This window comes from Dactylosporangium sp. NPDC005555, from assembly GCF_040605635.1.
Classification (GTDB): Bacteria; Actinomycetota; Actinomycetes; order Mycobacteriales; family Micromonosporaceae; genus Dactylosporangium.
On record NZ_JBEXDG010000025.1, the window covers coordinates 57672 to 115342 of the forward strand.

Here is a 57671-nt window from a genome sequence, read left to right on the forward strand (position 1 = left end):
CCGGGACCGCCCACAGCACCGACCGGTCGCCGCCGGCCGGCAGGCGGCGCAGGAACGCGGTCGCGTCGGCCGCGGACAGCTCCGCCCGCGGGTCGAACGCGGACGCGATGACCTGCACCTCGGCGAATCCGCGCAGCCAGCGGGACGGCAGCGGCACCTTCTTCTCCACGACGGCACCCTCCATCGTGGACACCGTCAGGTCGTCGGGGCCGACGCTGACGTGCAGCGGGTCGGCGCCGACGAGCCGCTGCAGCGCCTGCCGCAGCGGCGTGTTGACGTCGACGTTGGTGGTGCCGTGGTCGACGATGTCACCGTCGAGACCGGCGGGCAGCACGTCGAGGCGGGCATAGACGCCGCAGCAGCCGGAGAACGACTCGAACCGCAGCCTGTCCCGGCTGCCGGTGACGACAGGGTCCAGGCTCGCCGGGCTCAGCGGCTGGAAATACCGGGTGCGGGCCACCTCGGCCACCGCGAGCAGCCCGGCCGCCGCGGCGGCGGGCGTGGTCAGGAACCCGGTGAAGAACCGCGGATTGGCGGTGGCGGCGCGCTGCGCCACACCACCGGCGGTCTGCAGCTGCAGCCCACCGTCGAGAAGCGCCGACGGGGCCAGATAGCTCAGCGACTGCACGGTGTTCGTCATGCCCGAGAAGGTAGCCGCCGGGTACGACATTTTCCGGCGACCGCCCGTGGGCAGGGCGGTGTCGCATCAGACCGAGGCGCTCACCAGGCAGACCGGGACGAAGACGGCGACGCTGACCGGCGTGCCGACGAAGGCGCCGTCGCCGAACCCGGACCGTCCCGGGAAGTCCGATGTCACCGGGTGTCCTCTGGACTTACGGCGTACTCCCGTAGGCCGGCCGAACCTGGGCGTACTACGCTCGCGGGCGGCAGGTCGTAGTGCAGAGGTCGTCACACCACCTTGCGAAGATGGAAGACGCCGGTTCGAATCCGGTCGGCCTGCCGGCTCATCCCGCGGGGACGGAGGGTGGAGTGCGTCCTGACCTGCCGCAGTGGCGCCGGATCCGGGCCGAGTCGCTGCCCCACGCGGAAGTCGACGCGGCCGCGGCGTTGCGGGCCGCCGGTGACTGGCGCGGTGCCGCCGCCCTCGCGCGGTGCGACGTCGACGTCAGCTTCGACGCGGCCAGGTTCGACGCCGCGGCGGTCGCCGCGCTGGAGGACGACCTGCGGCACCTGAGCCTGGACCTGCTGCGGTGGCACCTGCCGCGGCACCGCGGCGGGATGAGCACGCTGCAGCCGATGGTGAGTGCGGTCCTCGCGCCCAGGGCCGGTGCGGACAGGGCTCCGCTGCTGAAGGTACGCCTGCCGAAATCGCCGACCGGTCCGCAGCGCCTGCGGCTGACCGTCGCCACCCTGGACGAGCTGGAGCACGAGCGCTGGTACGTCGCGCCCCGCTACACCTGGGACGTCCGGGAGTCCACCGGCGTCCGGGCGGCGTGGGGCGGCTCTCCGCACCGGATGCCGTTTCTGGATCCGGAGCGCTTCGGCGTCGGTACCGACGAAGCCGCCGCCACCGAAAGGACCTGGCAACGACTGGTCGACGGCGACCTCGCCGGCGCCTGGAAGGCCTGCGGCATCGACGTGTCCGGGGTCGAGACCGAGGCGCTGCAACGGCCTTCGGCTCCGCCGACGCTCCCGGTCGGGGTCGCGGACGAGGCCCGGGCCGCCGCGGCCGCGTTCGGCGTGGGCCACGTCGCGACCCTGTACGGCGTGTCGCTGACCCTGAGTGTCGACACGATGACCGCCGAGGCTCTGGACGTCAGCGAATACCTGGAGGTCCCGACGAGGATCCTGACCGGGTCCGTCCCGCCGGACCTCGCCCTCATCGCGGCCGGCCCGCAGCACGCCGACGCCCTGCACCCCCTCGTCCACCAGGCGCTGTTCTCCGGGTCGATCGCTGATCACGGCCCGCCCGCGAAGCAAGCGAAACACGACCAGCCCGCGGAGCAAGCGGAGCACGACCAGCCCGCGGAGCAAGCGGAGCACGACCAGCCCGCGCGGCTGCTGAGGTACGCGCCGGGCCGGCCCACGCAGGTGCGCTGCCAGGGCGTCTGGCACAAGGTCGCCGTCACCGGCGGCCGGCTGGGCCTGCCCGACCACGACGATGACGAGCAGCTGCGCGAGCGGGCGCTGCGGTCCCTCGGCGGCACCAGTTCCGGCTGCTACGCGGTCCAGGAGACGTGGACCACCGGCACCGGCCGGCTGCCGCACGAGCTGGCCGGGCAGTGCCGGCTGGTCAAGCACCGCATGCAGCACGGCGACACCGGCTGGCTGCTCGACGGCCTCGACCGCGGCGTGATCGACCCGCACATGCGCGACGCCAACGGCTGGTCGCTGCTGCACCTGACGATGTGGGTCGACTTCGAGCGGGTCCTGCCCGTCCTCCTCGCCGCGGGCGTGCCGGTCGACGCCCGGGACCGGGTCGGCCGGACGCCGCTCTACCTCGCGGTGATGAACGGCGGCCCGCCCGACCTGATGCGTCGGCTGCTCGCCGAGGGCGCCGACCCGCGAGCCGAGACGGTCCACGGGTCCTGGCCGGCGTACGTCGCGCGGTCGCGCCAGTACTGGCAGGACCTGACGTTCCTCTTCGAGGCCTGACGCCGGTCAGATCGCCATGTGCAGATAGCCGAGCAGCACGATCAGCAGCGGGCCGACGACCGCCGCGAACGTGCCCACAACGGTGGCGGGCCACGTCCACCCCGAGGTGAGCCGCAGCACGACCCACGACACGACCAGGCACGTGGCCAGCAGCACCGTGCTGACCAGCGCGATCACCACGAGCAGCGGGTCGTCGGAGCCGCCGCACTCCATGGCGTTGCCCCGGCACGGCGTGACGAACTCCGGGTCCGACAGGTTGCCGAAATACCACGCCACCAGCGCGACCAGCGCCGCCACATATGCGGCGTACCACCAGAGCATGACCTTCCGGCGCGCCTTGTACCGCGCCCCCGCGCCAAGATCCATGACGGTCACAGTACAGACGCCCCCGCGGGACGTGGTGGTGACCGCGGACGCGTTGCACTGTCAGCGCGAGTACGTCGCCTACTCGCCCGCCGCGGCGCGCACGGGGTCTTCACCGTCAAAGGCAACCAGCCCGACCTGCACCAGCAACCGGCTGTCCTGCCCTGGCGGCTCGCGCCCGACGCCGAATCGAACGGGGCGGGCGGGAATCTCCACGGGACGGGCCGATACCCTCACAATGATGCCGTGATCCCACCGCCGCCGGCGCCTGACGCTGTCTTGTTTCGTAGCTCCCTGGGCCGGGCCGCCGCTTGTTTCGCCGTCCTCGCCGTCCTCATCTGGCTGTGCGCCGCCGGGATCCACATGGGGCTGATGGCGCTGCTCGGCCGGCCGTTCGACGGCACCGTCGACTTCATCACCTCCCCGCTGTTTGCCATTCCATTCGCCGTCGCCCTCGGCTGGTCGCTCGTGATGCTGATCCGCAGCCCGCACTGGGTCCGGCTGTCCGCCGTCGGTGTGGAGATCGGCACGCCCTTCGCCCAGGCGGTCCTGATTCCGTGGTCGGGCGTGGAGTCGGCGAGGGTCCGCGGCCGGTCGGCCCTTGCCAACCTCGACGTCGTCCCACATCCGGCGGCGATGGTCGCGTTGCAGGACGCGGATGGCGAGCCGCCCCGGATGCGCACGCGCGGCGGGCGGCGGGGCTATCCCGTGCAGGCCGGACTCTTTCCGGGCGGCCCAGGGCCGGTGACGGCCGCACTGCGCGCCCGGGGCGTCCCGGAGGCCCGCCTGCCCGCGCCCACGGCCGGCCCCCGCTGACCCACGACGCCCCCACCGACTCGGAAATCACCCAAACGACTTCGCCGGAGCCTTGGGCCCTTCGTGGCCGTCGCATTGTGATCCGCGGCGGATCGGCGGCGCGATGATCCTCTTCCGTGAAGCGCAGTAGACTGCTGCAGGGACCAGCGGCAACGAATTTGTATATATTGCGGTGGTGTCCGCCTGCTCGACGGATGGCTGGTAACCGGAGCGGCGCCTGGCCGCCACATGTTTGGTCTGACCAGGTTTAGGCCGCGAGCACTGTTGGAGGACTGTCGGTGTACCTGCATCGCCTACGCGTTCGGGGAGTGCGGGGTTTTTACGGCGCTCGTGCTGTCGACCTTCGTTTCGAGACGAACGCTGACGGGTCGAACGCCTTCGACAGATATCCAGGGCTGTACGTCATTGCGGGGCGCAACGGCTCGGGAAAAACGACGCTTCTCCGAGCCGCTGCCACTGCCTTGGCGGGGCCGGAAGTCGCGAACAGTCTGACAGAGGGCGACCGGGACTGGGTCAGCCACGGGCTTTCAATCGCAACCGTCAACGCGGAAGTCATACGCGATTCATCCGAAGTGAATCTCGGATCCGGACGTCCTGCGGACGCCTTCGCCGCACCCTTGAGATGGGAACAACCGGAGGGCGCACGCGCCCGTCCTCAAGCCGACCCGAACGTTCGCCGCACGGGTGGCAAGATGGCCGAGCGTTCACTCTGGTCGTCAAAGCCTTCTGGCTGGTTCGCCGCCGGTTACGGGCCGTTCCGACGGCTGGCAGGCACAAGTGGCGAAGTCGCCCGTCTCATGGCCGGCGATTGGACGGCCGCACGCTTCGCGACATTGTTCCGCGAAGAGGCCTCGCTCGCCGAAACCGTGCAATGGCTGCAGCAGGTCAACTACCGTGCCCGCTCGGGCCGCGCCGGTTATGCCGACCTCGAGGCTCGCGTCATCGGGCTACTCAATGATGGCCTGTTTCCGGATGGCCACTCGGTCGACCGGGTGGATCCAGACGGACTGTGGATCATCAGGGAATCCGGCTCTTCAGTGCGGATCGATGAGATGAGTGACGGCTATCGGACCGTCACGGCCCTCGTGACCGACATCATCCGCCAGATCAACGAATGTTTCGACGGGAAGATCGAGTGGAGTGAATCAGGCGCGCCGGTCATCGAGAATTCCGGCGTCGTCCTGATTGACGAAATTGATGTCCATCTGCATGTTTCCTGGCAGAAGCGAATCGGCCCGTGGCTCCTGGAGCACTTTCCGTTCATTCAATTCATTGTCACAAGTCACAGCCCTTACATCTGCCAGAGCGCCTCCGACGGAGGTCTGATCCAGCTTCCAGGGCCGGATGACGACTTCGCTCCGCGTGTCGCAGATCAAGATCTTTTCCGTCGCGTGGTCAACGGCAGCGGCGACGACGCCGTTTTGACCGAGCTCTTCGGCCTGGACTCACCGTACTCCGAACGTGTCGACGAATTGCGGACGACACTGACCGACCTCGAGCGGCGCGCCATACGTGGTGAGGCAAGCAGGGAAGAGCTGGCCACCTTGGCGAAACTGTCTGAAGATCTGTCACCGTCGCCCAGCAGCCGAGTACGGGATGTACTTGGAGATGACATTCAAAGCTCTGGGCCTCAACGCGCGCAGCGATCTGGTCGAGGCGAGGTATCGATCGTGGCGCGGCGTCATCCGTGTCTTCGGACAGGCGGCCCACGCTCGTCGCCTGATTGACGCAGACGACGTCGAGGATCTGCGGTTCCAGCCCGTCGTCGACGCCTTCCATCATTTCGCGCACGACGTCGCTACTGGCCGACTCGTGCACAAGGCCGTCGCACCCGAGCTCGCTGACTTCGCGCAGCGGAACCTTTCGATACTGCAAGAGATCTTCGAAGGCTGCCGACTGGACCGGGGCTAGGCGGCGCGACCACGGGTGCGAGGAGCCCTGCCCAGGCGGTCAGGGCTACCAGGGAGGTTGCCCGCGGCGGCGTTCAGAACAAGGTGAGAGCCGCAGGCGTAGGCGAGCGGGGCCGGCAACGGCAGCGAGCCGCCCTGACCGCGACGCCAGTGCCCGCCACCACGAACGGGGCGACGGCGAACGCCGCTCCGGCGGCCGCGAGCAGCACGGCCACGGCAATGCGGGACGGACGACGTGATGCGTGGCGTGCGGTGGACCCCGTGGCTCGACCGCTGGCAAACGGCGGGGCCCTGTCAACGGCCGAAGACCTGGGCGGACCAGCCGGCGGAGGGGACGCCGGCGTCGAGGGCGGCGCTGATCGCGCGTTCCTCGAACCCGAAGTGCGACTCGATGATCGCGGCGAGGCCGTCGAGCTCGGCGCTGATCGCGTCGAGTGCCGCGCCCTGCGAGCCGGCGGCGGAGGCGGCGAGGTCGGTGATGCGGGACAGGATCCAGGAGATCATGCCGTGGTCCTCGACGAGTTTGGCGATCGTGCCCTCGAGGTCGGGGCGCAGCCGCAGCAGCTCGGCGAACATGCCGGTGTCCTCGCCCTCGTGGTGCGCGGTGACCGCGGCGCAGAAGGCGATGCAGTGCGTCGTGAGCGCGCCGGCGTCGGAGGGACGGCGGCGGCCGAGGTCGGACTTGAGAGTGGTGAGCTGCCGGCGCAGATCCTGATGTGCCTGGGCGAGCTGCCGGCTGAGCGCGACCGCCCGGTCGCTGTGCTGGGTTGCCACGGAATGGCGGCCCTTCGGTCCCGCACCTCCATGCCTGACGCAGACCGTCACCGGCACGCGATGCTGCCCCGATCCGATCACACCGCGGCCACGATGTCGATCCGCGGGCGGACCGCTAACCGGCCAGGTGGCCGGAGAGATGGCCGGAGAGGTGGTCGACGATGTCGCGGGCGTCGTCCTCGATGCCGTGGATGAACGTCGACTTGCGGCGGCGCAGCACCGGCAGGCCCAGTGCGTACAGGCCCGGACTCGCGAGGACGCCGCCGTCGTGTTCCAGGTGCCCTTTGGCTGAGACGACGGGCACGTCGAGCCAGTCGTACACCGGCCGGAAGCCGGTCGCCCAGACCACGCTGCGGATCTCGCCGGACCCGAGGTCGAGCTGCAGCCGCGAGGAGGCCGGGACCCGCGTCGGGGTGACCGGGGACCCCCCGTCGAAGGTTTCCAGGAGGCGCTGCAGCTTCAGGTCGGCGAGGGCGAACACGTTGCGCAGCCCGCCGGAGAACAGCGCCCGGCTGTCGCGGACCGCGGCCCACCGGCCGACGAGCTGCACGCCGAGGTCGGTGAGCGCGTTGAGGTCGAGGGTCGACGGCGTCCCGGCCAGCTGCGGCGACGGCAGCCGCCGCGCGCGGGTGAGGTCGTCGATCTCGTCGTAGCGCTGGTCCCAGATGCCGGACGTCGCCATCCACCAGAGGATGTCCTTGCCACGGTACGTGCGGGGCAGTCGCGTGTGCTCCCCGACGGACAGTGTCACCGGCCGCCCGGACCGCTGCAGCTCGGCGGCGAGCTGCACGCCGGTCGCCGACGCCCCGACGACCAGGACGCCGCCCTCGGGCAGCTTCGACGGCGCCCGGTAGTCGAACGGCGTGAACTGCTCGACGGACGACGGCAGCGCCGAGCTGAACGCGGGCACCACCGGCCGGTTGCAGGCGCCGCTGGCGATGATGACGGTCCGGCACCGCAACGGTCCGGTGCTCGTCTCGATGACGTAGCCCTCGTCGACCCGCCGGACCGAGGTAACAGCGCACGAGGTCCGGACGGGGGCGGCGGTGACGGCGGCGAAGCGTTCGATGAACTCGACCACTTCGCCCATCGTCATGTACCCGTCAGGGTCGTCCCCCTCGTAGTGGTGCCCGGGCAGGCGGGACTGCCAGTTGGGGGTGAGCAGGCGCAGGGAGTCCCACCGTTCGCGGCGCCACGAGTTGGCGACCTCGCCGCGCTCCAGCACGACGTGGTCGATCGACCGCGCGCTCAGGAAGTGGCTCGCGGCGAGGCCGGCGTGCCCGGCGCCGATGACGACGGTGGTGACGTCCATGTGGGAGAGGATCCTCAGGCCACTTCGACCGTGACGTCGGTGGGGTTGGTGAGCGCGTCGAAGACCGCGGAACGCTTCTGCGACTGGGCGACGAGCGCCTCGATGTCCGCCTTCGACGCGTCGGCGTCGATGGTGAAGGTCACCTTGATGTCGTTGAAGCCGTTGCGGACGTCGCTGTCGGCGCCGAGGATGCCGCGGATGTCGTGCTTGCCCTCGACGACGGCGTCGACGGAGCGCAGCTGGATGCCGCGGTTCTGCGCGACGGACGCCACACCGGCGGTGAGGCAGCCGGCGAGGCCGACGAGCAGGTATTCGATCGGGGTGATGCCGTTGTCCTCGGCGGCGAAGACGGCCGGGTGGTCGGCGTCGAACACCGACTCGGTCTTGTGGCTCTGCTCCTGGCCGAGGCCGTAGAACTGCTGGACGCGGGTGGTGCTGTGCACGCCGTGGTCCCACTTGGACGTGGCGCGCCAGGTGAACTGCGCGGCCTCGGGTGCGCTCTGCAGTGCGGTGCGCGCATCGAGCAGCGCCTGCACGTTGACGCCGTTCTCAACCGTGGTCATGAAGGTGACGCCCCTCTCAAACAGCAAACAGCCATAATCCCCATCGGGATGGTTGACAGTACATCGGCTTCCTGGCGACGGCTATGATCGCCACCATGACTTCAGCCTCGACCCGTGCGGCCGGCTCGGTCGGCGTCGTCGAGACACAGTATGCCGACCTGCCGTCGCCGGTCCCGCTCGACTGCGGCCGTGAGCTGCCCGTCCGTGTCGCATATGAGACGTACGGCCGGATGTCCGACACGCGGGACAACGTGATCCTCGTCTGCCACGCGCTCAGCGGCGACGCGCACGCCGCCGGGCGGTCGGCGAAGCCGCGCGAGAGCACCCGCGACGGCTTCGGCGCCGAGGACCGCGACGGCTCCGCCGGCAAGGGTCTCGGATGGTGGGACGGGATGATCGGGCCGGGCAAGGCGTTCGACACGGACCGTTACTTCATCGTGTCGACGAACCTGCTCGGCGGCTGCGGCGGCACCACCGGCCCGTCGTCGCTCGACCCTGGGACGGGCCGGCCGTATGGCGCCGACTTCCCCGTGATCACCGTCGCTGACATGGTCCGGACCGAGCGGGCGCTGCTCGACGTGCTCGGCATCGAGCGTCTGGCCGCCGTCGCCGGTGGCTCGCTCGGCGGGATGCAGGCGCTGCAGTGGGCGGTGTCGTATCCTGACCAGGTCGACGCGATCGTGGTGATCGCCAGCACGCACGCGCTGCACCCGCAGGGCCTGTCGTGGAATGCGATCGCCCGTGACTCGATCCTGCGCGACCCCGACTGGCAGGACGGCCGCTACTACGGCACCGGCCGGAAACCCGACGCCGGGATGGGTGTGGCCCGGATGGTCGGGCACGTCACCTACCTGTCGGCGGCGTCGATGGGCGACAAGTTCGGCCGGCGGCTGCAGTCCGCAGGCGACATCCGCTACACGATCACCGGCGCCGAGTTCCAGGTGGAGAGCTACCTGCGGCACCAGGCCGAGACGTTCGTGCGCCGGTTCGACGCCAACACGTATCTCTACATCTCCCGCGCCCTGACCTACTTCGACCTGGCCCGGCAGCACGGCGACGGGTCGCTGCAGCGGGCGCTCGAGGGCGTCCAGGCAGAAGTCCTGCTGATCGCCTTCACCTCCGACTGGCTGTACCCGCCGGTGGCGTCGCAGGAGATCCACGACGCGCTGCACCACAGCGGCAAGCCCGCCGAGCTGCACGTGATCGACGCGCCGTACGGGCATGACTGCTTCCTGCTGGAAGAGGCCCGCCAGACGCCGATCATCCAGGCGTTCCTGCACAGCGCCGGGAACAAGGACGAGAAAGAGGCACCGTGACCGACCAGCCCCTGCGGGCCGAGGAGGCCCGCGAGTTCGGCTTCGAGACCCGGCAGCTGCATGCCGGGCAGCGACCCGACCCCAACACGGGCGCGCGGGCCGTGCCGATCTTCCAGACGACCAGTTACGTCTTCGAGGACCCCGAGTCCGCCGCGGCGTACTTCAACCTGCAGGAGTACGGCAACACGTACAGCCGCATCATGAACCCGACCGTCGCGGTGTTCGAGGAGCGGATCGGCAACCTCGAGGGCGGCAGCGGCGCGGTCGCGTTCGCCAGCGGGATCGCGGCACAGGCGGCGGCGCTGTTCACCCTCCTGCAGCCGGGTGACCACGTGGTGTCGTCGTCCGCGTTGTACGGCGGCACCGTGAACCAGTTCAAGCACCTGCTGCGCAAGATGAGCGTCGAGGTGACCTGGGTCGACCCGGACGACACCGACGCGTGGCGCGCGGCGGTGCGCGACAACACGAAGGCGTTCTTCGGCGAGACGATCGGCAACCCGTCCGGCAATGTCCTGGACATCGAGACGCTGGCCCGGATCGCGCACGAGCACGACCTGCCGCTGATCGTCGACAACACGTTCGCCACGCCCTACCTGTGCCGCCCGATCGAGTGGGGCGCCGACATCGTCATCCACTCGGCGACGAAGTTCATCGGCGGGCACGGCACCAGCATCGGTGGCGTCGTCGTGGAGGCCGGCACGTTCAACTGGTCCAATGGACGCTTCCCGGTGATCGCGGACCCGTCGCCCGCGTATCACGGGCTGCAGTTCCACGAGACGTTCGGCACGTACGGATACCTGATGAAGCTCCGCGCGGAGACGCTGCGCGACCTCGGCGCGGCGCTGTCGCCGTTCAACGCGTTCCTGTTCCTGCAGGGCCTGGAGACGCTGTCGCTGCGGATGGACCGGCACGTCGCCAACGCCCGCAAGGTCGCCGCGTTCCTGGAGTCGCACGAGCTCGCGTCGAACGTCACCTATCCGGGGCTGCCGGGCAGCCGCTACCGTCCGCTGGTGGACAAGTATCTGCCGCTCGGCGCGGGCGCGGTGTTCTCCTTCGAGTGCGCCGGCGGCCGCGACGGCGGGCAGGACCTGATCCGCGGCGTGCAGCTGTGGTCGCACCTGGCCAACGTCGGCGACGCGAAGAGCCTCATCATCCACCCGGCCAGCACCACGCACCGCCAGCTCAGCGACGCCGAGCTGACAGCGGCGGGGGTCGCGCCCGGCACGGTGCGGCTGTCGGTCGGCACCGAGTCGGTCGACGACCTGATCTGGGACCTCGAGCAGGGCTTCGCCAACGTCAAGGCAGGCGGCTGATGGAACAGTACCAAGATCCCCTGACGATCCAGCGCGTGCTGCACGGTGCGAAGACGATCGCCGTCGTCGGGCTGTCCGGCAACGAGCTGCGGGCCAGCCACTTCGTCGGCTACTACCTCAAGCGGCACGGCTACACCGTCATCCCGGTGAACCCACGCGAGCCGCGGATCCTCGGCGAGACCAGCTACCCGAGCCTGACCGACGTGCCGGTGCCAGTGGACATCGTCAACGTGTTCCGGGCGCCGGACGCGCTGCCCGGCATCGCCCGCGACGCCGTCGCGATCGGGGCAGGGACGCTGTGGACCCAGTTCGGCGTGATCAACGCCGAGGGCGCGCAGATCGCCGTGGACGGCGGACTGACCGTGATCATGGACAGGTGCCTGAAGGTCGAGCACGCCCGGTACGTGGGCCGCATGCACTGGCTCGGCTTCAACACCCAACGGATCACGGCCGTCCGCGGCGGCCTGCAATAGCGGTCGTTACGAGATCCAGCCGACGTCCGCGTACTGGCGGTCGCCGCGCAGGCCGAAGGCGCCGAAGTTGGCCAGCCCCGGCCGGACCGCGGAGATCTGCGGCGTCTGGAACAGCGGCACCGAGTGCCCCGCCTTCCACAGCAGCACGTCGGCCTGGTTGAGCAGCTCGACGGCCTTGGCCCGGTCCGTCTCGGCGCCGGCCCGGTCGAGCAGCTTGTCGATCTCCGGCGCGCCGACCTTGCCGTAGTTCTGCTCACCGTCGCTGCGGTACACCGGGAACAGCAGCGACGGGTAGATGTTGTCGACCTGCCGGAAGTACGTCAGGTCGAACGCGCCGATGTTCACGTACTTGGCGAAGAAGTCGTTGCTGGGCACCTTGCGCAGCTCGACCTCGACGCCGACCTGGGCGAGCATGTTCTGGATCAGCTGCGGCAGGTCGGTGCTGCCGCGGGAGTTGACGACGAAGACGAGCTTGAGCGCCGCGCCGGCCTTCGTCCGGGTCCTGCCGTCCGCCGCCGAGGCCCACCCGGCCTGGTCCAGCTGCTGCTTCGCCCTCGCGACGTTGAAGCCGCCGGTCTCGCCGCTGTTGTCGCGGTACCCGTCCTGGCTCGGCATGAAGAAGTGGCTGCCGATCGTGTTGACCTTGAACGGTAGCCCCGCCGACTGGGCCGCCGCCAGGGCGGTGCGGTCGATCGCGTTGGCGACGGCCTGACGGACCCGCTCGTCGGCGAGGGGGCCGTTGCGGCCGACCGTCAGCTGCGTCTCGTCCCAGCGTCCGCCGGTACGGATGACGGTGTTCGCGGCGCCGGAGACGCGGCGGTACGCGTCCGGGTCCCGGCCGGGCGCCTGGTCGATCTCGTTGTTGAGGTACGCCTCGGTGATCGCCGTGGCGTCCAGCGCGCGGAACACGATGGAGTCCAGCAGCGGTTTCGTTCCCCAGTACGCCTCGTTCGGGACCACGGTGATCGTCTGCGCGGTCTTGTCGGCGGTGCCGAGCTTCCAAGGGCCGCCCCACACCGGGATCTTCTCGATCCAGCCGGTGTTGAACTCCTCCGGCGTGTCCAGCGCGGCGCCGGGCAGCAGTGGGTCGAACAGCGCCTGCCAGTCCGCGTATGGCGCCATGAACGTCACCTTCACCGTCCGGTCGTCGGCGCCGCGCTCGACGGCGGTGATCGTGTCGTACCCGGTGGTGTCGGCGACCTGGAAGCGCTCGTCGGTGCCGTTGCGGGTGCGTCACGACGGCGGGCAGGTCGCCTCCGCGGCGGCCAGGATCTGGTCGGCGACGGGCTGCGGCTGCGAGATGAGCGTCAGGTGCGAGCCGCCCGGCACGTCGAGGACCTTGGCGTGGGCGCGGCTCGCCATCGCCCGCTGCGACTCCGGCGTGATGATCCTGTCGGCGGTGCCGATGACGTACCACGACGGGATCGTCCTCCACGCCGCCGCCTTCGAGGGGGTGGTGAACGCGCTCTTCGCCGCGGGCCGCTGACCCGCCCACAGGCCGCCGGCGACGGGCCCCGGAAGGTCGGGCCCGAACGACTTGAGGAACACGGCCTTCTTCAGGTACAGCTCGGGATCGACGCCGTTGGGCACCTGGTCGTAGAGCGTCGCCGGGTCCGCGCCGAGCGCGGAGGTCCGGCCGCTGAGCTGCCCGGTGTTCTCGCCGACGGCGGGTGCGGCGGCGTCGACGTAGACGAGTTGCTTGACGTCGGGGTCGTTCGCGGCGGCGTTGGTGATGACCGACCCGCCGTAGGAGTGCCCGACCAGCACGATCGGGCCGTCGAGGGTTTTGAGGAACGCGGCCAGGTCCGCGGCGTCGCCGGTGAGGCCGCGCAGCGGGTTGGCGTAGGCGCGCACCACGTACCCTTGCTGCTGGAGCCGTTCGAGCACCCCGGTCCAACTGGATGTGCCGGCCCAGGCGCCGTGGACGAGCACGACGACGGGTTTGGCGGCGCATGCCTTCACGGGAGCCGGCGCGGCCAGCGGTCCGGCGGAGAGGCCGAGGCTCAGCAGGGCCATCAGCGTCGCGAGCGAAGCGAGGGTCTTCATCACGTACCTCCTGCGAGCGGGGAGCCATGACGGAGCCGGTGCACGGTGGCGGCGACGCCGAGGTCGTCGACCGCCAGGTTGGTCGCTTGTGGACACGCGCGGTCGGCGAGGACGGTCAGGACCCGGCCGGGCGGCACCTGGACGGTGGCCGTCGTCCCCGTCTCGGGCATGAGCCGCAGGACGTCGAGCCAGCGGACCGGGAGCATGACGGACCCGGCGAGGTCGTCGAGGACCGCGCCGGTGTCGGCGGCGATCCGACGGCCGGTGGTGCCGGCGAAGTACGCGCGCCGCTGCTCGCCGTGCGGCGTTCGCGCGAGGTCATCGGCGACGGCGCGTGCCGTGCCGGCCTGCAGCGGCCCGTGCGACGCGACCGCGACGTCCAGGGCGGTGACGTCGCGGGCCCCCGCCGCCGCGGCGCGCTCGCGCAACGCGTGCAGCGCCGCCCGCGTGCCGCTGACGACGATCTGGTCGGCGCCGTTGACGTTCGCGATCCACAGTGGACCCGCCGCGGCGGACGCGTCGTCGACGATCCGTTGCACGGCGGCCCGGCCGAGTCCCAGCACTGCCGCCATCCCCCACGTGCCGCCGGCGCAGGCGCGTTCCATGCCGTCGCCGCGGACCCGGAGGGCCCGCATCGCGCTGCCGAGATCCAGGACACCGGCGAGGACCGCGGCGCCGAACGCCCCGGCGGAGTGCCCGGCGACCGCCTCGACCGGCAGACGATGGTCGTCGACGAGCGCCCGCGCGGTGGCGACCCCGGCGACCAGGAGTGCGAGCTGGGCGTTCGTGGTCGACCGCAGCGCGCCGGCCGTGTCGGGGACGGCCATGACGGCTGCCGCCTCGTCGCGGGTACGAGCCGCGGCAGGCGTGTCCGGCAGGCGCCGCAGCATGCCCGGCTGCGCAGCGCCCTGCCCCGGGAACAGCAGCGCGATGCTCATGGCGCGCGCACCAGGCGGGGACCGTCGCCGGTGCGCAACGCCACCGTGGCAGGACCGGCGGCGAGCTCGGCGAGAGCGACACCCCCGGCGGGCGTCTCGATCAGGCAGTCGACGCCGGCCGGCAGCCGGTCCCGCAGTTCGGCGGCCCACACCGCGGTCGGGATGGTGTCACGGCGGATGATGACGTCGAGGTCGCTGGCGTCCGTCGTGGTGGGGTGGCCGGTGGCGAGCTCGAACCCGGCGCTGCCGGTAGGCCCCCAGCCGGGCCCGGCACTCCCGCTGGCGTTCAGGTCGTGGCCGGTACCACCGGTGGCGTTCAGGTCGAGGCCGTTGCCGCCGGTCGGATTCAGGTCTAGGCCGTTGCCGCCGGTGGGAGACCAGGCGGGGCCGGACCCGTCGAGGACCGGGCCGATCGCGCGGAGTGCGGCGAGGGCGGGTGTGCGGTCCCGTCCCGGGTCGTCGGGCGGCCGCAGCTGCTCCGGCCGGACGACGCAGCGCACGTCCCCCGCACGGACCCACGCGGCGTGCCGCTGATGCCGTTCCGGTCCGCGGACACCGACGGCCAGGTGCCCGTTCGGCGCGGCGCCGCGGCGTACGACCACCCATGGCACGGCTTCGAGCGCTTCGGCGACCCACGGCGGTGCGGCGGCAGGGACCACGGCGGCGGGGTCGGTGAGCCGCAGCAGGTCGTGCGTCCGGGCGGTCATCGCTGCTCCTGCCACTGTGCGGCGAGGGTGTCGCGGACCGCCCTGGACGCGGCGCGGACCCGCTCCGCCTGCGCGGAGCCGAGCCGGTTGGACAGGTCGGACGGGCCGGACCTGGCCCGGCCGGCGGCGTCGCGGACCGCCGCGGCGACGGCGTCGACGTCCTCGACGGTGGGGTTGTCGGCGTCGGTGACGCTCAGCAGGCCGTCGCAGAAGCCGAGGGTCGCCCAGTCGCGGACGTCGTACGACAGCGGCGGGATCGTGCGGGCGAGGACGTCGAGCTGGTCGACGGTCCGCCGGGTGATCTTCGCTGCGGCCTCCCGGTGCATGGCGTGGATCTCGACGCCGGGTGCGTCGAGGGCGAGGATCTGCGCCGCCTGCAGGCCGTGCGCGAGGAACCCGCCGGACAGCGCCCGCCCGACGACGAGGGTCACCAGGGGATGCCCGGCGACCCGGGCGGCGTCGGCGGCGTCCACGGCGGCCGCGATCGCCTGGTACAGCCCGGCCATCTCCTCGATCCGCCCGTACGCCTGGCTGGGCAGGTCCACGACCGCGACGATCGCCCGCCGCACGTCGCGTCCGGCGTCCTGCTCGATGACGGCCCGCAGCGTCCGTGCCAAGGCCGCGCACTCGGTGACGCCGACCTGCCCCTGCCTGGCCCGGTAGTACGGATTGCCGGGGTCGGGGACCACGGCGAGCCAGGTGGCGTCCCCGGTGTCGGCGCGCAGCACCGACGGGATCACGGCCTGTGGTGCCGTCCCGGCGAGCGCGGTGATCCAGGTCGTGCCCCGCTTGCCGGGCCGCATCGACGTGCGGGTGCCGCCGTGCCGCGGCGGGCCGGCGCCACCCGCGCCGGCGTCCCCGGGGCGCGGGGGGTCGTGCGCTCCGGAGCCGGGCGGCACGTCATACGTGTCGCCCCACAGCTCCGGCAGCCGCGCCGGGTCGGGTGGGGCGGCCGGGTCGATCGTGACGAGGCGGGCGTCCAGGACGTCCAGGCGTTCGCTGCGATGCGCGCCGGGCCTGGCGACCCCGGCGGCCACCGCCTCGCGGACCGCGTCGCGCAGGGCGTCCGCGTCGTCGACGACGAGCGCGTCGGCGAGGCCGGTCCGGCGGCGCTGCTCCCCGCCGTCGACGGCCCAGATCAGGTCGTGGTCGCCGGCGTCGAACTCCTCGACCCCGGCCTCCTGCTCGATGACGGCGGGCCCGTTGAGCCCGATCCGGGCCTCCGGGGTGACGATGACGCGGGTGCACAGGCCGGTGGCGATGCTGAGCCCGCCGAACGAGCCGACCGGCCCGGCGACGACGCCGACGACCGGTGCGAGGGGGCGCAGCTCGAGCAGGGCGGCGCAGATCTCGGCGACCGCGTTGAGGCCGAGGTTCGCCTCCTGCAGGCGGACCCCGCCGGTCTCCAGCATCAGCACCGCGGCCACGGGGGTGCCGGCGCGGCCGTCGGCGGCGGCGAGGCGCAGCGCCTGGGCGATCTTCGCGCCGGAGACCTCGCCGACGCCGCCGCCCTGGAACGCCTGCTCGATCGAGACGACGACGGTCGGCGCGCCGCCGACGGTTCCGCGAGCGACGACCACCCCGTCGTCGGACTGCGGTGTCACGTCCTGCGGTGCCAGCCACGGCGACTCGATGCGGCGGAACGGGCCGCACAGCACGCGGAGGCTGCCGTCGTCGGCGAGCGCTTCCGCACGGGCGAGGGCGTCGAGCTCCAGGAAGCCGCGCCGGTGCAGCACCCGCCGCCAGTCGACGCCCCGCTCGCCGGTCGCGCCGAGCGCCTGCGCGGTCGTCTCGCTCATGATGCCTCCCCGCCCGCTTGTGCCGCCGCCTGGTGCAGGCGCAGCGTGACGAGCGCCGGTGTCGCGCCCGCGTCGTTGAGCTCCCAGGAGCCCTGCACCGGCATACGCGCGAAGAACCGCTGCAGCGCGCACCGCCACACCTCGTCGAACCCGTCCACGCTCGTGCGGACCCGGACGGTCGCGGTGCCCCCGGCGGCGGGTTCGAACAGGACCTCGAGATCGCCGGAGCCGACGACCCCGACGTGGACGCGGCGCTCGGCTCGTAGCGTCGCCGGAAACGTGAAATGCAGGGTCCGCATGTCAGCGACGCCCTTCCGCTCGGTGGTGCCGCGCCGCGTCCATGAACAGCGCGGCCGCCAGCACATCGCCGCTGCCGCCGGGGGACAGTCCTGCCAGCCGGCAGTGCCGGTCGAGCCGGTCGAGTGCGGTCGCGCCGGCGCCGGTCCCGGTCCCGCCGGCGGACAGCACCGCCGCGGCGCCGTCACGCACCGCCCGGAGCCCCGCCGGCCCGCCCCGGTGCAGCAGGCACGTGTCCTCGAGCCGGCTCATGGAGGCGAGGAGCGCGTCCCGGCGGGCGGTCGCCTCGTCGAGGCCCGCCGACCGGGCCGCCCACAGCGCCGGCAACGCCACCCGGACCGCGTGCGGAAAGCCCCGGCGGGCCTCGCCGACCGCCCCGGCCGCCCCGAACCGCCGCCTGGCCTCGTCCCCGTGCGACGGCGGCCGCCCACCGGCCGCGGCGCCGGGCGCGCCGTCCGGCGGCGGCCGGCTCGCGGCCGGGTCGTCGATCGCGGCGAGCGTCGCCGCGAACGTGGAGGCCCCGGCGATCGTGCCGGTGGCGGCGAGCCCCGCGGCGAGGAGGCCGAGCGCCCAGAGCGCGCCGCGGTGGGTGTTGACGCCGCCGGTCGTGTCGAGCATCCGCCGCTCGCCGTCCCGGCCGATCACGCCGAGTTCGGCGCGCAGGTCCGGGCCGAGCGGCAGCGCCACGGCCGCGGCGGCGCACGCGGTGACCGGCCCGGCGAGCGCCTCGGCGGACGCGAGGAGCATCGGCAGGGTCATGTCGCGGTGCGCGCCGCCGCCGCGCCGGTCGACGAGACCGGGCTTCGGGGTCAGCAGCGCCTCCTCACGCAGGGCGCGGCACGCGAGCCGGCCCAGTGGGTCCGGCCCGGCGGCGACGACACCGCGAGCCTCGACGGCCATGGTGGGGTTCACCAGTTCCGGAAGCGGGCCGGCGGCTCGTACAGGCCGCCGGACCACGCGACGAGGTCGCCGATGCTGCGGGCGGCGAGCAGCTCCCGGGTCGCCAGCGACGGGTCGACCTTCAGGTCCTGGACGAGCGCGACGAGCCCGTCGCGGCGCAGGCGCTCCACCTCGCCCGGTTCGGCGCCGCGGCCGAGCGGGGTCACGCCGGCGACCGCGGCCAGGGCCTGTTTGCGGTCCTCCAGCGACGCCGCCTTGTACAGGTAGGCGACGCCCTCCTCGGTGACGACGTGACTGACGTCGTCGCCGTAGATCATCACCGGCGGGACCGGCATGCCAGCGTCCCGGCCGACCTGGACGGCGTCGAGGGACTCCACGAACGTCGGCGTGCCGCTTCCCTGGAACGTCTCCGCGATCTGCACGACGAGCTTGCGGCCGCGCAGGTCGGCGCCGTCGCCGTGGCGCAGGTCCAGCCAGGCGGGCGTCGCGTGCCGGCGGCCGTGCGGGTCGTGCCCCATGTTCGGCGCGCCGCCGAACCCGGACAGCCGTCCTTCGGTGACCGTCGAGGAGTTCGCGCGCGCGTCCATCTGCAGCGTCGAGCCGATGAACATGTCGATCGCGTACTGCCCGGCGAGCTGGCACAGCACCCGGTTGGAGCGCAGCGACCCGTCGGCGCCGGTGAAGAACACGTCCGGCCGCGCCGCCACGTAGCGGTTCATGCCGGACTCGCCGCCGAAGGAGTGCACCGACTCCACCCATCCGGACTCGATCGCCGGGATGAGCGTCGGGTGCGGGTTCAGCGCCCAGTTCCGGCAGATGCTGCCTTTGAGGCCGAGGCTCTCACCGTACGTGGGGAGGATCAGCTCGATCGCGGCGGTGCTGAACCCGACGCCGTGGTTGAGCGACACCACCTGATGCCGCTCGTAGACGCCACGCAGGGCGATCATCGCCTGCAGGATCTGCACCGGCCCGATCGCCCTCGGGTCGCGGGTGAACAGCGGCTCGAGGAAGAACGGCCGGTCCGCCCGCACGACCAGGTCGACCCAGTCGCCGGGGATGTCGACCCGTGGCAGCGCTCCCGCCGCGACGATCTCGTCGGCCTGGACGACGACCACGCCGTCGTGGAAGGCGGTCGCCTCCGCGATCGTCGGCGTGTCCTCGGTGTTCGCTCCCGTGTAGAGGTTGCCGTGCTCGTCGGCCGCGGACGCGCACAGCAGCGCGACGTCCGGCTTCAGGTCGACGAGCATGCGCGCGTACAGCTCGACGTAGGTGTGGATCGCGCCGACCGTGACCGTGCCGTCCGCGACCAGCTGCGCCATCCGGACGCTCTGCGGCCCGGCGTACGCCAGATCCAGTCTCGACGCGAGACCCCGCTCGAACAGGTCGAGGTGCTCGGCGCGGGAGACCGACCCGATCAGCATGTGCAGGTCGTGCAGCCGCCCCGGGTCGCAGTCCGCGAGGGTGCGGGACAGGAAGTCCGCCTGCTTCTGGTTGTCGCCTTCCAGGGCCACCGTGTCGCCCGGGTGGATGACGGCCTCCAGGACCCGGCGCAGCGCTTCCGGGTGGATCAGTTTGCCGCCGGTGTGCGCCGCGGCGGCGGCGAGGCGGGCCCGCTTCCCGGTGCGCCGCCGGTCCCAGATCCTGTCCATCGGCTTTCACCGCCTGTCAGAGGGAGCTCCCACCGTACTGCGCGGATCCCGTTGCGCCGCACCATCTTCAGCGGGTGGACACCACCACGGTGGAGGCGGCCGTGTCGTGCCAGCCGCGCTTCCACGGCCCCGCGTCGAACACCGGCGACAGGTAGCACAGGAACCCGCCGATCCCGCACGACAGGCAGCCGGCGACGGCCGGGATGAACGCCCGCCCGAACGCGGCACCCCACCCGGCCGCGTCGCCGTCCTCGCGCACCACGCGCAGCTTCATGGCGCGCTTGCCGAAGGTTTCGCCGTACGCGCCGATCATGAAGAACTCGTAGCCGCACAGGACAGCGACCGCCGGCAACGCCAGGATCACCGCCGCCGGGCTGCCCCCGCCGACCAGTTGCAGCGCGAGGACGAGCACGAGCACCGCCCCGGCGAGCACCCCCGTGTCGATGAGCCGCGCCACGAACCGGTCCCCGATGGTCGCCGGCTCACCCGCCGAGCTGGTCGTGCCCTCCACGACGTGGATTCTCGCAGGCGATGGTGTGCCTCCGGTGGAGCCTGGCCGCCTTGCCGTGGTCTCAGCGGACGCCGACGCGGGCCGACCAGTCCTGGAACCTGGTGGGTGCGATGACGGCGCCCGGCCGGGGGAGCAGCGCGTCGCCCGGCACGGCGGCGAACAGGCCCGCGTCCGGGTCGACGACGACGGTCCGGTCGTCGTGGTGCGCGGCGAGCGCGATCCGCCCCAGCTCGTCGAGCGTGAACACGTCGGGTCCGGCCACCTCGACGGTGCCGCGCAGCGGGGCGGCCATGCTGACGTCTGCGACGGCCCTGGCCACGTCGGCGGCGGCGATCGGCCGGATCGGGGTCGTCGGCAGCCGCACGGTGCGGTCGTCGCTGGTCCACGACAGCACCGTGTCGACGAACTCGAAGAACTGCGTGGCGCGGACGATCGAGTACGGCACCGGGCCCGCTTTGAGGATGTCCTCCTGCAGCGCCCTCGCCCGGTAGTAGGGGATGTTCGGCATCCGGTCGACGCCCACGATGGACAGGATGACCGCGTGGCCGACGTCCGCGGCGACGGCGCCCATCAGCAGGTTGTCCGTGGTGGTGCGGAAGAACGCGGGCGACGCTTCGTCGAACGTCGGCGAGCTGATCAGGTTGACCACGACGTCGGCGCCGCGCAGGCCTTCGGTGACGCCGCTGCCGGTGAGCAGGTCGAGACCGGTCGCCTTGGAGTGCGGCACGGCGCGGTGGCCGCGCGTGGTGAGGATGTCGACGACCTGCGAGCCGATGAGCCCGGTCCCGCCGATGACGGCGATATGCATGATGTTCCTGCCTTCCCGAGTCAGGCGCGACGGTCCGCGCGGTGGGCGAGTTCCTCGTCGTCGACGAGGGTGAGCATCGGCTGCCCCGGCGCGCAGAACATGGTGACGAGGAAGCGCACCGGGACGTCGTGACGGTGGTTGCCGTCCTGGTAGTGGATGACGTCGCCGCCCGGCTCCCAGAACGCGTCGCCGGCCCTGAGGACGCGCGGCGGCTCGCCTTCGAGCTCGAACACCATCTCGCCCTCGAGGACGTATCCGAACGCGGGTCCGGCGTGCCGGTGCGGGGGAGCGCCGGGATCCCCGGGCGGGTACTCCACGACGACCGTCATGGCGTGCGCGCCGGCGGGAGCGGCGGGCGCGTGGGCCTCCTGGACCACGGTGACCGCCGACCGCCACGCGTCGGATCTGGTCTGCTGTCGAGTGCTCATGCCGCGCGTCTACCCGGCCGCGCCGCGCCCACACCCGTCTTTCGGCCAGGGTCAAAAGGGTGAGGTCGTCGCTTCCGTGGCGCAGTAGCGTCGGGCGTGGCTCCTTCGGAAGGATCAGTGATGTCCTCAACCGCAGCCCTTTTCGCCGTCATCGTCCTCGTCTTGATCGTCATCGCCGTCGTGGCGACCGCGGTCGGGCGGCACCGCCGCACCGCGGCGCTCCAGCAACGGTTCGGACCCGAATATGACCGTGCCGTCGGCGAGCAGCCGAACCGCCGGGCGGCCGAGCGCGACCTGCAGCAGCGGGAGCGGCGCCACGCCGACCTGCAGCTCAAGGAGCTCGATCCGCAGCAGCGTCAGCGGTATTCCGAGCAGTGGGAGCGCATGCAGGCGCACTTCGTGGAGGAGCCGGAGGCCGCGACCCGAGAGGCCGACGAGCTCGTGACCAAGGTGATGCACGAGCGCGGGTATCCGACCGGGGATTTCGACGAGCAGGTGCAGGACCTCAGCGTCGACCACGCCGAGACCCTCGGCCACTACCGCGACGCGCACGAGATCAACAAGGTGAACGAGCGCGGGCAGGCGTCGACGGAGCAGCTCCGTCAGGCGCTGATGCACTACCGCTCGCTGTTCGCCGATCTGCTCGGCGACTCGTCGGGCGGCGGCCGGCCGATCCCCCGGCACGGCTGAGACAGGGGCACTCAAGGATCAACAGGAAGGCGATCGTGATGCGTGACGACAGCCCGATCGACCCGGCCGCAGTCCAGCGGCGACGGCAGCAGGCGCGCGAGGCGTCCCAGACGCCGCAGACCGCCCCCGGCAACGAGGCCCGTGACTACCAGAGCGACACCACCGGCGGCGGCGAGCGTCGCGGCACCACCAGTGAGTCCACTGGCGACACCCGCGGCGCTGCAAGCGACACCGCCGACACCCGTGGATACACGGGCGACGACAGGACCGGCGGCGAGGCTCGTGGCTACCAGGGCGACACCACCCGCGGGGATGCCCGCGGGGACAGGGGCGGCACCACTGGTGAGGACGTCCGTGGATACACGGGCGACATCACTGGTGAGGACGCCCGCGGGTCCACGAGCGGGGACGCGAGAGACATCGCGGCCCAGAGGGACGAGAGCATCCAGCAGCCGCGCGGGCAGGGGCAGGAGGTGTCAGGCATCCGGGATCTGAGCATCTGGGACAGCGGGAAGGCCGATGAGTTCCGGCACCGCTGGCACGACGTGCAGACGCACTTCGTGGAGGACCCACGCGGCAGCGTCACCGAGGCCCGGCAGCTGGTCGACGACGCGATGCGGTCGCTGTCCGACAGCGTCCACGACCGCGAGGAGCAGCTCGAGCGCACCGGCGCCAGGTCGTCGGACAGCACCGAGGGCATGCGCGACACCGTGTTGCAGTATCACCACCTGCTCGACCGGCTCCTGGCCGTGTGAGCTCAGGCGGCGAAATCGGTGGAACCGGCGAGTTCGTCGGCGGCCGTCCGCAGCGTCGCGTCGAGCCCGTGCCCCACCATCCGCGCGAACGTGGGGTCGCCGGCCGCCGCGGCGCGCCGCATGGTGTCGACGTTGGCGAGGACCCGGCGGCGGACGACCGCGACGAAGTCGCCGGCGGGGCCGGGGTGGCCGTAGGCGTCCAGGAACAGGCGCAGGCGCCGCGGCCGGTCGGCGAACGCCGTGAATCCCTCCGCCGTCACGACGTGCCTGGCGTGTAGCGGCACCCAGGCGAACGCCGCCGACGCCAGGTCGTCCTCGGCGGTGGCGGGCGCGGCGAAGTCCCAGTCGAAGAACCCGGTGAGCCGCCCACCGGCCCAGGCCGCGTTGTAGGGTGCGGCGTCGTTGTGCCCGATGATGAGGCCCGGCCGCCAGGTGGAGCCGTCGCGCCAGACGGCGTCCGCCGGCGGGACGAACGACGCGGCGGCGCGGTGGAAGTCGCGCAACCATCCGGCGACCTGCCGCAGCGCGTCGTCGCTGTGCACCCACGCCGGCCACGGCCGCGCCGCGCCGACGACCTCGCCCGGCAGGAACGACAGCACCTCCCGGCCCTGGTGGTCGATGCCGAGCGCGCGCGGCGCCCGGTCGAAGCCGGCGTCCTGGAGATGCCGCAGCAGCAGGTGTACCGCCGGCGTCCACACCCCAGCGGCGCGCCGGACGGTGTCGCCGACCCGCACCGCACCACCGTCGAACCCACCGGCCAGCCGCTGCTCGCCGGTCGCCGGGTCGAGGTGCCGCTCTTCGATCAGCGGGGTGGGGCGGTGCTCGTCGGTTGTCGGGGCTGGGTGTCGTTCGTCGGTCACCGGGCGTCGCGCAGCAGGGCGGCGACGTCGGACGCCAGGTGGATCGTGGCGTCGATCTCGGCACGGCGGATGGAGACGCTCTCGACGTTGAAGCCGAACGGCATGCCGAGGTGCTCGCAGAAGTCGGCGAGGTCCCTGGCGATCCTCATCGCCTGGCGGTAGGACTCGGCGAGCGGGTCGCCTGCGAAGCGGATCGAGTTCTCCAGCCAGCGTGGCACGTCGACGCCGAGCCACCGGACGAACTCCAGCGTTTTCAGCGAGCCGCACAGGGACAGCGTGAAGACGACCGTGCGCGGCGGGATGCCACGCTCCCGGCACTCGTAGAAATAGTCGGAGATCAGGTTCTTGGTCTCGTCGACGTGGTACACCACCTGCGAGACGAAGAACGTGCAACCGCGTTCCTGCTTGGCCAGCATGCGCAGGTGCTCGTCGCCGCCGCGGGCGTGGCGCTCGCCGATGACGACGGCGCCGAGCGGCAGGTCGGGGCGGACCTCCTGCCGGACCGCGTGGGCGCGACGCATGTCGGTGCGCACCGACTTGTCGCCCGAGGACGCGCCGACGAAGACGCCGAGGACCCGGCGCGGGTCGGCGCTTCGCAGCCAGTCGGCGAGGTCGTCCTCGTGATACTTGCCGACGCACCGGTAGATGACCGCCGGCCGGTCCCACGCCCCGAGATGCTCCGCGTGATAGCGGGCCGGGTCGATCGTCGGCAGGTAGGGAAACGGCCGCGCGTCAGGGTTACGGTCGGACTCGTCGTCGATGTCGTACAGGATGAGGCCGTCGAGGTCGAGCCCGGCGAGCCGGTCCAGGGTGACCGCGGCGATCTCCTTGACCCGCTCCTCGGTCTCGCTGCGCCGCGGCGGCGTCAGGCTGAACAGCAGCACGCCGGGCCGCGCCTCGGCGAGCAGCTCCTGCAGACTGGGGCGCGGCACGGTTCCAGGCATGCCACCACCTTACGAGCCTTGCTCCGCGCGGACGATGCCGGATCATGGTGGCATGGCGAGGCACGGGCGGTCCGACACGTGGGCCGACGTGGGTGCCATGTGGTCACTGATCGTGCTGGTGGGCGCACTGGTGGTGGGCGTCGGCGTGCTGTTCGTCGTCAGGCTCGTGCCGCACGAGATCGAGGGGATGCGAGCGTCCCGCGGGATCGCAGGGCGGATCGACAACGTGCGCTGCGGGAGCTACGGCGATGTCTGCCGCGGTGATTTCACCGGTGACGACGGCACGTTCATCGCCGGCGTCGAGCTCGAAGGGACCAACAGGAACCGGCGGGGCTACGGCCGGGGGCGGGTGAGCTCCGGGCAGGCGACCAAGGTCTGGCCCGACCATCCGTTCAACGGCTTCTGGCTCGCGGCGATGCCGCTGCTCTTCGTCGCGGCCGGGGCGGCCGCCGCGGTGCGGGGCGCCGGCCCCCGGCACGCGCGTCGCGGCGGGGCCGGCGGTTGAGCTGCAGCGGGGACGCCACGACGTGGGCCTCGTGCGGGCCGCAGGTCCCCGGGTGGAGGTCGACGGTGCCGTTCTCGTCGGCACAGACGGCCGGAAGGCCGGTCCAGGACGGGGGCCGGATGTCCGGCCCCCGTCAGGAAACTAGGCGTAGGTCTCGAACTCGGCGACCTTCGGGGTGCCGGTGGCGCTGGTGATCTCGAAGGTCACCTTCTTCATCGAGGTGCGGGTGAAGGTGATGACGCCCGCGCCGGTGCCGGAGGCGAGGACCGAGCCGGTGTCGCCGTTGAGGAGGCGCCAGTTGCGGATGACGCCGGTGGAGCCGGACGCCTCACGGATGTTGACGCGGGAGATCGCGGTGGCGGCGCTCCACTTGATGGAGATGGAGCCGGTGGTGCCGTCCGGTGACCAGAAGGTGCTCATGTTGCCGTCGCGGACGTCGCCGTAGCTGGTGCCGCCGCCCTTGCTGGAGCCGTCGGAGCCGGCGCCGATGCTGAGGTTGGTGCCGCCCTGCGTCGGGCCGGGAGACGACGGCGTCGGCGAGGCGGACGACGGACGCGGCGAGGTCGGACCGGCGGAGGTGGGGCCGCCGGTCGGGCTGGTGGGGGTGCAGCTGCCGTTGGAGACCTGCAGGCCCTTGTTGGCGCCGGCGGTGCGGCTCACCACGTCGGGGACGCAGCTGGCCGGGTCGAGGGCGAAGCTGTACGGGATGCTGACGCTGGTGTTCGACGTCGGGTTCGGGCCCGCGGGGTTGTTGTCGGTGCCCTTGGCCGACCAGGTCACGTTGTCGAAGATGTTGCCGCTGACCTGCCAGTAGCCGGCCTCGCTGGTGTAGAACGTGCCGAGCACGTCCTTGGAGTTCTTGAAGTAGTTGTTGTCGACCCGCGCGCGGGCGCCCGCCCGGGAGTTGATGCCGGACTCGTTGAGGGTCACGTAGGAGTTGTTGTAGATGTGCGCGATGCCGCCGCGCAGCAGCGGCGTGCGGGAGTCCAGGTTCGAGTAGCCGTTGTGGTGGAAGGTGATGAAGCTGTTGCCGCGGTCGGTCTCGCTGGAGCCGATCAGCCCGCCACGCCCGGAGTTCTTCAGCGTGCTGTAGGACAGCGTCACGTACTGCACGTCGTCCTTCAGGTCGAACAGGCCGTCGTAGCCCGCGGACTCGCCGCCCGACGCCTCGAGTGACACGTGGTCGACCCAGACGTTGCGCACGGTGCTCTCCATGCCGATGGCGTCGCCGCCGTTCGACGTGGGTGAGCCGGACTTCTTCACGTTCTTGACCGTCACGTTCTGGATGATGATGTTGCTCGAGTCGCGGATGTGGATGCCGAGCTGGTCGAAGACCGCGCCGCCGCCGACCCCGATGATCGTGACGTTGCTGATCTCCTTGAGCTCGATCTTGTCGGCGGCGGTGTTGCAGCTGCTGCCGGAGACCTTGGTCGTGTTGCCGTGGTTGATCGTGCCCTCGACCTGGATGATGATCGGGGTGCTGCTGCTGGCCCGGTTGCACAGGGCGGTGTGGATGGCGGTGCCGGTGGTGGCCCGGACCGTCTGCCCGCCCGCACCGCCGGTGGTCCCGCCGTTCTGGGTCGCGTAGCCGGTGACGCCACCGGTGGCCGCGGCGGCCTCAGGTGCCGAGAGGGCCACGCCGATCGCGGTGCCGGCGAGTGCGGTGGCGGCCGCGGCCACACCGGCCCGCAGCGCGAGCCGCGGTCGGCGGTGGGTTCCTTGGGGAGTCATGCGAAACCTCCGTTAAAAAGTGCGAGGGCGGGGCGGCGCCGCTCAGCATCGACGGAACCCGATACTAGGAAAGCGCTTTCCTCCACGACAAGGGTTCTGATGTGCAGGTTTGTTGCAGGAATTCGGAATCGTGAAAATTACAGGATTCGCTCCAGCAGGTCCGCCACCCGCGGATCGTCCGTCGCGGCCGGCTGATGCACCACGTGGTAGGTGATCGGCGGCAGGTCCGCGACGGGCCTGGCGACCACCCCCACCGGCGGCGGCACGCAGCCGTTGACCACCGCCAGCCCCACGCCGAGCGCGACGAACTGCGCGATCAGCGGCCACCCCTCCGCCTCCACGGCGACCGTCCAGTCGGTCCCGGCGGCCCGCAACGCCTGCTCCAGCAGCACCCGATGCGGCCGGTGCTGCGGCGGTACGACCAGCGCCGCGCCCTCCAGATCGCGCAGCGCGACCGTGCCCCGACGGGCCAGCCGGTGCCCTTCGGGCACGAACAGCATCTGCGGGAAGGTCGCCAGCTCGGCGACCGTCAGGTCCTCCGGCACGACGTCCAGGACGCTCACCCCGACGTGCGCCAGGCCGGTGCGCACGGCGGCGAGCATCTGCCGGTGGTCGCAGTTGATCAGGCGGAGCCGGGTCGGCCCGTCGGCGAGGACGGCCCGGATCGTGTCGCCCAGCAGGTACAGGTAGGCGCCCTGACCGGCGGCGAGCACGACCGGCCGCCGCGGCGTGTCGCCGGCGAACTCGGCGAGGAACTGCGCGAGCCGCTCGTCGTGCACGCGGGCGAACCGCGCCACCGCCTCACCGTCCGGCGTGAGCGCGAGCCGCCGGCCGGCGCGGTGATACAGCGGCCGCCCCAGCGCACGCGCCAGCTTGCCGATCTTCACGTGCAGGGCGGGTTGCGAGATCCGCAGCTGCGCCGCGGCGCGCGTGAAGTTGAGATGGTCGGCGAACACCACGAACGCGGCGAGGGCGTCCGGCGAGACGGTCATAGGCAGAAACTATAGGAGCGGCGGCAAGAATAGTTCTGTTCTATCGTCGGCGCGACCAGGCTGGACGTATGAACGCAGCACGCATCCGACTCGGGGTCGACATCGGCCGGGTCATCATCGGCGGCACCGCCCCCGGTGGCGGCGACACCCAGTTCTTCAGCGGCGACACCGCCAAGATGCTCGCCACGCCGGCCGTGCCCGGCGCGTTCGAGGCACTGGCCCGGCTCGCGCCGCGGTTCGAGCAGGTGTGGCTGGTCTCCAAGTGCGGCGAGCGGGTCCAGCGGCACACCCGCCAGTGGCTCGATCACCACGACTGCGTCGCGCGCACCGGCATCCCGCGCGAGCACCTCCGCTTCTGCCTGCAGCGGGCGGACAAGGCCGGGCACTGCGCCGAACTCGGCATCACCCACTTCGTCGACGACAAGCTCGACGTACACCAGGCGCTGCGGGGAATCGTGGCGCACCGGTTCCTGTTCGGTCCGCAGCCGGCACCGGCGCCGGCGTGGGTCCAGCACGTCGGGACCTGGCCGGCCGCCGAGGCCGCGATCCTGCGCAGCCTCGGCGTCGCGTTGGTGTAGCGATGGCGTAGCCGTCAGGTCCGGGCGGTGCGGCGGTACGCGAGGACGGCCGCGACGAGCGCCGCCAGACCGAGGAGGAGGCCGGCGACGCCGACGGTGATCGCGGTGCCGTCGGTCTGGCCGTCGTTCGCCGTGTCGGCGGCATCCTGAGCGGCGCCCGTGACGGCCGCCGGCGCCGTCGCGTCCTTCTTCGCCAGTTTCAGGACCGGCGCTGGGTGCTCGGCCTCCGCACCGGCGGCGGGCTCGTCGATCCAGCGCACGACCTCGCCGTCGGAGTACGTCTGCAGCGCCTTGAACACGATCTGGTCCGCGACCGGCAGCGGCCCGAGCGACACGTCGAACTCCTGGAACTGATGCGGCTTGATCTCCGCGCCGGCCGTCGCCGTCCACGTGATCTTCGAGACGGCGTCGGTGATCTCGCCGTCGTCGGTCTTGACCGGGGTCGCGAGCTTGGAGCTCTCCGCGACGGCGGTCCACCCCTGGACGGGTTTGAGCGACACCGACGCGATCGGCTTGTCGGTCGGGATCGCGATCTCCAGCTTCGTGGTGCTCACGGCGTCCTTCTCGTTGGGGACCCGGAATGTCACCTTCGTGTAGCCGCCCTGCGTGGCGGTGCCCGGGTTGACGGTCACGTGCGCGGACGCGGCGGCGGGAAGGGCGAGCGCGCCGGCGGCGGCGGCGACCAGGGCGGCAAGCGCGCGGGCCGGGCGGATGAGACGCATGATTCGGCAGTCCTCGGAGTCGGCGGAGTGGGGCATCGGGTAGTCGTCGCACCGGGCCACGAAGTTCCCGGCGACTTCTCCGGATCCCCCGGGCCGATGTCAGCCGGGCCGGGCGCACAGGCGGAAGGACCAGCGCCAGGGCCGCCGCCTCGGCCGCGACCAGGACGTCCAGGTGGATCGGCGGGAACGCCACCGTCGGAAGGACCAGCGCCAGGGCCGCCGCCTCGGCCGCGACCAGGACGTCCAGGTGGATCGGCGGGAACGCCACCGTCCAGCGGTCGTGGATCTGCTCCCACCCGGCCGGCCCCCGATACTCACCGGCGTCCCCGATCACGCGTCGAGGACGCCGGGGGTGCCTACGCGGCGCGGTGGAGACGGCCGAAGGCGCTGCGGTGGAAGACGAGCGGCTCGGCGCCGAGGTCGGCGTGCAGGTCGTGGATGCGCAGCAGGACGATGTCGTGGTCGCCGGCGGGAAGTTCGCGCTCGATGCTGCAGTCCAGCCACGCGCACGCGCCGTCGAGCAGGATCTCGCCGCAGTTGCTGGCCCGCCAGGTCGCGCCGGTGAAGCGGTCGCCGGTGCGGGAGCTGAGCTGCCGGCCGAGGTGCTCCTGACCAGCGCTGAGGACGCTGACGCCGAGACGCTCCGCGCGGCGCAGGACGGGCCACGTCGTCGACGTCTTCGCGATGCACACCGAGGCGAGCGGCGGGTCCAGGGACACCGACGTGAACGAGCTGGCGGCGAGCCCGACGGGCACCCCGTCGACGAACGCGGCGACAGCGGTGACGCCCGTCGGGAACGCGCCGAAGACCCGGCGCAGGTCGGTGGGGTGCAGCACCGTGTGCGAGCTCATCGATGGCCTGCCTTTCGTCGCCGCGGCTCAGATCAGTCTATCAAAAACCCTACTATTTCAATAGGATTAGTTTCCAGGCCACGGGCCGATGGAAGATCGTCGCGCCGATCCGGGACGGGTCCGTAACTGGCGACGCGGTCCGGTCGTTGAGGGCGGTGAGGTCCATCAGGACCGTTCCAGCGTCGCGTGAGGGGTCGGGGCGGATGGCACGAGCAGGCAGCGAGGACCGTCGATGCTGACGCAACTGGCGCAGCCCGCGGGCGCGGCGGCGCCGCCGAAGGTCAGGCCAGGCCTGACCCTCACGGTCGCCGTCGCCGGATACGTGCTGCATTACTGGACCTGGGTGCTGATCGGTCCGATAGGTCCGCCGCTCGGAGAGCGGTTCGGGATGGCCGCCGGCACCTGGGCCCTGCTCGGCAGCGTCCCGCTCGTCGTCGGCGTGGCCCTGCGGATCCCGATCGGCGTGCTGACCGACCGCCTCGGCGCCCGGGTGGTGCTGCCGGCCGTCAGCGTCGCCGCGGCGTTCGCGGTGCTCGCGCTGGCCGCCGCCGGTGAGAGCGGGCTGCCTGCGCTGATCGTCGTGGCGTGCGCCATCGGTGTCGCCGGTGCGGCGCTCCCACCGGCTGCGGCGAGCGTCGTGCGGGCGGTCCCGGCCGGGCGCCGCGGGCTCGCGCTCAGCGTCTTCGCGGCCGGCATGTGCCTGGGCGCGGCCGCCGGGATCGTCGCCCAGGCGACGATGCGTGTCGACCGCGGACACGGGCTGCTGATCCTCGCCGGCTCGCTGCTCGTCTACGCCGCACTGGCCGCCGTCGTCCTGCGTGACCGGCCCGCCCCGAAGGGCGCACCGGCCGGCGGGTGGCCGGCGGTCACCGCGCTGGTGCGGCTGCCCGTCACGCGCTATCTGGCCGTCTGGTACGGCGTCTCGTGCGGCGGGATCGTCGCGCTCGACCTGTACCTGCCGGCGCACCTGCACCGCGTGTACGGCATCGGCTGGACCCAGGCACTGCTCGGGGCGGCCGCCGTGGCCTGCGTCGGCGCGGCCGCCGGGCCGTTCGGCGGCTGGCTGTGCCGGCGGCACGCCCCCACCGCCGTGATCGGCACCTGCTTCACCGCGCTCGCCGTGCTGCTGCTGATCCTGGCGTTCGACCCGCCGCTGGCCTGGGTCGCGGCCCCGACGCTGGCGGGCGTCGCGGTCGCGCTGGGCGCCGCATTCGGCAGCGTGCTCGCGCTCATCGGCCGCACCGCGCCGCCCGCGCAGGCCGGCACCATCACCGGCGTGATCAGCGCGCTCGGCAGCGGCGTCGGGCTCTTCCCGGGACTGGTGCTCAACGCCGTCCACGGCATCGAAGGCTCGTACAGCATCGGGCTGGTCCTCCTCGCCGGCGCGGCCGTCAGCGGCGCCGTCAGCCTCCGCGCCCGCCGCGCCTGGATCGGCGCCGCCGTCGCCTTCCCCGCCCCGGCCGACGAGACGTCGCAGGCCGCCACCACGATCGTGTCGCTGTCGGGACCGCGGATCCGCGCGTACCTCGGCGACGTCACCGCCGCCCTCGCCGCCCTCGCGACCCGCCACGAGGTCGCCGTCGTCTGCGCCGACCCCAACCCGACGGGCGGCGCGGGCCTCGGCTTCCAGCTCGTCGCCGGGCTGCGCCGGCACCTGCCGGCGCACACCGTGCTGTCCATCACCGCCGAGACCCCGCCGCACCCGCACGAGACGACCGCGATCGCCGACATGATCAACGCGGGCACGATCCCGGTCGTCCTGGTCGCCGGCACCGACCCCACCGCGATCGCGATGCTGCTCGCGACCGCGGTCGACGCCGACCAGGTGCTCCAGCTCAGCCCCGACCGGGTCGAGGGCATCATCCCGTTCCAGCGGCACCCACCGTCCCACCAGCCGCTGTCGCTCTAGGGATCGACTCCGGCGAATCTGGTGTTAGTGCAGTAAGGGGCTCGTCGATCTCTGGTTCGGACGTGCAGGCCGCCCCGGTGGAACGGGTCACGGCTCCGGAAGCGGCCGGGCCGCCCCGCGGGATGTCCCACCGCGGCGGGTGACCCGGCGGTACACGAGGAACGCCACGGCGACCAGGAGCACGCCGCCGCCGGCGACGGTCACGACGAACCACCCCGGCCACGGCCCGCGGTCGGGGTCGGCGCGCCGCACCACCAGCGACGGCAGCAGCCCGGTCGCCATTCGGATCTCGAACGCCTGGCACGTCCGGGTCCCGTACTCGCAGCTGCTGCCGTCGTCGAACCGGCTCAGCAGCGTGCCCGGCAGGCCGCCGTCGAGCGGCACGTCCCGGATCTCGCCGGGGCCGTTGCCGGCGGCGACCTGCGCGATCACCCGGCGGGCGGACCGCCAGCCGAGCATCTCCTCCGCCGCGATCGGCGCCGCGACGGTCCCCTCGCCGGTCGCGTCGACGAACACGATCCGCCGGTTGTAGGAGGTGACGCCGTCCTCGCCGGTGGAGGTCGTGGCGCCGGTGACGGCGAGCAGCCGCCCGTCCGGCGACCACGCGGCGTTGCCCGTGAGGATGTGCTCGCTCGGCAGGTCGACGCTGCGCACGACCCGGCCGTCGAGGTCGACGATCTCGACCCGCGGGCCGGTCTGCACCGCGATCCGCTGCCCGTCGGGCGCGAACGACGCGGCGAAGACCGGGGTCACGCCGCTGAGCGTGCGGTGCCGGCCGGTGGCGAGGTCGACCAGGACGAGCACCCCGGTGCGCCGCGATTCGGCCGGCATGGCGTTGTACTGGTCGCTCAACGGCGTCGGCACCGCCGAATACGCCAGCGTCCGCCCGTCGGGGGAGAACGCGAGGGGCACCGCACCCGTCGGTGCCGGCAGCATCACCTGCCGCCGGCGCCCGGTGCGCAGGTCGATCAGCGTCAGCGCGTCGACGGCGACGAGATCGTCGGTGACGACGGCGGTCGTCCCGTCCGGCGACAGCTGCCACGACCGGACGCCGCGCCGCCCCTCGGCCGCGTCGAGCCGCCGGTACGTGTCCCGGTCGGCGCCGAGCGCGAGCGGCTGGAACTGGTTGAACAGCTCGCCGCTGCCGAACTGGTACAGCATGACGGCCCGCCCACCGGGGGAGTCGCTGACCGTGCCCGTCAGCGACGAGAACGGCGCGATGCGGTCGGGCAGGCTCGGGGTCGCGTCCGGCGCGGCGGGCACCGCGGGCGGCGCCACCAGCTGGACCAGCCCGCCCGCGCCGACCAGCAGCACGAGGACCACGGCCAGGGCCGCAGCCAGGGTCGCAGCCACCCGTCGCCGCCGCACGGACCGGCGTCCCGCGGTGACGAGACCTTCGACGTACTGGACGGGCAGCGGCGGCTCGTCGAGCGGCACCGACCGGAACAGCTTCTCGCTCACCGCGCCTCCCAGGCGTAGTCGGGCATCAACCGGCGCAGCGCCGCGAGGGCGTGGGACGTCTGGCTCTTCACCGTGCCCGTCGAGCACCCGAGGACCCGGGCGGTCTCGGCGACGTCGAGCCCTTCCCAGTACCGCAGCACGAGCACCGCCCGCTGCCCCGGCGCGAGCCTGCCCAGCGCCGCCCGCAGATCGATCCGCTGCTCGGTCGACGGCTCCGGAGTCCGCTGCTCGGCCAGCTCACCGAACGGCCGGACGTTGCGCGCCCACCACGTACCGCGATGCTGGAGGAACACGTTGACGAGGACCTGCCGCACGTACGCGTCGGGGGAGTCCGCGGCGCTGACCCGGCCCCAGTGCCGGTACAGCTTGATGAACGTCGCCTGCACCAGATCGTGCGCCTCGTGCCAGTCACCGCACAGGTGATAGGCGGTCCGCCGCAACGCGAGCACCCGGCTGCTCACGTACTGCGCGTAGGCGTGCTCCTCGTCGGCCCGCATGCGGCTCCTCCCTGCTCACCTCCTGGATCGCAGCACCCGTCCGTTCGGTTGTGCCGCTGCTCGGGATTTCTCAGCCGGGGACCGGCCGAGTTCGCGGCCGCCGCAGTGCGGGGTGCGGTCGGCGAGGAAGGCGTCGAGCGCCACATCGATCGATGCGGGCGACATCGACGCCATCCTCGCACAGGCGCGACCGGCGATCAGCCCCAGTCGCTCGCGGACCAGGCCTGACCCGACCACGTGCGGCCGGACCAGGTGCGGCCCGACCATGTGCGGCCCGACCACGTGCGGCCCGACCAGGTGCGACCGTCCCACACGGCACCGGACCAGGTGCGGCCGGACCAGGTGCGACCGGCCCAGTTGCTGCCCGACCAGGTGCGACCGGACCAGGTGCGGCCGTTCCACGTGTCGCCGGACCAGGCCGCGCCGGTCGTGCAGACCTGCGCCCAGCCGGCCGGGGTCCACGCCTGGCCCATGATGTCGAACTCGCCGGTGAGCTCGGTGCCGGTGTCCGGGTCGGCGACGTGCGAGGTGCCGCGGGACGCCTCCAGCGAGCCGAGACCCGTCGCCGGCAGGTACGTCTGCGTCGACGCGACCGGGGTCGGCGCCTGCACCGCGGCGGCGATGTCGAGCTGGCCCGCGCCCTGGGCGAGCTGGTCGCCGGCGGGCATGGCGTCGGCGGTGCCCGTCAGCAGCTTCTTCACCTGGTCGGGGGTGAGGTCCGGGCGCTGCTGGAGCAGCAGGGCGGCGGCGCCGGACACGACGGCGGCGGCCTGCGAGGTGCCGCTGCCGCGGAAGTACCGCTGAGCGGGGTCGTCGGCGATGCGGGCCTCCGGGTAGGCGGCGTCGATGAACCCGTTGGGCACGCGCAGCGACACGACCGACTTGCCGGGGGCCACGAGGTCGGCGTGGCGGGTCTGGCTGCCGCCGGTGCTGAAGTCGGCGACGACGTCGTCGGAGCGGTCGGCGGTGCTCAGCGGGTCGGCCGCGCCGACGGCGAGGACGTTCGGGTTCGCGGCAGGCATGCCGACCCGGCTCTCGGCCAGGCCGTCGTTGCCGACGGAGACCACGACCACGATGCCCTTCTTCCAGGCCGCTTCAACCGCGAACGACAGCGGGTCCAGCCGCGGGTCCTGGGTGGAGTCGGTGCCGAAGGACAGGTTGAGGACGCGGATGTTGAGGCCCGGGTCGTCGCGGTGCGTCACGACCCAGTCGATCGCGGCGATCACCTGCGACACGTCGACGGCCCCGTCGGCCGCGGCGACCTTCATGTTGAGCAGGTGCGCGTCGGGCGCGACCCCGGTGAACTGCTTCTTGCCGGCCTGCACCCGGCTGTCGTGCCCGGCGATGATGCCGGCCATGTGCGTGCCGTGACCGAACGTGTCGAGATTGCGCAGCGCGGGCGTCTGCGACTCGAACGACAGGTCCGGCCCGTTGATGACCTTCCCCGGCGCGTCGAGGCCCTCGACCGGCGCGATGCCGGAGTCGATGACGGCCACGCCGACACCCTGCCCGGTGAGCTCGGCACCGGACGCGTCCGTGGTCGCCCACACCTGCTGCGCCCCGATCGACTGGGTCAGGCTGGACATCGAGTGCTGGTCCTCGTCGGCGTTCCACTCCTCGCCCCGCATCCGCACCTGCCCGTCGGGCGTGACGGCCCGGACACCCGGGGCGCGGCTCACGGCGGCGAGCGCACCCGCGGGCAGCTGCGCGGTGAACGCCCCGACGAGATCCAGATGCTGCCCGATCGTGCCGCCGGCGCGGGTCACGGCCGCCTCCGCGGCGCCGCTGCCGTCGTGCCTGACGATCACCGCTACCGTCGGTGCGGTGGTCTGCCCGGCGGGTGCGGCGGCGGCCGCCGGCCCGGTGAGCGGCCCGGCCAGCAGACCCGTCGCCGCGGTCGCGGCAACAGCTGCCTTGAGCAGGGAACCTGAACGCATCAAACCTCCATCGCGTGCTGCGGTCATTTCGATCGTGCGGCGGTTGCCGGACGGCCGTTGTCCTCTCATCGGCCGGTCCGCCGCCCGACCCGCGTAACCCGTGCCACATCGACCGGGACCGCACCCGTCCCGCAACCGGACCGCACCCGGACCCGATGTCTGGAATGCTTGCGGGATGGGCGGGACGATCTGGGACCGGCACGCGGCGACGTTCGACGACGAGGCCGACCACGGGCTGAAGGACCCCGCCGTGCGCGGGGCGTGGGCCGGTCTGCTGGCGCCGGTGCTGCCCGACGCGCCCGCGTCGATCGTCGACATCGGATGCGGGACCGGGAGCCTTTCGGTCCTGCTCGCCGCGGCCGGGCACCGCCTCACCGGCCTCGACGCGTCGGCCGGGATGCTCGGCGTCGCCCGGCGCAAGGCCGCCGAGCACGGCGTCGGGGTGACCCTGGTGCGAGGGGACGCGAGCCTGCCGCCGTTCGCCCCCGGGACGTTCGACGTCGTGCTGGTCCGGCACGTCCTGTGGGCGGTGCCCGACCCGCACGCGACCGTCGGCCGATGGATCCGGCTGCTGCGCCGGTGCGGCAGGCTCGTCCTCATCGAAGGACGATGGGACACGGGTGCCGGACTGTCCGCGGCGCAGTGCGAGGCGCTGGTGCGCCGTCACGGCCGGGGCGCCGAGGTGCGGCCGCTGCGCGACGCCGTCCTGTGGGGCAAGGCCGTCACCGACGAGCGATACCTGCTGGTCAGCGTGGATTGATCGCCCGGGGGGCTTCTGGCACGATGGCGCGACGCCTTCGATGGGGAGAATACTGTGGCGGACAGCCAGTTCGTGCTCGTGCGGTCTCGGTGGCGGGCGGCAGGCCCGCTCGCGATGACGCTGGCATTGCGCGTGTTGATCGTGGTGTACGCGCTGGCGCTGGGCGTCAAGGGCGCTTACCTGATGCTCGTCCTCGTCGTGTTCGGGGTCGCTGGGGTGGCGGGCCTTGTCGCCCTGCTGCTGACGGTCAACGGGCCGGTCGGGGTGGTGACCGCCGAAGGTTTCAAGATCCGGGCCACGGCGTTCTCGACCGGGCTGACCACGGTGCCGTGGGAGGACGTGCACGCGGCGTGGTTCGCGTACTTCGGCAGCCAGCGCAGCCTGCACGTCCTGGTCCAGGGGCGGGACCGGGCCTACCTGGTGCCGGTCGCAGAGGACACCGCCCCGGTCGCCGCGGCCGTCCACGAGCTCAGCGGCGGGCAGGTGGCCGTCGCCGAGACACCGCCGCCCCGCCCGAAGAAGGGCGCCGGATACGGTCGCGGACGCCGCACGCCACTGATCGTCGGGGTCATGCCGTGGGTCGCGCTGCTGGTGCTGCTGCCGTGGCTGACCGGCACGCCGCAGCTGTGGGACCAGCCGTGGTGGCCCGGCAACTGATCCTTCCCCGCAGGGGCGGCGACCTGCCGTCGGCGGGAGTTCGACGCAGGTCGGTCCATGCGAAATACTGGACGGAGAGCTGGCAGGGGCGTCACGGGGACGCGGGTCCGGAGGGAGTGGCTCGTTGGCCGACGACGCCGTCGCGCTTCCGGACGGGTGGCTGCTGGCGATGCTCGACGACGACCGGCAGGGCTGGGTCCTCGCGACCGCGGTGCGTGAGGACGGCCTGATCGTCGACTTCGACCTGGCGTATGTCAACGACGCCGGCTGCCGGTTCGTCGGGCGCCCCCGCGAGGAGCTGCTCGGTGGGCGGTATCGGCAGCTGTGGCCGGAGACCGTCCACGACGGGACGATCCCGCTGTATCGCCGCGTCGTGGAGACCCGCGAGCCGGTCACCCGCACGGTGTATTACGACCGGCCGAACCTGACCGGGCACTTCGAGGTGCGGGTCAGCCCGTGGGGCGACGGTTTCGGGGCGCGGTTCGTCGACCTGCGGCAGCTGACCGTCGCGCCGCAGTCGGCCGGCGGGACCCGGCTGTATGACGCGCTCGACGCCGCCTTCGACGGCTTCACCCTGCTGCGCGCGGTGACCGGCGGCGACGGCGTGATCGTCGACTTCGTCTGCGACTACGTCAACCAGCTCGGCGCGAAGCTCACCGGGCGCACCCCCGAGGACCTCATCGGCCACCGCCTGAGCGACGTGCTGCCCGGCAGCTGGGACGACGGCCTGTTCGACCGGTATCGCCAGGTCGCCACGACCGGCGAGCCGTGGCTGGAGCAGCGCGCGTATCCCGACATCGGCCAGGTGTGGGAGCTGAAGATCGCCCGGGCCCGCGCCGACGCCGGCGCCCCGGCGGTCGCCGTGTCGTTCCGCGAGGTCACCGACCAGGTCCAGCAGCAGCGGCACCTCGCCGCCATCGCCGCGGAGGCGGAGCAGGCCGCCGCCCGCGCCACCGATGCGGCGGCGCGCGCCACGGCGCTGCAGACGGCGACGACGGCGCTCGTCGCGGCGAGCACGACCGCCGAGGTGTATGCGGCGATCGGCTCGGTGCTGCGCCCGTCGGCCGGTGGGCAGGGCCTCGCGCTGCTGCTGCTCGAGGACCGTCAGCTGCAGCTGCGCTTCCACGACGGCTACGAGCCCGACGTCGTCGCCCGGCTGCGGGAGCTGCCACTGGACCACCCGTATCCGGCGACGGCCGTCGCGCGCACCGGGCAGCCGCTGTACCTGACGTCGCTCGCCCAGTTCCAGGCCACGCAGCCGGACCCCGGGACCGCGGTGCCGGCCGGCGAACGGCAGGCGTGGGCGTTCCTGCCGCTGACCGTCGCCGGCGAGGTCCTCGGCACCCTCGTCGTCGGCTACCGCAAACCCCGCGACTTCGACTACGACGAGCAGGCCACGCTCATGGCCCTGGCCGGCCTCGGCGCGCAGGCGCTGCAACGGGCGCTGCTCTTCGAGGCGAGCACCACCCTCGCGTCGGCGCTGCAACGCGCGCTGCTGCCCGCGACGCTGCCGCACGTGCCGGGGCTGCGGCACGCGGCCAGGTATCTGCCCTGGACCCAGGGCGCGGACGTCGGCGGCGACTGGTACGACATCATCGACCTCGGCGAAGGGGTCGTCGGCGTCGTCATCGGCGACGTCGCCGGTCACAGCGCGTCGGCCGCGGCGACGATGGGCCAGGTCCGCAACGCCCTGCGCGCCTACGCGAGCGAGCGGCACAACCCGGCCAGCATCGTGCACCACGTCAACCGGCTGCTGCTGGACATGCACCCGGACACCATCGCCACCTGCTGCTACCTGCAGGTGCACCTCAAGGAGGGCACCGCCACCGCGGTCTCCGCCGGGCACCCGCCGCCCATGCTGCGCACCGCCGAAGGCGTCCACCGGCTGCGGCTGCGCCCCGGCCCGCCGCTCGGCGTCACCCCGGACGCCGTCTACCTCGACACGACGCTGCTGCTCCCGGCCGCGGCGACGCTGCTGCTCTACACCGACGGCCTCGTCGAGGACCGCCGGCACCCGATCGACCAGGGCCTGCGGGAGCTGCTCGCCGCGCTGCACAGCGCGCCGACCCGCGACCCCGGCGAGACCCTGGACCACATCCTCACCAGCGACGTCGGCCCGCGGCCGCGCAGCGACGACGTCGCCGTGCTGTGCCTCACCAGCGACGCCGTGCCCACCGGCCCGCCGACCGCCCGGCGGCGCTTCCGCGGCGAGGCGATCAGCGCGTCCGCGGCCCGCCGCTTCGCCGCCGACGTGCTCACCGCCTGGCAGCAGCCGCAGGTCGTCGACGACGCGCTGCTGCTCCTCGACGAGGTCATCACCAACGCCATCCAGCACACCGTCGGCGACGTCACGGTCGAGCTGCGCCTCGGTGACCTGCTGCGGGTCACCGTCCACGACACCAGCATCCGCCCTCCGGAGCGCCGCACGTCACCGACCGACGCCGACAGCGACAACGGCCGCGGCCTGCACATCATCGAGCACCTCGCCACCGCCTGGGGCTCCGAGCTCGTCCCCACCGGCGGCAAGCGCGTCTGGTTCGACCTGCCGCGTGCCTGATGCGTGTCGGGTAGCCGACCACGAGCGGCAGGTCGCCCGGGGCGCTGCTACCACGGCAGGATGATGCAGCGGCTGAGCGCGCTCACGGTGGCGGCGATGGTGGGCACCGTGCTGGTCACGGCGGAGCCCGCGGCGGCGGGCGGGCTCGCCGGCGGCACGGTGGGCACCGACATCTCCCACAACATGACGTTCAGCGGCGCGGCCGGCTTCGCCAACGACATCGTGGTGACCAAGGTGGGCACGACCGTGACGGTCGACGACGTGCACCCGGTCGCGGTCTCCGGCGACTGTACCCATCCCGTGGCGGCCGACGACACGCTCGCGCAGTGCACCGTGTCCATGTCGCCGGACGTCCACGTCGAGCCGGGCGACCGCGGCGACCGGGTCAGGATCGTCGGCGGTGGCTCGGTGCACTGGCTGATCGGCACGGGCGACGGCGACGACACCATCGACCTCACCGGGGTGACCGTCGCCGGGTCCAACGTGGCCGCCGGCAACGGCGACGACATCATCACGTCGAGCACGCACGGCGAGCAGATCGACGGCGGCGCCGGCGCCGACACGGTCAGCTACGCGGGTCACCCCGGTCCGGTGACCGTCGACCTGTCCACAGGCGACGGCGGCCCCGAGCACGACGGGCTCGACGCCGTCGAGTCGGTGATCGGCTCGCCAGGCGACGACACGCTGATCGGCGACGCCGGGGCGAACACGCTGACCGGCGGCGCGGGCGACGACCTGCTCAGCGCGGGCGGCGGCAACGACACCCTCATCGGCGGCGACGGCGCGGACACGATGTACGGCGGCACCGGCGTCGACACGGTCAGCTACGCCGACCACGCGGTGCCGGTCACGGCCAGCCTCGACGGCGTCGGCAACGACGGTGCCGCGGGCGAGGGCGACACCATCGGCGCCGCCGTCGAGAACCTCACCGGCGGCACCGGCAGCGACGTCCTGTACGGCAACGACGCCGCGAACGTCCTACGCGGCGACCCGACCGGCAACTGGCTCCCGGTCACCGGCGGCAACGACACCATCTACCCGATGGGCGGCAACGACACCACGTACGGCCTCGGCGGCAACGACACCGTCACCGACACCGGCGGCGCGGACACCATCTACGGCGGCTTCGGCAACGACAGCCTGTCCGGCGGCGCCGACGCCGACACCATCCACGGCGACCAGGGCGCCGACACCCTGTCCGGCGGCGCCGCCTACGACACCCTCGACGGCGGCGCCGACATCGACTGGTGCCACGCCGACACCGGCGGCGCCGCCAAGACCGCCTGCGAGCTCCCCGGCCTCCTCCCCTGACCGGCACGAGCGCGGGCGTCAGCCCGGCGGCACCCCATCGAGCGCTGTTCGCGGAGTCGGCGGTAGGCGGCGGCGCGGGTCATCGGTGGCGGGGCTGGAGGCGGAAGACGAGCGGGGGTGCGACGTCGTCGGGCGGGCCGCCCGGGACGGGGACCGCGACGACGACGTACTCGGAGTCGTAACTGTGTTTGTCTACTGTGGACGGATGCTTGCGGGCACGCGGAGCTGACATCACTGTTCCTCAAGGGTGGGAGGTCGCCGAAGGAAGCGGGTGCGTGTCAGGCGGGACAGGAGGCGGACCACACTCGACCGAAGTCGATGTGGTCGCGGGTCCACAGTGGCGTGCGTGCCATGTCCACAGTGCAGCAGCGTCGGTACGGCACTGTCAACGCCGGGTCGGCATCGTCACGGGTCGTGGACCAATTACTATCTAGACGGTAGGATTGATGGGGAGTATGCGACCCCGGTAATGGAAGGCGTCGACGACATCCGCGACGTCACCACCGGGCGGTACCTCGACCGGCGCCGGCTGCACCACGTCGGCTTCACCGGCGCGCCACGTAAACGGTGAAGGGCCCTGCGATCGTCCCGCGGCCGCCGCAGGGACAGCTGGTCGTGTTCGCGGACGGCAGGGACGCCGCCGCCGACGTGACGCTGGTCGGCGGTGACAGCATCGACGAGGTCCGGCGAGCGGCGGGCAGGACGCCGCGGACGTTCGCCGAGATCGAGGCCGCCCTCGACACGTCCACAGTGGACGGCGCCGAACGGGTCGACGAGCTGGACCGCTACGCGCCATGGCGGAGCGCCGGGCGGCTGCGGTACACCGGCGGCCCGAGCGGACTCGTCGCACTGCTGCGCGACCTGAACGCGCACGGCGGCGTCGACGGTGTCCGGCTGCACCCGCTCGTGCTCGACGAGGACCTCGCCGTGCTGTCGACCTCGGGCAGCGCGCCTGCGGCCACGTCGGCACCCCGCAGGCGCTCGCCGACAAGTTCGCCCACTTCGTGCGGCACGGCGCCGTCGACGGGTTCAACGTCTCGCCGTACCTCGTCCCGCACGGCCTCGACGACATCGTCGAGCTGCTCGTCCCGGCCCTGCAGGAGCGCGGCGTCTACCGTACGGCGTACACCGGCAGCACCCTGCGCGAGCACCTGGGACTGCGGCCGGTCCGCTGATCCTCAACCGGCGGCCGCCGCGGCCGATCTGGTGGGGGTGCTGAGACTCCTGGCGGTCGCCGCCGTCGCCGTACTGGCCATGTCCGGTTGCGCGGGCGGTGATGGCGGCGCCCCCGAGGCGGTCGGATACGCGAAGGACCGGCCGCCGGTCACGATCGACTTCTGGTACATGCCGTCGGGCGGGCCACTGCAGGAGAAGGCGGTCGCCGAGGAGGCCAAGGAGTTCCACGCCGCGCACCCGAACATCACCGTCAACCCGGTGCGGGTGGTGTGGGAGGACGCGCTGACCAGGCTGAGCACCGCGTCGGCCAGCGGTGAGGGGCCCGACGTCACGCAGCTCGGCACGACCTGGGTCGGTGGGTTCAGCGAGCTGGGGGCGCTGCGGCCCTACACGGCGGCGGAGGTCGACGCGGTCGGCGGGCAGGACGCCTTCACCGCCGCGAGCTGGAGCTCCAGCCACCTGATCGGCTCCCCGGCCACGACCGCGATGCCCTGGCTGGTCGACGTGCGGGCGCTGTTCTACCGCACCGACGTGCTCGCCACCGCCGGCGTGGACCCGGCCACGGCGTTCCGGACGTGGGAGTCCCTCGAGGCGACGCTGCAGCGGATCCAGGTCGCCGGCGGCGGGGTCGCGCCGCTCGCGATCGGCAACGAGAACACGTTCGGGATCATCCACAACGTCGCGCCGTTCGTCTGGAGCGCGGGCGGCGACCTGCTGGACCCGGCGGGCATGACGTCGCGGCTGGCCGAGCCCGCCGCGGTCGACGCCGTGCACTACTACCAGCGGCTGGTCGCGAAGTACAACGACCCGCAGGTGGCGCAGCTGGTGTCCAACGACGTGCCGGCCGCGTTCGCGGCGGGGCGGGGTGCGGTCACCATCGACAACTCGCAGTCCGTCGGCGACTTCCTCGCCGACCCGGGGCGCCCGGGGCTGAGGGCCGGCTGGGCGACCGCGCCGCTGCCGGCGGGCAGGGCCGGCCGGTACGGCTTCCTCGGCGGGTCCAACCTGGCGATCCTCAAGGAAGCGAAGCACCCCGGTGCCGCGTTCGAATGGGTCCGGTTCCTCACCGGGAAGCAGAGCCAGCAGCGCTACGCGGTGAGCACCGGGCTGTGGCCCGCCCGGTCCGAGGCGGTGGCCGGCACGAAGCTGGAGACGGAGCCCGCGTATGCCGCGTTCCGGGAGATGATCGGGCACGGCCGCATGTACCCGTCGGTCGCCGCCTGGATCGTCGTCGAGAGCGTGATCGCCAAGGACTTCGCCGAGCTGTGGCACGCGCCGGGGGAACTGTCCCGCGACCAGGTGCGGGCGATCCTGGACCGGACCAGCGCCGACATCGACGAGACCCTGGCCGACCCGGGCAACACCGGCATCGGAGGGTGACCGGCGTTGGCGGCGCGTGACCCGACCCATTAGGTTCGATCACGACGGAAAAGCCGCCTGGAAAGGATGCCGGTGGACAGCAGCGAGCAGAGCCGGATCGACACCTCCGTGCCGCACCCGGCGCGGCGGTACAGCTACTGGCTCGGCGGCAAGGACCACTTCGCCGCCGACCGGGAGTCCGGTGACGCGATCGCCGCCGCGTTCCCCGCGGTCGTCGCCCTGGCCAGGGCCAACCGGGCGTTCCTGCGCCGCGGCGTGCACTTCCTCGCCGAGGCCGGCGTCCGGCAGTTCCTCGACCTCGGCACCGGCCTGCCCGCGCCGGACAACACCCACGAGGTCGCACAGCGGGTCGCGCCCGACTCCCGGGTCGTCTACGTCGACAACGACCCGATCGTGATGGTGCACGCCCGCGCGCTGCTGCAGGGCGACGAGCGGGGCGCGACCGCCTACCTCGAGGCCGACGTCCGCGACCCCGGGGCGATCCTGGAGCACGCGAGCCTCCGCGAGGTCCTCGACCTGAGCAAGCCGGTCGGGATCCTGCTGATCACCACGCTGCACTTCGTGCACGACGACGAGCAGGTCGCGGCCGTGGTCCGGCACCTGCTCGACGCGGTGCCGTCCGGCAGCTACCTGGTGATCACCCACGGCACGATGGACTTCAGCGGTGAGCAGGGCATCGCCGCCTACGAGCAGATGTTCGCCGCGGGCCGCACCGACGTGCGGGCCAGGCCGAAGCGCGTGATCGAGCAGTATTTCGCCGGGCTGGAGATCGTCGAGCCCGGCATCGTGCCGGTCGGCGACTGGCGCCCCGACGACGCCTCCGGCGAGCGTCCCGTCAGCGAGGACCTGCAGATCTACGGCGTGGTGGGCCGCAAACCGTAAACCGCCGGCGTTGCCCTCAGCTCCGCCGCCGGGTTGCCGATGGGTTGTCGGTCCTGTCGCGCCGAACCTGAGGGGAAACGTTGGGCCTGTTGCGCGCACGCAGCCGATCCGAGGAACGGCACGTGGAGATCCCCAGGGATGTCGAGTCGCTGGAGCAGCTGATCGTCGCCCTCGAACGGGCCACGGACGAGGCCTCCACCTGGAGGATCACGGCCGAGTCCCTCGTCGCGTCCTACGGTTTCGTGTACGGCGCGGTCTGGCTGCCCGGCCCACCCGGTGAGCTGCGGCTCGCCTTCGAGACCGGCCGGCTCGCCGGTGACCTGCGCGCGGTCATGGGCGGGCGGAACCTGCCGGTGTCCGTGGGCCTGGTCGGCCGCACCCACCAGTCGCGGCGGCCGACGTACATCGAGCACACCCCGGACGTGCACGACTGCCTGCGCTGCGAGACGGCGACCCGGGCCGGCGCGGTGTCGGCGGTGGCGATCCCGGTGGTGAAGGCCGGCGAGGTCGTCGCGGTGTTCGAGTACTACTCGCCGCACGAGCTGCGCGTCGACGGACCGCGGACCGAGAAGTGGAACGCGATCGCCCGCATCGCCGAGCAGGCCCGCACCCAGGCGCTCGCCGCGGTGCAGCTGCAGCAGCTCGCCGACGACCGGCTCGCGGTGACCACGGTCGTCGCGGCGCTCGGCGCGGCGCACGACACGCCGAGCACGATCCGCGCCGGGCTCGACACCGTCCGCAGCGCGTTCGGCTGGGCCTACGGCTCGTACTGGGAGATCGAACCCGGTGGGAACGAACTGCGCTTCCAGTTCGAGTCGGGCTCGGCCGGCGACGAGTTCCGCCAGGTCACCTTGGCGGCGACGTTCGCCGAGGGCGTCGGGCTCTCCGGCCGCGCGTGGCGGGCCCGCGACCTGGTGTTCATCCGCGATCTTGCCGAACTGACGGATTGTGTACGCGCACCGGCGGCCCAACGGGCAGGCGTCCGCTCCGGCATCTGCTTCCCGATCATGAGCGGCGACCGGGTCGTGGGCACGATGGACTTCTTCACGACGGAGTACATCGACCTCAGCGAGTCACGCGCGTCGGCGCTGCGCAACGTGCAGCAGCTGGTCTCGCAGCGCCTGGACATCTGCCGCGCGCAGGAGACCGCCGCCGGCAACGCCCGGCAGCTGCTCGAGTCGATCTCGCGGCTGCGCTCGGCGAGCCAGGACGCGACCAGGGTCGCCCGGGAGGCGGTGTCCCGCGCCTCGGAGATGACGGCGAACGTCACCGCGCTGAGCGAGTCGTCGACCGCGATCGGCGACGTCATCAAAATCATCTCGTCGATCGCGGACCAGACGAACCTGCTCGCCCTCAACGCCACCATCGAGGCCGCCCGCGCCGGCGACGTCGGCAAGGGCTTCGCGGTCGTGGCGGGCGAGGTCAAGGACCTGGCCCGGGAGACCGTCACGGCGACGCAGAAGGTCGCCGACCAGATCGCCGGCATCCAGACCAACGCCCAGTCCGTCACCGACGGCATCCACGTCACCAGCGAGACCATCGGTCAGATGGACGCCGTCCAGGCGCGCATCAACGAGGTCCTGGAGGACCAGGCCCGCATGGCGCAGCTGCTCGAACGCACCTGAACACGACGAAGGCCCGGCCGGTCGGCCGGGCCCCTCGCCGGTGGATCACTTCCCGGAGTCGTCCTTCGGCGCCTTCTGCGACAACGCGCTGCCCGCGGCCTGCTTCTCCTCGGTTGACGCGTCCGGGTCCCGCAGCACGTCGCTGGCCGCCGTGGCCGCCTGCTCGCTGGTCTGCCTGGTGTTCTCAGCCATTCGGTCCGCTCCTCACAGTCATCGATCAGCGGCGACCCGTGAAGGTCGCCGCAACGTTCGTGAAAGGGTTGCCCGCTTCGATCCTGTTTCAACCGGCACCCGGCGGCCAGTCTTGATGTGGCCGGCATCGTGCTGCCATACACACGCGGCGCAGTTCGTGGTGCCGGTCATGCTGAGCCCGCCGGGTCCGGAGAAGGCCGGCCGGGCAGCGGGCACGGGCGGTCAGAATCGGATGATCGGATCGGTCCGCAGCTGTCGGGCGGGACCGGGGTGCTCTGGATCAGGCTGGACGTCGAAGGGAGGCCACGTGATCGCAACACTCAACCGGCTCGTCGACCATGTCGAGCGCCATCTCACCGACGAGCTCGACATCGGGGGGCTGGCGGCGGCGGCCGGCACGACCGAATACCACCTGCGCAGGATGTTCTCGTCGCTGGCGGGGATGCCGTTGTCGGAGTACGTGCGGCGCCGGCGGATGACGGTCGCGGCCGCGGATGTCGTGCGGGGCACGGAGGACCTGCTGAGCATCGCGGTCCGGCACGGGTACACGTCGACCGAGGCGTTCGGCCGGGCGTTCCGGGCGGTGCACGGCGCCGGGCCCGGTGAGGTCCGGCGGGACGGTGGCCCCCTTCGCACACAACCACAGGTCAGGTTCCGCCTGACCGTCGAAGGGAGCAGCCCCATGGACACCCGGATCGTCGAACGGCCCGCGTTCCGGCTCATCGGTCACGCGGCCCGCGTGCCGCTGATCCACCACGGCGTCAATCCGCACATCCAGCGGCACATCGCCGCCCTGCCACCGCAGGAGCACGCGCGGCTGAAGTCGCTCAGCAACGCCGACCCGGGCGGCCTGCTGCAGGTCAGCGACGACGTCGATCCCGACGCCGCCGAGGGCAGCGAACTGACCTACCTGCACGGGGTCGCCGTCACCCAGGACACCCCGGCCCCCGAGGACCTGGACACCGTCGAGGTACCGGCGGGCAGATGGGCCGTGTTCCACACCGCCGGGCCGTTTCCGCAGGAGTTGCAGTCGACGTGGGCGGCCACCGCCACGGAATGGTTCCCGTCCAACCCGTGGCGGCTGCGACCCGGTCCGTCGATCGTCGCGATGCTCGACCGTGCCGCCGACCTCAGCACCGCGACCTGTGAGCTCTGGCTCCCCGTCGAGCCGGCCTGACGGCACCGCAGCACCGCCGCCCCCGGGTTCAGCCGGGGGCGGCGGGTGCCGGGGCTACCGGATCTCGGTGACGGCCCACCGGTCGACGGCGGTCCGCAGCGGCTCGAGCAGCGCGGTCGCCACCTGCCCCTCGTTGAGGTAGGCGAGCTTCAGCTCGTCGGCGGCCACCGCACGTTTGCCGAGCGGCAGTTCGAGCATGGCGGTGTATGCGACCGCGAAGTCCTCGGGCAGCAGCAGGCTGCTGTACAGGGCCTTGCAGTTGCGCAATGCGCCGGACAGCAGCTCGTGGTGGGCGCCGGCCGCCATCTTCACCAGGTCGGCCTGCAGCACGACGTCCTTCAGGACGCGCTCGTCGAGGCTCATGAGGTCCGGGTTGGTGTCCAGCCCTTTGAGCTTCGGTGCGAGCGCCGCCTTCGACGGCGGCGTCCGCTTCAGCCGCTCCTTCGTGGCGAGGTCCGCGGCCCGCATCTCCCGCGCCCACTCGTCGACCTTCTCGAGCTTCTCGCCCTCCAGGACGTTGCCCCGCTCGACCATCTTGACGACGTCGCGCAGCCGCTTGCCCGCGTCGTCCGTGTCGTCCCAGTGCTTGAGGATCTCCCTGATCTCAGAGAGCGTGATGACCTCGCCGAACGCCTGGAATTTCAGCGGTTCGGCCATCCGCTTGTTGATCTTCTTCGTCTTGTAGGCCTTGTAGTCGATCGCGTCGCGTTCGTTGAGGCCGTCGAGGACGTAGTACACCGGCTCGCCCTTCGACGCGGCCCACCACAGGCCGGCCTTGCAGCCGAGCGCGCCCATCCACTTGTCGGGGCGCTTGCCGCTGAGGTCCGCGACCGCGAGCTTCGCGGTGGGCGTCTGCTTCGCCAGGAACCGCAGATATGACTCCGCCTGCTCCCGGAACCGCTGCTCGAACTCGGGGGAGTCCCGCTTGTAGTACTCCCGCGGCTTCTCGGCGATGCCGGTCTTCAGCTTCGCCAGGCCGATGTCGATGCACTTGGCGATGACGGTGTCCGGGTCGGCCAGCAGCGCGGGGTAGCCCGTGGCGTCGAGGGCCTTCTCGACGGCGTCCCAGATCTCCATCATCCGCACCGGCTGTGCGCCCTTCTCGGTCTCGTGCGCCGCCTGGACGTACGGGAGGCGGACGTCCTCGAAGCCCCAGATCGTGCCGGGGTGGTCGGCGAACCCGATGATGGCCTGGCAGGACTTCACCTCCTTCCACGTCGTGACGATCGTGGTGTCGCCGCGTCCGGCCAGGGTCTTGAGCAGCGCCGCCGCGCCGAGCACCTTCCGCCGCTCCTCGGGGTTGGTGACCTCCCGGTCCATGACCTCGGGGTCGGCGAGCCTGACGTAGTTGCCGAGCAGGTGCTCCAGCGGCTGGATGTACCCGCTCCAGACGCCTTCGCGGTTGCGGCCGTTGTCCGACCCGGTGGTGGCGGGCAGCCGCGGGCTCACGCCCCGGTCGATGAGGGCGATCATGTCGCCGAACCGGCCGGCGTGCCACAGCATGTTGTAGGCGCGCGCGGCGAGGCCCTGCTTGGGCTTGTTCCACGCCTCGAGGTCGATGTTTTTGAGGACCCAGGTCATGGTGTTCTCGTCGAAGGCCTTCCCGCCTTGCCAGTTGTGCACCAGCAGGTGCGTCGCCACGGCCCGTGCCGCGTCCGGTCCGAGCGCGCCGCGCAGCTGCGCCACGTCGGCCTCGGTGACCTTGACGGTCTTCCTGCCCTCCGAGACCCTGGACAGCTTGATCGCGCCGAGGATCAGGTCGGCGAAGACGTCCGGCGCTTCGGCCGCCCGGGTCGCCACCGCGGGGCTGCCGAAGACGCGGTCGATGAGGTCCTTGAGCTTCGGGTGCCCCTCCGCGGCGGTCAGCAGCGTGTCGTCCTTCAGCCCCTTCACGGCCGTGCGGACGCTGTCGAACTGGCCGTTGCTCAGGTCGGCCACGGCGGCGCCGACCATGCCGGGCTTGCGCAGGTCCTCCCGGCGTTGCTTGTTGTCCCGCTCGGCGTCCTTGGCCGCGGCGGCCATGCGGCTGCCCACCAGGTACACGTGCTCGATCACGTACGACGCGGTGAAGTACTTCTGCTCGGCGATCAGCCGTCTGGCCCAATCGACGCTGGCGCTCAACTGCGGCGCGTTGGGCACGTGGACCAGCATCGACTCGACCTGCTGCTTGAACGACGGCGGGTCTTCGGCGTCCTCGTCGTCCTGCGGCAGGGGCTCGCCCCGCGCCTCCGCCGCGCGCCGCTCGGCCTCGGCCGCTGCCTCTGCCGCGCGCCGTTGCGCGTTCCGCTGCCCGGCGACCTCGATGTCGAAGTCGTCCGTCTCCGGCAGCGGACGCATCCCGATCATCTTCATGCTCGCGGTCGCGTCCGTGACGGTCTGGATCAGGTACTCGTCGGGCTCGTCCTTCGACGCGTCCAGAGCCGCCAGCGCCTCCCCGGCCAGCCTCCTGATCCTCGCGATCTCATCGCCGCTCGCGACCTTCAGCAGCAGCGCGTCGTGCCACTTCAGGAGCCGGTCGACCTCGCCCAGTCGCTGCCGCATGACCTTGCGGGGGTTGACGACCGCCGGCTGGCTCTGCTTCGTCTTGAGCTCATCCACGTATGTCACCTCCTCGCCGGGGGCGGGTTTGCCGCCCCACCGGGGCTTGGGCTTGGCGTCCGCGGCCGGCGCCGCGTCGGCCTGGCCACTGGCCGGTGGCGGCGGGCCCGCCTTGCCACTGGGCGGCGGCGGTGGCCCGGCCTTGCCGCTGGGCGGCGGCGGGGGACCGGGCCGCTCGCCCGGCGGAGGCGGTGGCGGCGACGTGACGGGCCGGTCCGCGGTGCGGGTGGTGATGCTGACGGGCCGGTCCGCGGTGCGGGTGGTGATGCTGACGGGCCGGTCCGCGGTGCGGGTGGTGATGCTGACCGGCCGCACCCGCGGCGCGGTGGACGTCCTGGTCGCCGCCGACCGTGCCTGGACCTCCCGGATCGTCGGATACGTCGAGGGCAGCCGGGCGGAACGGACCGGCGTGTACACCGACGTCCGCAGTGGCGTCGAACCGGCAGCCGTGGACCGGACCGGCGTCGAGCGGATCGATGAGGACCGGACGGGGGCGGACCGGATCGACGTCGAACGGTCAGGGGTGGACCGGACCGGCGTGGACCGGACCGGTGTCGAGCGGGTCACCGGCGTCGCGGTCCGCGGCCGGTACCCGTACCCGCCGCCCGACGAGGAGGACGCGGACGGACTGTACCACCCGCTGTAGCCGTAACCGGTTCCCGTGTGGGCGGTCGTGCTGATGCTGGCGGTCGTGCGCGACGGGTACCTCGGCACCGGCAGCCGCCGGTTGGTGCCGGACGAGGACGAAGACGAGGACGAGGAACGTGGATAGGTCATTGCAGTCTCCCTACTGGACGCGGGCCTGATAGGTCAGGACGAGCCCGACATTGCCGAGGTCGGCCTTGTCGCCGTCGAGCGCGAAGGCCCATCCGGGCCCGTCGTCGCGGACCGTGAGACCGGGCGTCGGCAGCAGCGTCGCCTCGGTGAGCGTGAGCCGGGGGTCGTCGTTGAGCACCAGGCGGGCCGGCGTGCCGTTGGTCAGCTCGTACGCGGGCACGATGCCGGTGATCCGCCGGCCTGCCATGTCGGGGAACATCCCGGTGGTGAAGGGCAGCACCAGCCGGCTCGCACCGTTGCCGACGAAGTCTTCCCACTGCTCGGGGAACTCCCGGGCCACGTCGAAGAACCGGGCCGCGGTGAAGGGCTTGAGCATGCCCTTGACCGCGTCGGCGAACAGCGGACCGCCGTGCTCCGCGGTGTACTTGACTGTGACGAGCACGTCGTAGAAAGCCGCGCCGTGCAGGGCGGAGCGTTCCAGCCGCCACGTCGAGACCGCGCCGGTGCCCTCGAACGGCAGGTACCGCTCGTCGTCGTAGCGCAGCTCGAAGAGGCCGTTGTTGTCGCGCCCGTAGTCCACCTGGGACAGTGCGATGCGCTGGCTGGCCCGCCAGTCGGCCCGGATCGCGGCGGGCAGGCCGCCCTTCGGGTCGAGCAGGTGCTTGACCGCGGCCGGGTCGGGCGTCAGCACGGTCTTGTTGCTCAGCTGCGTCAGGGTCGCGTTGAGGCCGATCGGCTGCCCCTCGACGTCGAGGAACGTCACCGTCACCGTGCGGATCTGGCGGCGGTAGTGGCCGGGGAAGTCCCGGTCGAACAGCGCCTCGGTGAGCGCGAAGTCGGTGCTGCCGGCGGTCCGCAGCCGCAGCAGCGCGACCGGGTCGGTCTCCAGCAGCGACACCTGGCGGGTGATCTCCAGGGCCCGTCCGTCGCCGTCGAACTGGGCCTTGCCGAGCCGCTGCAGGTCCTGCGCGAGGCCCTGCCCGGCGAGCAGCCCGTTGCGCCGGCTCTCCCAGTACGACGGGCGGATGAAGGTCTCGTCGACGCCCTGCTCGAACTGGTACGCCCGCTCCGCGGCCTTCGCCATGTCGTAGGCGAGGCTGTACGCCTGGAAGTACATGCCGGACAGTCGCGCGGCCATCCAGGTGTACAGCTCGGCGTTGGTGAAGCGGTCCCGCAGGAACGTCGCGACGGCCTCGGAGTGCTCCAGCTGCCGCGCCTGGATGTCCGCCTCCTGCCGGGCGACGCCCAGCTGCTGGTTCGCCGCGGCGATGCGGTGCTCCAGCTGCTCCAGGTCGTTGCGTGCGGTGGCCAGCTGCAGCGTCCAGTCCTGGGACATGCGCTCGTACTGGGCGGACACGCCGAGCACCTCGCCGATCACCTGGAAGCCCTCGCCGAGGGACTGCAGGATCTGCGCCGAGCTGTCCAGGGAGCTGCCGGCCTGGTCGCCGCCGGCCTCCGCGCCCATGATGAACGGGCCCATCTTGATCTGCGGCAGGGCGTGGCTGATGGCGGAGGCGATCTGCAGCACGCTGGAGGACATGTGCATCGTCGCGCCGATGGACATGGTGGCGATCTGGGCCCGTTCCAGCGCCGTCATCCCCGTGGCGATGAGCGTGTCGTAGTGCGCGGCCCGTTCCAGCGCGCCGGCCCGGCCGGCGGTGAGCTCCGCGACGCTCTCCTCGGCGATGCGGACCTGCGCCTCCTTCACGGCCAGGCCGAGGTCGAGGATCGTGTGCTCCTGCCGGTTCTGCAGCAGGCTCAGCTCCTCGGCGCTGCCGCGTTCCAGGACGCTGAGCAGCTCCGAGCCGAGCTGGCCGAGCTTGTCGACGACCTCCTGCGCCCGGCGGTAGACCGCGGCGAAGCGGTAGTGCGGCGGCTGGGCGGCCGCGGCCGCGGTCACCTGGTCCAGGCCCGCGCCGGAGGCGACGGCCTGCACCAGCGCCATCGGGTCGATCGGCGGCGCGAAGAGCGGCAGCGGCCGGCTGATGCCGAGGATGTCCAGCGACTGCCGGATCTTGTGCAGCCGGTCCTCGACCCGGGTCCAGTACTCCATGAAGAGGCTGTTCTCCGGGATGGAGAAGTACGCGTCGCCGACGCCGGCGTGCACCTCGCCCGGGCCGGTGAGCATGACACCGCCGCGGGTGAAGTAGCCGGTCAGGTCCGCCGAGCCGAGCGCCGCGGCCGTCTGCGCCGGCGGCAGCAGCCGCACGCCGAGCCGTTCGGGCCGCTCGCCGAGCAGGTCGTGGGCGAGCACGTAGAGCATCCGGGCCTCGTCGACGCTCTCCGGCGTGTACTGCCGGAACAGCATGTCGGCCCAGTCGAGCAGGTTGTCGACGTAGCCCATGACGACGGCGCGGCGGTAGGCGACCGGGCGCAGCGCGGCGATCGCGTGCGGGTCGAACGGGTCCTCCCGGTAGGCCTTGAGCAGGTCCTCCTCGTCGCCGCCGGCCTCGAACAACGCGCCGAGCTCCGCCGCGATGAGCGTGCGTTCCTCCAGTCCCAGCAGGGCGGCGCGCTGCCCCGCGGTGGGTTTGCCGGCGAGCAGGTCATGCAGGGCGTCGGCGATCCTCTTGTGCGTCGCCGGGGCTCTGACCGTGGCGAGCGCGGTCACCTCCTGCGCCGTGCGCGGGCCGCGGTGCTCCGCCACCGCCGGTGCGAGGGTCCGCAGGGCGGCCACGACCGGTTCGACCGACTGCCGGAGCTTGTCGGCGGCCGGGCCTTGCAGCCCGGCCCGGCCGGTCTGGCCGAGTTCGGCGGTGAGACTGTCGGCGAGCGCGGCCGGGTCGATGGTGAGGAACGGCAGGAACCGCCAGTAGGAGCGGGGATGCGTGGGGTCGAAGATGTACTCGTACCAGCGGCGGGCGTCCTCGAAGCGTTGGGCGCCGTTGAGCGCGTGCGCGATGAGCAGCGGCGCGTGGAAGAAGATCTCCCAGTAGTAGAGGCCGTTGGCGCTGCGGAAGTCCAGGTGCGAGCCGGACGGCAGCCGGTCGGGGTCGACGAGCTCCGGCTTGACCCGGATCGCCTTGAGGTCCCGCGGGTCGGTGCTGAACGCGACCTCGTCGGTCTCCTGGGTGGCGAGGTCCAGCAGCGCCGGCACCCCGCCGGACAGCAGCCGCCGGTTGAGATCGGAGGCGGTGCCGGTGGTCAGCCGGACGATCTCGAACGGCAGCGCCGTGCGCTCGTACGGCCGCGGCGGCTCGACGGCCGTGTCGTGCAGGATGTAGGTGTCGTCGACGAACAGGTGCAGGCCGGTCGAGGACCGCATCGCCGAGTCGAACGGCGGCGTGGTCTCGCGGGGCAGCTCGCCCCAGGCGCCGGCGACGGGGCGGAACGCCGGCAGGGTCGACGGTTCCCGCGCCGCCGCCGTCTTGGTGTAGAGCGGGCCGCTGAACACGTACAGGTCGGTGCCGCGCGGCAGGACGGTGTCGATCGGCACCGGCAGCGTCGCCGGGTAGCCGTCGTCGACGAGGTCCGGCACCGTGTTGTCGGCGTTCAGCGTGTACCGCACGTATTCGGTGCCGCTGGTGAGGAACAGCCGGTGGGCGCCGGACGGGTCGGTGCCGACCCACGCCGCGTCGACCGTCTGCTTCGTGGCGATCCTGCCGGGCTTCGTGTAGGTCGGGCGGCTGACGCGCGCACCGGTGGCCGGGACCTGGACGTAGCGGTGGTCGGTGTTGTCGAAGTAGTAGGTCGTGCCGTCGCGCCACACGGCGGCGTCGATGCGCACGTCGGTGGGGATGTTGTCGGGGTTGCCGGCGACCGGCCGGGGGTAGTCCTTGTCCGGTGTGTCGTACCACTGGCCCTTGTTCGGCTTCTTCGTGTGGTTGAGCCGCACGTACCTGTCGCCGGCGAACACGAACGCGTGGGTGTCGGTGACGACGACCGTGTCGACCGTGTTGAGCTGCTTGCGCATCCAGTGGTCCTGCCACGACGCGGGCGTGCCCAGCTTGCCGTCGGTGGCGACGACGTACTGCTCCAGCGCGTGGTTGGCGAACACCTCGACGTTGCCGGGCAGGCTGAAGGCGACGTCGACCCGGTCCCACTGCGGCAGCGCGTCCTGGTTGCCGAGGATCGGCCGCGGGTACCCCTTGTCGATCCTGCCGAACGGGGTGCCGGTGAAGCGCACGTACTGGCCGCCGGAGAAGACGAACGTGGACGCGCCCCGGACGAGGACCGCGTCGACGACCCCGTTCGCGGCGGGCAGCACGGTGCGGGACCGGCCCCACTGCTCGCCGATCGGGACCGCGGCCGGGATCCGGCCGGTCGGTGGGACCGTCAGCGACCGGTTGCGTGCGTTGGAGAAGAACAGCTGCGTGCCGCCGGGCAGTTCGACGGCCGCGTCGACCGCGCTCCAGCTGGGGAACCGGCTGTTGCCGCTCAGCGGCACCGGTGCCGCGTCGGCCCGGTCGATCGTCACCGGCCGGCACAGGAAGCTGCCGCCCTTGTGGTCGACGCTGAACCACGGCCACGACTCGGCGCCGGTCGGCGCGTCGAACCGGACCACCTCGGCGGGCCGGACCGTGTCGCGGAAGATGTTCGCGACCCGGTCGGCGGTGGCGGCCTTCGCGGCGGCCGCGGCGGCCACGGCCGTCGCGAGCTCCGTCAACGCCGCGTCGGTGTCGTCGGTCGCGGGGCCCGCCGGCGGCACGACACCCGCGGCGGCCCTGATGATGTCGAAGATCGACGCGACGACCTCCGCCGGGGTGGTGCCGTCCGCCGCGGCCGGCACGGGCAGCCGCTCCGCGTACAGCTCCGGGTTGAGCTCGAACAGGACCGCGCCGGGCTTCGGCGCGGGCGGCGTCTGCGCTCCGGGCTCGGCCGGCGGGGTGACGGTGGACGTGCACGACACGACGACCGCCATGCGGCCCGTGTCCGGCTTGATCCGGGGCAGCACGAGCAGCTGCACGTCGCCGATCGTGCCGGCCTCCGCCGCCCCGGTGCCGAGGGTCTGCGCCGGCACCCACTCGCCGTTGAGGTTCTGGAACGAGTACGCGATGCGGACCCGGGTCGTCTTCGCCGTCGCCGTCACGTGCTGTTCCTCGCCGTCACCGCGTGCGACGACCGTGCCGCTGGCGGGGTCGTCCTGGGCGACCGGCTCGACGACCGTCCAGAAGACGAAGACCCGGCCGAACGCGTGGACGGGGTGCACCAGGTCGGCGTCGATGCGCACGTCGACGGGCTGCCACGGCTCCCACGCCGCGGACAGCTTCTCCCGGCTGCCGAACTCGGCCCGCCGGAAGTAGTAGCGGCGCGGGTCGGTCTTCGTGCGCCCGAACAGCACGAGCCGGCGCGGCCCGTCCGGCAGCTGGTCCTTCGTGTAGACGTAGCCGCCGGCGATGGTGAGGCGGGAGACCTCGGTGTATTCGTCGAGGTAGCGCTTGTACGCCCGTTCGACGCTCAGCGCGGTGATCTCACCCTGGAGCAGGTCGCGTTCCAGGGCCTCGAACGCGGGCGTCTTCGTGTCGCGCAGCTCGGGCCGCAGGTAGTTCTCCGGGTAGAGGAAGACCTTGCGGTTGGCCTCCCACACCCGGTAGTTGCGCATCCACGTCCACCACTGCTTGATCCGCAGCCGCTGTTCCTCACCACCGTCGGCCGGCTCCAGGTTGAGCAGGTACCGGTGGACGTACAGCTGGACGGCGGCGATCGCCTCCCGCACCCGCGACGTCATGCCCCGGGCGCCCATCTCGACGTCGATGAGGTACCGCTCGAACAGGTCCCGGGTGGTCCGCGGCGCCGACGCGGGGCCGGGGTCGCGGGCGAGGACGGCGCCGACGAGCGCGTCGCGCAGGCTCAGGTTCAGCTCGTCGTGCAGCGTGCGGGACAGCACCGCCCAGCCGTCCGGTCCGGACCTGCGGGCGAGCAGCAGGGTCAGGGCGTCGGCGGCGGCGTCCATGTCGACGTCCATGTCGGCGTCGCCGGGCAGCGCCCGCTCCGGGTGGAGCCTCGCCCACACGTCGGCGCGCAGCTCGGACGGGCCGGCGCCGAGCGGGCCGGTGAACCCGAACAGCTCCACCAGTTCGAGCAGGAACTCCAGCTCGAAGCGGTCCTCGTCGGCGGAGCCGTCGGACAGGAACCGGCTGTTGCGCCGGCACCACCGCAGCTCCTCGACGTCCCAGCCGAACAGGTCGGCGACGACGCGGTACAGGTCGGTGGTCGGGCGCGCGGCGGGGGACAGCGCGGCGGCGAGGTCGACGCCCTCGCCGCGGTGGGTGCGCACCAGCGCGGCGAAGCGGGTGATGGTCCGCAGGTCGCCGAGCCGGTAGTCGGCGGTGTCGGCCCACCGGTGCGTGAACGCCTGCGGGTAGGTCCGGTCGACGGTGTCGTACCGGCCGCCGGCGTAGCGGACGTACTGATCGCCCAGGCACAGGTAGGTGCGCCCGCGCAGGGTGAACGCGCCGTCGACGCCGTCTTCGAACGTGCCGGGCAGGGCGCCCCACTCGTCGCGGACGAGCCGGGGGTGGCCCTCGTCGACGACGGCGTACGTCGCGGGGGCGGGCACCTGCGTCCCGTCGGGCAGCGGCGGCACCTCGTAGCGCACGTACTGCCCGCCGGCGAACGCGTACAGCTCGCCGGTCGGCGCGACGAACGCCGCCCGTGGCCCGCCGGCG

Annotated in this window: 48 protein-coding genes and 1 tRNA gene (2 of these 49 cut by a window edge); 21 read left to right on the forward strand and 28 right to left on the reverse strand. The window is 72.4% G+C overall.

Annotation, left to right across the window (positions count from 1 at the left end; translation table 11 throughout):
• Positions 1-640: the 5' end (the start) of an SWIM zinc finger family protein gene (locus ABZS58_RS26825; protein ID WP_354785959.1), read on the reverse strand. Its footprint begins 713 nt before the window's first position; only the first 640 of its 1353 coding nucleotides appear in the window; it begins with the start codon at positions 638-640; its stop codon lies off the left edge, out of view.
• 247 nt (positions 641-887) lie between these two features.
• On the opposite strand from ABZS58_RS26825, the gene ABZS58_RS26830 reads away from it, so the two are divergent.
• Both ABZS58_RS26830 and ABZS58_RS26835 read left to right on the forward strand, forming a co-directional pair.
• Positions 888-962: transfer RNA gene (locus ABZS58_RS26830), tRNA-Arg, on the forward strand.
• Between the two features lie 28 nt (positions 963-990).
• Positions 991-2616, forward strand: a complete 1626-nt coding sequence (locus ABZS58_RS26835) for a hypothetical protein (protein ID WP_354785960.1) — start codon at positions 991-993, stop codon at positions 2614-2616.
• A 6-nt stretch (positions 2617-2622) separates the two neighbouring features.
• On the opposite strand, the gene ABZS58_RS26840 is transcribed toward ABZS58_RS26835, so the two are convergent.
• On the reverse strand, positions 2623-2982 hold the full coding sequence (locus ABZS58_RS26840) for a hypothetical protein (RefSeq protein WP_354785961.1): 360 nt from the start codon (positions 2980-2982) through the stop codon (positions 2623-2625).
• A gap of 276 nt (positions 2983-3258) precedes the next feature.
• On the opposite strand from ABZS58_RS26840, the gene ABZS58_RS26845 reads away from it, so the two are divergent.
• Both ABZS58_RS26845 and ABZS58_RS26850 read left to right on the forward strand, forming a co-directional pair.
• Positions 3259-3795, forward strand: a complete 537-nt coding sequence (locus ABZS58_RS26845; protein ID WP_354785962.1) for a hypothetical protein — start codon at positions 3259-3261, stop codon at positions 3793-3795.
• Positions 3796-4073: 278 nt separating this feature from the next.
• The gene (locus ABZS58_RS26850) at positions 4074-5522 is read left to right on the forward strand and encodes an AAA family ATPase (RefSeq protein WP_354785963.1); all 1449 of its coding nucleotides are present in this window, start codon (positions 4074-4076) and stop codon (positions 5520-5522) included.
• A gap of 477 nt (positions 5523-5999) precedes the next feature.
• On the opposite strand, the gene ABZS58_RS26855 is transcribed toward ABZS58_RS26850, so the two are convergent.
• The 3 genes from ABZS58_RS26855 to ABZS58_RS26865 form a co-directional block, all read right to left on the reverse strand.
• Positions 6000-6479, reverse strand: coding sequence for a hemerythrin domain-containing protein (locus ABZS58_RS26855; protein WP_354785964.1), 480 nt, complete (start codon positions 6477-6479; stop codon positions 6000-6002).
• A 115-nt stretch (positions 6480-6594) separates the two neighbouring features.
• Complete coding sequence (locus tag ABZS58_RS26860) at positions 6595-7791, reverse strand: NAD(P)-binding domain-containing protein (RefSeq protein ID WP_354785965.1); 1197 nt, start codon at positions 7789-7791, stop codon at positions 6595-6597.
• A gap of 14 nt (positions 7792-7805) precedes the next feature.
• Positions 7806-8354: an OsmC family protein gene (locus ABZS58_RS26865; protein WP_354785966.1), complete on the reverse strand. Its 549-nt coding sequence runs from the start codon at positions 8352-8354 to the stop codon at positions 7806-7808.
• A gap of 95 nt (positions 8355-8449) precedes the next feature.
• Between ABZS58_RS26865 and ABZS58_RS26870 the strand changes: the two genes are divergently transcribed.
• The 3 genes from ABZS58_RS26870 to ABZS58_RS26880 are packed head-to-tail and all read left to right on the forward strand — an operon-like array spanning position 8450 to position 11456.
• Positions 8450-9670: a homoserine O-acetyltransferase gene (locus tag ABZS58_RS26870; RefSeq protein WP_354785967.1), complete on the forward strand. Its 1221-nt coding sequence runs from the start codon at positions 8450-8452 to the stop codon at positions 9668-9670.
• Positions 9667-10983, forward strand: a complete 1317-nt coding sequence (locus tag ABZS58_RS26875; RefSeq protein ID WP_354785968.1) for an O-acetylhomoserine aminocarboxypropyltransferase/cysteine synthase family protein — start codon at positions 9667-9669, stop codon at positions 10981-10983. Before ABZS58_RS26870 ends, ABZS58_RS26875 begins: the two co-directional genes overlap by 4 nt.
• On the forward strand, positions 10983-11456 hold the full coding sequence (locus ABZS58_RS26880; RefSeq protein WP_354785969.1) for a CoA-binding protein: 474 nt from the start codon (positions 10983-10985) through the stop codon (positions 11454-11456). Before ABZS58_RS26875 ends, ABZS58_RS26880 begins: the two co-directional genes overlap by 1 nt.
• 6 nt (positions 11457-11462) lie before the next feature.
• Here the strand turns inward: ABZS58_RS26880 and ABZS58_RS26885 are convergent, their stop codons facing one another.
• The 11 genes from ABZS58_RS26885 to ABZS58_RS26935 all read right to left on the reverse strand — a co-directional run bounded on the left by ABZS58_RS26885 (position 11463) and on the right by ABZS58_RS26935 (position 21539).
• Complete coding sequence (locus ABZS58_RS26885) at positions 11463-12629, reverse strand: ABC transporter family substrate-binding protein (RefSeq protein WP_354786030.1); 1167 nt, start codon at positions 12627-12629, stop codon at positions 11463-11465.
• Positions 12630-12689: 60 nt separating this feature from the next.
• A complete protein-coding gene (locus tag ABZS58_RS26890; RefSeq protein WP_354785970.1) occupies positions 12690-13502 on the reverse strand; it encodes an alpha/beta hydrolase in 813 nt (270 codons plus the stop codon).
• Entirely contained in the window at positions 13502-14440 is a 939-nt protein-coding gene (locus tag ABZS58_RS26895; protein ID WP_354785971.1) for an acyltransferase domain-containing protein, read from the reverse strand. Before ABZS58_RS26895 ends, ABZS58_RS26890 begins: the two co-directional genes overlap by 1 nt.
• Positions 14437-15147: a phosphoribosyl-dephospho-CoA transferase MdcG domain-containing protein gene (locus tag ABZS58_RS26900; protein ID WP_354785972.1), complete on the reverse strand. Its 711-nt coding sequence runs from the start codon at positions 15145-15147 to the stop codon at positions 14437-14439. Before ABZS58_RS26900 ends, ABZS58_RS26895 begins: the two co-directional genes overlap by 4 nt.
• The gene (gene mdcD, locus ABZS58_RS26905; protein WP_354785973.1) at positions 15144-16946 is read right to left on the reverse strand and encodes a biotin-independent malonate decarboxylase subunit beta; all 1803 of its coding nucleotides are present in this window, start codon (positions 16944-16946) and stop codon (positions 15144-15146) included. Before mdcD ends, ABZS58_RS26900 begins: the two co-directional genes overlap by 4 nt.
• A complete protein-coding gene (mdcC, locus tag ABZS58_RS26910; RefSeq protein WP_354785974.1) occupies positions 16943-17245 on the reverse strand; it encodes a malonate decarboxylase acyl carrier protein in 303 nt (100 codons plus the stop codon). The genes mdcD and mdcC overlap by 4 nt, the downstream gene beginning before the upstream one ends.
• 1 nt (position 17246) lies before the next feature.
• Positions 17247-18143 (reverse strand): triphosphoribosyl-dephospho-CoA synthase, encoded by an 897-nt coding sequence (locus tag ABZS58_RS26915; RefSeq protein WP_354785975.1) that lies wholly within the window; start codon positions 18141-18143, stop codon positions 17247-17249.
• An 8-nt stretch (positions 18144-18151) separates the two neighbouring features.
• Positions 18152-19792, reverse strand: a complete 1641-nt coding sequence (gene mdcA / locus ABZS58_RS26920) for a malonate decarboxylase subunit alpha (protein ID WP_354785976.1) — start codon at positions 19790-19792, stop codon at positions 18152-18154.
• Positions 19793-19859: 67 nt separating this feature from the next.
• Positions 19860-20303, reverse strand: a complete 444-nt coding sequence (locus ABZS58_RS26925; RefSeq protein WP_354785977.1) for an RDD family protein — start codon at positions 20301-20303, stop codon at positions 19860-19862.
• Between the two features lie 61 nt (positions 20304-20364).
• On the reverse strand, positions 20365-21111 hold the full coding sequence (locus ABZS58_RS26930; RefSeq protein ID WP_354785978.1) for an NAD(P)H-binding protein: 747 nt from the start codon (positions 21109-21111) through the stop codon (positions 20365-20367).
• Between the two features lie 20 nt (positions 21112-21131).
• Entirely contained in the window at positions 21132-21539 is a 408-nt protein-coding gene (locus ABZS58_RS26935; RefSeq protein ID WP_354785979.1) for a cupin domain-containing protein, read from the reverse strand.
• A 120-nt stretch (positions 21540-21659) separates the two neighbouring features.
• On the opposite strand from ABZS58_RS26935, the gene ABZS58_RS26940 reads away from it, so the two are divergent.
• Positions 21660-22229 carry a hypothetical protein gene (locus ABZS58_RS26940; RefSeq protein WP_354785980.1) on the forward strand — a complete coding sequence of 190 codons (570 nt, stop codon included), beginning with the start codon at positions 21660-21662 and terminating at the stop codon, positions 22227-22229.
• 35 nt (positions 22230-22264) lie between these two features.
• Positions 22265-22984 (forward strand): hypothetical protein, encoded by a 720-nt coding sequence (locus ABZS58_RS26945; protein WP_354785981.1) that lies wholly within the window; start codon positions 22265-22267, stop codon positions 22982-22984.
• 2 nt (positions 22985-22986) lie between these two features.
• Here the strand turns inward: ABZS58_RS26945 and ABZS58_RS26950 are convergent, their stop codons facing one another.
• On the reverse strand, positions 22987-23844 hold the full coding sequence (locus ABZS58_RS26950) for a phosphotransferase (protein ID WP_354785982.1): 858 nt from the start codon (positions 23842-23844) through the stop codon (positions 22987-22989).
• The gene (locus ABZS58_RS26955) at positions 23841-24788 is read right to left on the reverse strand and encodes a 5,10-methylenetetrahydrofolate reductase (RefSeq protein WP_354785983.1); all 948 of its coding nucleotides are present in this window, start codon (positions 24786-24788) and stop codon (positions 23841-23843) included. The genes ABZS58_RS26950 and ABZS58_RS26955 overlap by 4 nt, the downstream gene beginning before the upstream one ends.
• A gap of 52 nt (positions 24789-24840) precedes the next feature.
• On the opposite strand from ABZS58_RS26955, the gene ABZS58_RS26960 reads away from it, so the two are divergent.
• Positions 24841-25293: a hypothetical protein gene (locus ABZS58_RS26960; protein WP_354785984.1), complete on the forward strand. Its 453-nt coding sequence runs from the start codon at positions 24841-24843 to the stop codon at positions 25291-25293.
• Positions 25294-25434: 141 nt separating this feature from the next.
• Here the strand turns inward: ABZS58_RS26960 and ABZS58_RS26965 are convergent, their stop codons facing one another.
• Together ABZS58_RS26965 and ABZS58_RS26970 are read right to left on the reverse strand one after the other, a co-directional pair.
• Entirely contained in the window at positions 25435-27024 is a 1590-nt protein-coding gene (locus ABZS58_RS26965; RefSeq protein WP_354785985.1) for a pectate lyase, read from the reverse strand.
• Positions 27025-27161: 137 nt separating this feature from the next.
• On the reverse strand, positions 27162-28016 hold the full coding sequence (locus ABZS58_RS26970; protein WP_354785986.1) for a LysR family transcriptional regulator: 855 nt from the start codon (positions 28014-28016) through the stop codon (positions 27162-27164).
• A 68-nt stretch (positions 28017-28084) separates the two neighbouring features.
• Here ABZS58_RS26970 and ABZS58_RS26975 point away from each other — a divergent pair, with 68 nt between their 5' ends.
• The gene (locus tag ABZS58_RS26975; protein WP_354785987.1) at positions 28085-28594 is read left to right on the forward strand and encodes a hypothetical protein; all 510 of its coding nucleotides are present in this window, start codon (positions 28085-28087) and stop codon (positions 28592-28594) included.
• Positions 28595-28608: 14 nt separating this feature from the next.
• Here ABZS58_RS26975 and ABZS58_RS26980 read toward each other — a convergent pair whose 3' ends face one another.
• Both ABZS58_RS26980 and ABZS58_RS26985 read right to left on the reverse strand, forming a co-directional pair.
• Positions 28609-29316, reverse strand: coding sequence for a YcnI family protein (locus tag ABZS58_RS26980; RefSeq protein ID WP_354785988.1), 708 nt, complete (start codon positions 29314-29316; stop codon positions 28609-28611).
• 356 nt (positions 29317-29672) lie between these two features.
• Entirely contained in the window at positions 29673-30167 is a 495-nt protein-coding gene (locus ABZS58_RS26985; protein WP_354785989.1) for a flavin reductase family protein, read from the reverse strand.
• Between the two features lie 232 nt (positions 30168-30399).
• Between ABZS58_RS26985 and ABZS58_RS26990 the strand changes: the two genes are divergently transcribed.
• Complete coding sequence (locus ABZS58_RS26990) at positions 30400-32076, forward strand: MFS transporter (protein WP_354785990.1); 1677 nt, start codon at positions 30400-30402, stop codon at positions 32074-32076.
• Positions 32077-32163: 87 nt separating this feature from the next.
• Here ABZS58_RS26990 and ABZS58_RS26995 read toward each other — a convergent pair whose 3' ends face one another.
• From ABZS58_RS26995 to ABZS58_RS27005, 3 genes are all read right to left on the reverse strand, one after another.
• Positions 32164-33537, reverse strand: a complete 1374-nt coding sequence (locus tag ABZS58_RS26995) for a hypothetical protein (protein WP_354785991.1) — start codon at positions 33535-33537, stop codon at positions 32164-32166.
• A complete protein-coding gene (locus ABZS58_RS27000) occupies positions 33534-34034 on the reverse strand; it encodes a SigE family RNA polymerase sigma factor (RefSeq protein ID WP_354785992.1) in 501 nt (166 codons plus the stop codon). The genes ABZS58_RS26995 and ABZS58_RS27000 overlap by 4 nt, the downstream gene beginning before the upstream one ends.
• A 197-nt stretch (positions 34035-34231) precedes the next feature.
• Positions 34232-35971: a S8 family serine peptidase gene (locus ABZS58_RS27005; RefSeq protein ID WP_354785993.1), complete on the reverse strand. Its 1740-nt coding sequence runs from the start codon at positions 35969-35971 to the stop codon at positions 34232-34234.
• A gap of 175 nt (positions 35972-36146) precedes the next feature.
• Between ABZS58_RS27005 and ABZS58_RS27010 the strand changes: the two genes are divergently transcribed.
• From ABZS58_RS27010 to ABZS58_RS27040, 7 genes are all read left to right on the forward strand, one after another.
• Positions 36147-36731: a class I SAM-dependent methyltransferase gene (locus ABZS58_RS27010; RefSeq protein ID WP_354785994.1), complete on the forward strand. Its 585-nt coding sequence runs from the start codon at positions 36147-36149 to the stop codon at positions 36729-36731.
• 132 nt (positions 36732-36863) lie between these two features.
• Positions 36864-37388: a hypothetical protein gene (locus ABZS58_RS27015; protein ID WP_354785995.1), complete on the forward strand. Its 525-nt coding sequence runs from the start codon at positions 36864-36866 to the stop codon at positions 37386-37388.
• A 124-nt stretch (positions 37389-37512) separates the two neighbouring features.
• Positions 37513-39945 carry a SpoIIE family protein phosphatase gene (locus ABZS58_RS27020; RefSeq protein ID WP_354785996.1) on the forward strand — a complete coding sequence of 811 codons (2433 nt, stop codon included), beginning with the start codon at positions 37513-37515 and terminating at the stop codon, positions 39943-39945.
• A gap of 60 nt (positions 39946-40005) precedes the next feature.
• Positions 40006-41256: a calcium-binding protein gene (locus ABZS58_RS27025; protein ID WP_354785997.1), complete on the forward strand. Its 1251-nt coding sequence runs from the start codon at positions 40006-40008 to the stop codon at positions 41254-41256.
• A gap of 567 nt (positions 41257-41823) precedes the next feature.
• Positions 41824-43812 carry an extracellular solute-binding protein gene (locus ABZS58_RS27030; protein ID WP_354785998.1) on the forward strand — a complete coding sequence of 663 codons (1989 nt, stop codon included), beginning with the start codon at positions 41824-41826 and terminating at the stop codon, positions 43810-43812.
• Between the two features lie 72 nt (positions 43813-43884).
• Positions 43885-44694: an SAM-dependent methyltransferase gene (locus tag ABZS58_RS27035; protein ID WP_354785999.1), complete on the forward strand. Its 810-nt coding sequence runs from the start codon at positions 43885-43887 to the stop codon at positions 44692-44694.
• A gap of 122 nt (positions 44695-44816) precedes the next feature.
• Entirely contained in the window at positions 44817-46319 is a 1503-nt protein-coding gene (locus ABZS58_RS27040; RefSeq protein WP_354786000.1) for a methyl-accepting chemotaxis protein, read from the forward strand.
• A gap of 45 nt (positions 46320-46364) precedes the next feature.
• On the opposite strand, the gene ABZS58_RS27045 is transcribed toward ABZS58_RS27040, so the two are convergent.
• A complete protein-coding gene (locus ABZS58_RS27045) occupies positions 46365-46511 on the reverse strand; it encodes a hypothetical protein (protein ID WP_354786001.1) in 147 nt (48 codons plus the stop codon).
• Between the two features lie 307 nt (positions 46512-46818).
• Between ABZS58_RS27045 and ABZS58_RS27050 the strand changes: the two genes are divergently transcribed.
• Positions 46819-47688, forward strand: coding sequence for an AraC family transcriptional regulator (locus tag ABZS58_RS27050; protein ID WP_354786002.1), 870 nt, complete (start codon positions 46819-46821; stop codon positions 47686-47688).
• Positions 47689-47742: 54 nt separating this feature from the next.
• On the opposite strand, the gene ABZS58_RS27055 is transcribed toward ABZS58_RS27050, so the two are convergent.
• Entirely contained in the window at positions 47743-50601 is a 2859-nt protein-coding gene (locus ABZS58_RS27055) for a hypothetical protein (protein WP_354786003.1), read from the reverse strand.
• On the opposite strand from ABZS58_RS27055, the gene ABZS58_RS27060 reads away from it, so the two are divergent.
• Entirely contained in the window at positions 50582-50932 is a 351-nt protein-coding gene (locus tag ABZS58_RS27060) for a hypothetical protein (protein ID WP_354786004.1), read from the forward strand. The two genes, ABZS58_RS27055 and ABZS58_RS27060, sit on opposite strands and share 20 nt — an antisense overlap.
• A 141-nt stretch (positions 50933-51073) precedes the next feature.
• Here ABZS58_RS27060 and ABZS58_RS27065 read toward each other — a convergent pair whose 3' ends face one another.
• Positions 51074-57671, reverse strand: partial view of a hemopexin repeat-containing protein gene (locus ABZS58_RS27065; RefSeq protein WP_354786005.1) — the 3' end only. It continues 7166 nt past the right edge of the window; the window shows 6598 of its 13764 coding nt (coding positions 7167-13764); its start codon lies off the right edge, out of view; its stop codon occupies positions 51074-51076.

Coding starts and splice junctions, on each gene's coding strand:
- ABZS58_RS26840 (WP_354785961.1), bottom strand. CDS start 2,982: ATGGATCTTGGCGCGGGGGCGCGGTACAAGGCGCGCCGGAAGGTCATG.
- ABZS58_RS26860 (WP_354785965.1), bottom strand. CDS start 7,791: ATGGACGTCACCACCGTCGTCATCGGCGCCGGGCACGCCGGCCTCGCC.
- ABZS58_RS26865 (WP_354785966.1), bottom strand. CDS start 8,354: ATGACCACGGTTGAGAACGGCGTCAACGTGCAGGCGCTGCTCGATGCG.
- ABZS58_RS26870 (WP_354785967.1), top strand. CDS start 8,450: ATGACTTCAGCCTCGACCCGTGCGGCCGGCTCGGTCGGCGTCGTCGAG.
- ABZS58_RS26880 (WP_354785969.1), top strand. CDS start 10,983: ATGGAACAGTACCAAGATCCCCTGACGATCCAGCGCGTGCTGCACGGT.
- ABZS58_RS26890 (WP_354785970.1), bottom strand. CDS start 13,502: ATGAAGACCCTCGCTTCGCTCGCGACGCTGATGGCCCTGCTGAGCCTC.
- ABZS58_RS26895 (WP_354785971.1), bottom strand. CDS start 14,440: ATGAGCATCGCGCTGCTGTTCCCGGGGCAGGGCGCTGCGCAGCCGGGC.
- ABZS58_RS26900 (WP_354785972.1), bottom strand. CDS start 15,147: ATGACCGCCCGGACGCACGACCTGCTGCGGCTCACCGACCCCGCCGCC.
- mdcD (WP_354785973.1), bottom strand. CDS start 16,946: ATGAGCGAGACGACCGCGCAGGCGCTCGGCGCGACCGGCGAGCGGGGC.
- mdcC (WP_354785974.1), bottom strand. CDS start 17,245: ATGCGGACCCTGCATTTCACGTTTCCGGCGACGCTACGAGCCGAGCGC.
- ABZS58_RS26915 (WP_354785975.1), bottom strand. CDS start 18,143: ATGGCCGTCGAGGCTCGCGGTGTCGTCGCCGCCGGGCCGGACCCACTG.
- mdcA (WP_354785976.1), bottom strand. CDS start 19,792: ATGGACAGGATCTGGGACCGGCGGCGCACCGGGAAGCGGGCCCGCCTC.
- ABZS58_RS26930 (WP_354785978.1), bottom strand. CDS start 21,111: ATGCATATCGCCGTCATCGGCGGGACCGGGCTCATCGGCTCGCAGGTC.
- ABZS58_RS26935 (WP_354785979.1), bottom strand. CDS start 21,539: ATGAGCACTCGACAGCAGACCAGATCCGACGCGTGGCGGTCGGCGGTC.
- ABZS58_RS26940 (WP_354785980.1), top strand. CDS start 21,660: ATGTCCTCAACCGCAGCCCTTTTCGCCGTCATCGTCCTCGTCTTGATC.
- ABZS58_RS26955 (WP_354785983.1), bottom strand. CDS start 24,788: ATGCCTGGAACCGTGCCGCGCCCCAGTCTGCAGGAGCTGCTCGCCGAG.
- ABZS58_RS26960 (WP_354785984.1), top strand. CDS start 24,841: ATGGCGAGGCACGGGCGGTCCGACACGTGGGCCGACGTGGGTGCCATG.
- ABZS58_RS26965 (WP_354785985.1), bottom strand. CDS start 27,024: ATGACTCCCCAAGGAACCCACCGCCGACCGCGGCTCGCGCTGCGGGCC.
- ABZS58_RS26970 (WP_354785986.1), bottom strand. CDS start 28,016: ATGACCGTCTCGCCGGACGCCCTCGCCGCGTTCGTGGTGTTCGCCGAC.
- ABZS58_RS26975 (WP_354785987.1), top strand. CDS start 28,085: ATGAACGCAGCACGCATCCGACTCGGGGTCGACATCGGCCGGGTCATC.
- ABZS58_RS26980 (WP_354785988.1), bottom strand. CDS start 29,316: ATGCGTCTCATCCGCCCGGCCCGCGCGCTTGCCGCCCTGGTCGCCGCC.
- ABZS58_RS26985 (WP_354785989.1), bottom strand. CDS start 30,167: ATGAGCTCGCACACGGTGCTGCACCCCACCGACCTGCGCCGGGTCTTC.
- ABZS58_RS26990 (WP_354785990.1), top strand. CDS start 30,400: ATGCTGACGCAACTGGCGCAGCCCGCGGGCGCGGCGGCGCCGCCGAAG.
- ABZS58_RS27000 (WP_354785992.1), bottom strand. CDS start 34,034: ATGCGGGCCGACGAGGAGCACGCCTACGCGCAGTACGTGAGCAGCCGG.
- ABZS58_RS27005 (WP_354785993.1), bottom strand. CDS start 35,971: ATGCGTTCAGGTTCCCTGCTCAAGGCAGCTGTTGCCGCGACCGCGGCG.
- ABZS58_RS27010 (WP_354785994.1), top strand. CDS start 36,147: ATGGGCGGGACGATCTGGGACCGGCACGCGGCGACGTTCGACGACGAG.
- ABZS58_RS27025 (WP_354785997.1), top strand. CDS start 40,006: ATGATGCAGCGGCTGAGCGCGCTCACGGTGGCGGCGATGGTGGGCACC.
- ABZS58_RS27045 (WP_354786001.1), bottom strand. CDS start 46,511: ATGGCTGAGAACACCAGGCAGACCAGCGAGCAGGCGGCCACGGCGGCC.